This window comes from Planomonospora antibiotica, assembly GCF_014647955.1.
GTDB classification, from domain to species: domain Bacteria; phylum Actinomycetota; class Actinomycetes; order Streptosporangiales; family Streptosporangiaceae; genus Planomonospora; species Planomonospora parontospora.
The window spans coordinates 1-57,671 of sequence record NZ_BMQE01000035.1; the positions used below are offsets into that span (position 1 = coordinate 1).

The 57,671-nt window shown below is 73.4% G+C and carries 38 protein-coding genes and 1 riboswitch (1 of these 39 running past the window's edge); of the genes, 22 read left to right on the plus strand and 16 right to left on the minus strand.

The genetic code is table 11. The features are described 5' to 3' along the window. The coding region (locus tag IEZ06_RS25890) for a biotin/lipoyl-containing protein (protein ID WP_308427688.1) at window positions 1–398 on the plus strand (398 nt) is incomplete at its 5' end. Between the two features lie 40 nt (window positions 399–438). Here the strand turns inward: IEZ06_RS25890 and IEZ06_RS25895 are convergent. From IEZ06_RS25895 to IEZ06_RS25920, 6 genes are all read right to left on the minus strand, one after another. Next, a complete protein-coding gene (locus tag IEZ06_RS25895) occupies window positions 439–1,209 on the minus strand; it encodes an ABC transporter ATP-binding protein (RefSeq protein ID WP_189239289.1) in 771 nt (256 codons plus the stop codon). Further along, entirely contained in the window at window positions 1,206–2,021 is an 816-nt protein-coding gene (locus IEZ06_RS25900; RefSeq protein ID WP_189239290.1) for an ATP-binding cassette domain-containing protein, read from the minus strand. Before IEZ06_RS25900 ends, IEZ06_RS25895 begins: the two co-directional genes overlap by 4 nt. Continuing rightward, entirely contained in the window at window positions 2,018–2,824 is an 807-nt protein-coding gene (locus tag IEZ06_RS25905; RefSeq protein WP_229798692.1) for an ABC transporter permease, read from the minus strand. Before IEZ06_RS25905 ends, IEZ06_RS25900 begins: the two co-directional genes overlap by 4 nt. Before the next feature lie 38 nt (window positions 2,825–2,862). Further along, the gene (locus IEZ06_RS25910; protein WP_189239292.1) at window positions 2,863–3,828 is read right to left on the minus strand and encodes an ABC transporter permease; all 966 of its coding nucleotides are present in this window, start codon (window positions 3,826–3,828) and stop codon (window positions 2,863–2,865) included. Window positions 3,829–3,837: 9 nt separating this feature from the next. Next, complete coding sequence (locus IEZ06_RS25915; RefSeq protein WP_203872303.1) at window positions 3,838–5,337, minus strand: ABC transporter substrate-binding protein; 1,500 nt, start codon at window positions 5,335–5,337, stop codon at window positions 3,838–3,840. A 90-nt stretch (window positions 5,338–5,427) separates the two neighbouring features. Next, window positions 5,428–6,102 (minus strand): 4'-phosphopantetheinyl transferase family protein, encoded by a 675-nt coding sequence (locus tag IEZ06_RS25920; protein ID WP_189239294.1) that lies wholly within the window; start codon window positions 6,100–6,102, stop codon window positions 5,428–5,430. A gap of 431 nt (window positions 6,103–6,533) precedes the next feature. Here IEZ06_RS25920 and leuA point away from each other — a divergent pair, with 431 nt between their 5' ends. Next, window positions 6,534–8,264 carry a 2-isopropylmalate synthase gene (gene leuA, locus IEZ06_RS25925; RefSeq protein ID WP_229798694.1) on the plus strand — a complete coding sequence of 577 codons (1,731 nt, stop codon included), beginning with the start codon at window positions 6,534–6,536 and terminating at the stop codon, window positions 8,262–8,264. Window positions 8,265–8,584: 320 nt separating this feature from the next. After that, window positions 8,585–11,380: an ATP-binding protein gene (locus tag IEZ06_RS25930; protein ID WP_189239296.1), complete on the plus strand. Its 2,796-nt coding sequence runs from the start codon at window positions 8,585–8,587 to the stop codon at window positions 11,378–11,380. 18 nt (window positions 11,381–11,398) lie between these two features. On the opposite strand, the gene IEZ06_RS25935 is transcribed toward IEZ06_RS25930, so the two are convergent. Then, window positions 11,399–12,844, minus strand: coding sequence for an endonuclease Q family protein (locus IEZ06_RS25935; RefSeq protein ID WP_229798696.1), 1,446 nt, complete (start codon window positions 12,842–12,844; stop codon window positions 11,399–11,401). 99 nt (window positions 12,845–12,943) lie between these two features. Further along, window positions 12,944–14,323, minus strand: coding sequence for a PucR family transcriptional regulator (locus IEZ06_RS25940; protein WP_189239297.1), 1,380 nt, complete (start codon window positions 14,321–14,323; stop codon window positions 12,944–12,946). Between the two features lie 191 nt (window positions 14,324–14,514). On the opposite strand from IEZ06_RS25940, the gene IEZ06_RS25945 reads away from it, so the two are divergent. From IEZ06_RS25945 to IEZ06_RS25965, 5 genes are read left to right on the plus strand one after another with little or no spacing between them, the layout of a single operon-like run. Next, window positions 14,515–15,273 (plus strand): ABC transporter ATP-binding protein, encoded by a 759-nt coding sequence (locus IEZ06_RS25945; RefSeq protein ID WP_189239298.1) that lies wholly within the window; start codon window positions 14,515–14,517, stop codon window positions 15,271–15,273. Further along, window positions 15,270–16,049 carry an ABC transporter ATP-binding protein gene (locus tag IEZ06_RS25950; RefSeq protein WP_189239299.1) on the plus strand — a complete coding sequence of 260 codons (780 nt, stop codon included), beginning with the start codon at window positions 15,270–15,272 and terminating at the stop codon, window positions 16,047–16,049. The genes IEZ06_RS25945 and IEZ06_RS25950 overlap by 4 nt, the downstream gene beginning before the upstream one ends. 2 nt (window positions 16,050–16,051) lie before the next feature. Next, window positions 16,052–16,933: a branched-chain amino acid ABC transporter permease gene (locus IEZ06_RS25955; RefSeq protein WP_189239300.1), complete on the plus strand. Its 882-nt coding sequence runs from the start codon at window positions 16,052–16,054 to the stop codon at window positions 16,931–16,933. Further along, window positions 16,930–18,030: a branched-chain amino acid ABC transporter permease gene (locus IEZ06_RS25960; protein WP_229798698.1), complete on the plus strand. Its 1,101-nt coding sequence runs from the start codon at window positions 16,930–16,932 to the stop codon at window positions 18,028–18,030. The genes IEZ06_RS25955 and IEZ06_RS25960 overlap by 4 nt, the downstream gene beginning before the upstream one ends. Window positions 18,031–18,033: 3 nt before the next feature. Further along, complete coding sequence (locus tag IEZ06_RS25965) at window positions 18,034–19,317, plus strand: ABC transporter substrate-binding protein (RefSeq protein ID WP_189239301.1); 1,284 nt, start codon at window positions 18,034–18,036, stop codon at window positions 19,315–19,317. 92 nt (window positions 19,318–19,409) lie between these two features. Here IEZ06_RS25965 and IEZ06_RS25970 read toward each other — a convergent pair whose 3' ends face one another. Further along, complete coding sequence (locus tag IEZ06_RS25970; protein WP_189239302.1) at window positions 19,410–20,420, minus strand: YhjD/YihY/BrkB family envelope integrity protein; 1,011 nt, start codon at window positions 20,418–20,420, stop codon at window positions 19,410–19,412. 210 nt (window positions 20,421–20,630) lie between these two features. On the opposite strand from IEZ06_RS25970, the gene IEZ06_RS25975 reads away from it, so the two are divergent. Continuing rightward, on the plus strand, window positions 20,631–21,446 hold the full coding sequence (locus IEZ06_RS25975) for a siderophore-interacting protein (RefSeq protein WP_189239303.1): 816 nt from the start codon (window positions 20,631–20,633) through the stop codon (window positions 21,444–21,446). Between the two features lie 99 nt (window positions 21,447–21,545). Here the strand turns inward: IEZ06_RS25975 and IEZ06_RS25980 are convergent, their stop codons facing one another. The 4 genes from IEZ06_RS25980 to IEZ06_RS25995 form a co-directional block, all read right to left on the minus strand. Continuing rightward, on the minus strand, window positions 21,546–21,743 hold the full coding sequence (locus IEZ06_RS25980) for a hypothetical protein (RefSeq protein ID WP_189239304.1): 198 nt from the start codon (window positions 21,741–21,743) through the stop codon (window positions 21,546–21,548). 93 nt (window positions 21,744–21,836) lie between these two features. Further along, complete coding sequence (locus IEZ06_RS25985) at window positions 21,837–22,934, minus strand: LacI family DNA-binding transcriptional regulator (protein ID WP_189239305.1); 1,098 nt, start codon at window positions 22,932–22,934, stop codon at window positions 21,837–21,839. Window positions 22,935–22,950: 16 nt separating this feature from the next. Then, window positions 22,951–23,850: a PfkB family carbohydrate kinase gene (locus IEZ06_RS25990; protein WP_189239306.1), complete on the minus strand. Its 900-nt coding sequence runs from the start codon at window positions 23,848–23,850 to the stop codon at window positions 22,951–22,953. Between the two features lie 61 nt (window positions 23,851–23,911). Further along, a complete protein-coding gene (locus IEZ06_RS25995; RefSeq protein ID WP_189239307.1) occupies window positions 23,912–24,913 on the minus strand; it encodes an SIS domain-containing protein in 1,002 nt (333 codons plus the stop codon). 323 nt (window positions 24,914–25,236) lie between these two features. Here IEZ06_RS25995 and IEZ06_RS26000 point away from each other — a divergent pair, with 323 nt between their 5' ends. From IEZ06_RS26000 to IEZ06_RS26010, 3 genes are read left to right on the plus strand one after another with little or no spacing between them, the layout of a single operon-like run. Beyond that, the gene (locus IEZ06_RS26000) at window positions 25,237–26,559 is read left to right on the plus strand and encodes an ABC transporter substrate-binding protein (RefSeq protein WP_189239308.1); all 1,323 of its coding nucleotides are present in this window, start codon (window positions 25,237–25,239) and stop codon (window positions 26,557–26,559) included. A gap of 27 nt (window positions 26,560–26,586) precedes the next feature. Next, the gene (locus IEZ06_RS26005; protein WP_189239309.1) at window positions 26,587–27,474 is read left to right on the plus strand and encodes a carbohydrate ABC transporter permease; all 888 of its coding nucleotides are present in this window, start codon (window positions 26,587–26,589) and stop codon (window positions 27,472–27,474) included. After that, window positions 27,468–28,304, plus strand: coding sequence for a carbohydrate ABC transporter permease (locus IEZ06_RS26010; protein WP_189239310.1), 837 nt, complete (start codon window positions 27,468–27,470; stop codon window positions 28,302–28,304). The genes IEZ06_RS26005 and IEZ06_RS26010 overlap by 7 nt, the downstream gene beginning before the upstream one ends. Window positions 28,305–28,916: 612 nt before the next feature. Here IEZ06_RS26010 and IEZ06_RS26015 read toward each other — a convergent pair. After that, complete coding sequence (locus IEZ06_RS26015) at window positions 28,917–29,648, minus strand: DUF7873 family protein (protein WP_189239311.1); 732 nt, start codon at window positions 29,646–29,648, stop codon at window positions 28,917–28,919. Between the two features lie 227 nt (window positions 29,649–29,875). Between IEZ06_RS26015 and IEZ06_RS26020 the strand changes: the two genes are divergently transcribed. After that, on the plus strand, window positions 29,876–30,559 hold the full coding sequence (locus IEZ06_RS26020) for an ArsR/SmtB family transcription factor (RefSeq protein ID WP_189239312.1): 684 nt from the start codon (window positions 29,876–29,878) through the stop codon (window positions 30,557–30,559). Between the two features lie 163 nt (window positions 30,560–30,722). On the opposite strand, the gene IEZ06_RS26025 is transcribed toward IEZ06_RS26020, so the two are convergent. Together IEZ06_RS26025 and IEZ06_RS26030 are read right to left on the minus strand one after the other, a co-directional pair. Next, window positions 30,723–31,601, minus strand: coding sequence for an MBL fold metallo-hydrolase (locus IEZ06_RS26025; protein ID WP_189239313.1), 879 nt, complete (start codon window positions 31,599–31,601; stop codon window positions 30,723–30,725). Between the two features lie 13 nt (window positions 31,602–31,614). Next, window positions 31,615–31,682, minus strand: a riboswitch (guanidine-III (ykkC-III) riboswitch). Window positions 31,683–31,704: 22 nt separating this feature from the next. Next, window positions 31,705–33,621, minus strand: a complete 1,917-nt coding sequence (locus IEZ06_RS26030; protein WP_189239314.1) for an AfsR/SARP family transcriptional regulator — start codon at window positions 33,619–33,621, stop codon at window positions 31,705–31,707. Between the two features lie 290 nt (window positions 33,622–33,911). Between IEZ06_RS26030 and IEZ06_RS26035 the strand changes: the two genes are divergently transcribed. The 9 genes in view from IEZ06_RS26035 to IEZ06_RS26080 are tightly spaced (at most 5 nt apart) and all read left to right on the plus strand, a layout consistent with a single transcriptional unit that may run on beyond the window. Next, window positions 33,912–37,490 (plus strand): amino acid adenylation domain-containing protein, encoded by a 3,579-nt coding sequence (locus IEZ06_RS26035; protein WP_229798700.1) that lies wholly within the window; start codon window positions 33,912–33,914, stop codon window positions 37,488–37,490. Beyond that, window positions 37,487–38,251 carry a thioesterase II family protein gene (locus IEZ06_RS26040; protein ID WP_189239316.1) on the plus strand — a complete coding sequence of 255 codons (765 nt, stop codon included), beginning with the start codon at window positions 37,487–37,489 and terminating at the stop codon, window positions 38,249–38,251. The genes IEZ06_RS26035 and IEZ06_RS26040 overlap by 4 nt, the downstream gene beginning before the upstream one ends. Beyond that, window positions 38,248–40,677: a lantibiotic dehydratase gene (locus IEZ06_RS26050; RefSeq protein ID WP_229798702.1), complete on the plus strand. Its 2,430-nt coding sequence runs from the start codon at window positions 38,248–38,250 to the stop codon at window positions 40,675–40,677. Before IEZ06_RS26040 ends, IEZ06_RS26050 begins: the two co-directional genes overlap by 4 nt. Next, complete coding sequence (locus IEZ06_RS26055; protein ID WP_189239317.1) at window positions 40,674–43,097, plus strand: lantibiotic dehydratase; 2,424 nt, start codon at window positions 40,674–40,676, stop codon at window positions 43,095–43,097. Before IEZ06_RS26050 ends, IEZ06_RS26055 begins: the two co-directional genes overlap by 4 nt. After that, on the plus strand, window positions 43,094–46,603 hold the full coding sequence (locus IEZ06_RS26060; RefSeq protein WP_189239318.1) for a non-ribosomal peptide synthetase: 3,510 nt from the start codon (window positions 43,094–43,096) through the stop codon (window positions 46,601–46,603). The genes IEZ06_RS26055 and IEZ06_RS26060 overlap by 4 nt, the downstream gene beginning before the upstream one ends. Continuing rightward, window positions 46,593–52,025: a type I polyketide synthase gene (locus IEZ06_RS26065; RefSeq protein WP_189239319.1), complete on the plus strand. Its 5,433-nt coding sequence runs from the start codon at window positions 46,593–46,595 to the stop codon at window positions 52,023–52,025. Before IEZ06_RS26060 ends, IEZ06_RS26065 begins: the two co-directional genes overlap by 11 nt. Continuing rightward, window positions 52,022–52,225 carry an MbtH family protein gene (locus IEZ06_RS26070; protein ID WP_229798704.1) on the plus strand — a complete coding sequence of 68 codons (204 nt, stop codon included), beginning with the start codon at window positions 52,022–52,024 and terminating at the stop codon, window positions 52,223–52,225. Before IEZ06_RS26065 ends, IEZ06_RS26070 begins: the two co-directional genes overlap by 4 nt. Window positions 52,226–52,230: 5 nt before the next feature. Beyond that, on the plus strand, window positions 52,231–55,389 hold the full coding sequence (locus IEZ06_RS26075) for a non-ribosomal peptide synthetase (protein WP_189239320.1): 3,159 nt from the start codon (window positions 52,231–52,233) through the stop codon (window positions 55,387–55,389). After that, on the plus strand, window positions 55,386–57,671 hold the 5' end (the start) of the coding sequence (locus IEZ06_RS26080) for a non-ribosomal peptide synthetase/MFS transporter (RefSeq protein ID WP_189239321.1). Its footprint extends 3,216 nt past the window's final position; 2,286 of the gene's 5,502 nt are visible here — the first part of the coding sequence; its start codon is at window positions 55,386–55,388; its stop codon lies beyond the right edge, outside the window. The genes IEZ06_RS26075 and IEZ06_RS26080 overlap by 4 nt, the downstream gene beginning before the upstream one ends.

The following is a 57,671-nucleotide window of genomic DNA, read 5'->3' on the forward strand; positions in this document are numbered from 1 at the left end:
CGGAGGAGTCGGCCGAGCGGGAGCGGATCACGGTCGAGGTGGGCGGCAAGCGGCTGGAGGTCGTGCTTCCGGCCGGGCTGGGCCTGCCCGCTGCGGGTGCGGGCCGTGCCCCTGGAGCCTCCGGGGCGACCGCGCCGCGGCGGCGCGGGGGCGGCGGTGCGGTGAAGAAGGCCGCGGGCGGGGACGCGCTCATCAGCCCGATGCAGGGCACGATCGTGAAGGTGGTGGCGGCCGACGGTGACGTGGTCGCGGCGGGGGACACGATCGTGGTGCTGGAGGCGATGAAGATGGAGCAGCCGCTGACCGCGCACAAGGCGGGCACGGTGACCGGGCTGGGCGCGCAGGTGGGGCAGACGGTGACCTCCGGGGCGGTGCTCTGCGACATCAAGGACGCCTGACCCGGACCATCGCGCGAGCGGGCGCACGGAGGCGACCCGGTCAGGCGCGGGGAGGCAGCCTCGGCACGCCGGCGACGAGCCGCCGCGTGTAGGGATGGCGGGGGGAGCCGAGCACGGCGGCGGTGTCCCCCTGCTCCACGATCCGTCCGCGCTCCAGCACCGCGACGCGCCGGCACAGGGCCGCCACCACGGCCAGGTCGTGCGAGACGACCAGCATCCCCAGGCCGTGCTCCTCCCGCAGCCGGGCCAGCAGGTCGATGAGGCGGACCCGGGTGGAGACGTCCAGCGCGCTGACCGGTTCGTCCGCCAGCAGGATCCGGGGACGGCAGACGATCGCCCGCGCGATGGCGATGCGCTGCCGCTGCCCGCCGGAGAACTCGTGCGGGTAGCGGCGCGCGGCCTCCTCGGGCAGTCCGACCGCGTGCAGCGCCTCCGCGACCCGGCGTCCCCGCTCGGCGCGTCGTGCCCTCCCCGGGAGCAGACCGAGCGAGCGGAGCGGCTCGGAGACGATCCTGTCCACCCGCTGCCGGGGGTCGAGGGAGGAGTAGGGATCCTGGAACACGGGCTGGACCGCGCGCCGGAACCGCCGGTCCCGCAGGGAGACCGAGGCTCCCTCGAAGAGGATCCGGCCGCTGCCGGGCCTGCCCAGGCCGAGCAGCAGCCGCACCAGGGTGCTCTTCCCCGCGCCGGACTCGCCGACCAGCGCCACGCTCTCCCCGGCGTCGACGGAGACGGACACGTCGGTGAGCACGGGCGGCCCGCCGCGGTGGGCGAAGCCCACGCCGCGGGCCTCCAGGAGGGGAGGGGTCATCGCAGGATCCCGCCCAGCGCGTCGTCGAGCCGGCGGGCACCGGCCACCAGCTCGCGGGTGTAGGGGTGGGACGGCTCGCACGTGACGGCCCGCGCGGTTCCCGACTCGACGGCCGCGCCGTCCTTCATCACCAGGAGCCGGTCCGCGACGCCGGCGACGACCCCGAGGTCGTGGCCGATGAACAGCAGGGCCGTGCCCCGCGCGCGGACCAGGTCGTCGAGCAGCGCCAGTATTTCGGCCTGCACCGTCACGTCGAGGGACGAGGTGGGCTCGTCGGCGATCAGCAGCGCCGGTTCGCAGGCGAGGGCCATCGCGATCGCGGCCCGCTGCCGCTGCCCGCCGGAGATCTCGTGCGGGTAGGCGCCGGCGATCCGCTCCGGGTCGGCCAGCCGTACCTCGGCCAGCGCCCGGACGACCGCGCGGCGCAGGGCGGCGCCGCGCAGCCCCGACCTGCGCCGGAGCGGTCCGGCGACCTGGCGGCCGACCGGCATCAGCGGGTCCAGCGCGGCCAGGGGTTCCTGGAAGACGACGGTCACGCCGCGCCCGCGCAGCCGGTTCAGGCGCCGCTCCGCCGCCCCGACGACCTCGGTCCCGGGCAGGCCGGGGACGTCCAGCACGACGCTGCCGGACGCCGTCATCCCGGGGGGCAGCAGGCCGGCGATCGCCAGCGCGGTCAGCGTCTTGCCGGAGCCCGACTCGCCGACGAGGCCGAGCCGGTCGCCGGCGCGCATCGAGAAGGACAGGCCGGAGACGAGCGCGCGGCCGGTCGCCGAGCGCACGCCCAGCCCGTCGACCGCCAGCAGCTCCGTCATGACCTCCTCCTGGCCGGGTCCGCGACGTCCCGGACCCCGTCGGCCACCAGGTTCGCGCCGATGACGAGTACGGCCAGCAGCACGCCGGGCGCGACGACGCCGACCGGGGCGGTGAACGCCGTCGTCTGGGCCTCCCGCAGCATGCGGCCCCAGGAGGCGTTCGGCGGAGCCGCGCCCAGTCCCAGGTAGGACAGGCTCGCCTCGGCGAGCACGGCCACGCCCAGGTGCAGCGCCAGGCTCACCAGGAGCGTGGGCCAGATGTTGGGCAGCACGTGCTCGACCACGATCCGGGGCCAGGACGTGCCCGAGGTGCGCGCCGCCGTGATGAAGTCCCGGGCCAGCACCCGTTTGACCAGTATCCGGGTCAGCCGCGCGACGGTGACGGACATCGCCAGGCCGATCGCCAGGATCGCGGGGCCGAGGGAGGCCTGCCGGGCGGCGACCATGAGCATGGCCAGGAGCAGGACGGGAAAGGCGATCAGGATGTCGGACAGGACCGCGAAGGCGTCGTCCAGCCAGCGGGTGGCGAACCCGCCGGCCAGCCCGGCGGCGACGCCGAGCACGCCGCCGACCGCGGTCGCCCCCAGCCCGGCCGCCAGGGCGATCCGGGCCCCGATCATCACCTGGGTCAGCAGGTCCCGGCCGAGCCTGTCGGTGCCGAGCGGGTGGGCCGCTCCGGGAGGGGCGAGCCGTCCTCCCGAGGTGTCGGCCGGGTCGTAGGGGAGCCAGACCAGCGAGACGAGCGCCGTCAGGGCGACCGCGCCGACCAGGACGCAGCCGGCGGCGAGGGTGCGGGAGCGCACCCGGCGGTCCGTGCCGGGACCCCGTTCGCGCCGGGCGCTCACCATCGGCCGCCCCCCGCGGTGTCGCGCAACCGCGGATCGATGATCCGCTGGACCGTGTCGGCGAGGAGGCCGGCCAGCAGGACGGCGAGGGTGCTGACGACCAGGACGCCCTGGACCACCGGGTAGTCGTGCTGTGCGAACGCCCTGACCAGCATGCTGCCGAGGCCGGGCAGGGCGAACACGCTCTCGACGACGACGGCACCGAGGAAGGTGGTGGCGAGTTCGAGGCCGAGGACCGACACGACGGGCACCGCGGCGTTGCGCAGGCCGTGCCGCCACATCGCCCCGGGCAGCGAGCAGCCCAGTGCCCTGGCCGTCCTCAGGTAGTCGCTGTCCAGGACGTCCAGGGCGGCGGAGCGCACGTAGCGGATCAGGGAGGCGGACATGACCAGCGCGACCGTGGCGACGGGGAGCGCCAGCGAGGCGAGGGCCCCGGCCGGGTCGGCCCAGTCGTCCTGCGGGAACCCCCCGGCCGGCAGCCACCGCAGGTGCAGGGAGAAGGCGGTGGCGAGCAGCATCCCGATCCAGAAGACCGGCACCGCGACCCCGAGCTGGGACACGCCGTTGAGCAGCAGGCCGTACCAGGTCCTGGGGCGGTGGGCCGCGACGAAGCCGACCGGCACCGCGACCAGGAGGGAGAGGGTGAAGGCCAGCAGGGTCAGCGGCACGGTGACGACCAGGCGCGCGGAGATCTCCGGCCCCACCGGGAGGTCGCTGACGAACGACGTGCCGAGGTCGAGGACCGCCATCCGGCCGAGCCAGGAGAGGAACTGCTCCGTCAGCGGGCGGTCGGAGCCGATCTCGCGCCGGACGGCGGCGATCTGCTCCGGGGTGGCCCCGACCGAGAGCAGGGCGTTGGCGGGATCGCCCGGCAGCAGCCGGAGCAGCACGAACAGCACCGCGCTCGCGAGGAGCAGCGAGGCGGCCAGGAGCAGCGTCCGCCGCAGCAGGTAGGGGAGCATCGTGCGGGATCAGCGCTTCACGATGTCGTAGACGTAGAACTGCGCGTTGAGGCCGTTGACCGGGTAACCGGACACGCCGGAGGACCCGATCACGATCTGCGGATAGAGGAACAGCCAGTTGCTGGCCGCGTCCGCGGCGATCCGCCGGCCGACCTTCCTCAGCAGCGCGGTCTGCTCCTCTACCGTGCCGGCCCGCTCGGCCCGCTTCACCTCCCGGGCGACCTGGGGGTTGTCGTAGCCCCAGTAGAAGCCGGGGTCGCCGTACCACCGGACGTCCCGGTCGTTGACGTGCTCCTGCAGCGTCGCGGTGAAGTCGTGGTTCCGGTACACCTTGGTGTACCACTCGTCGGCGGTGATCATGTTGATCTCCACCGTGATGCCGACCTTGGCCAGCTCCGACTTCACGAAGGTCGCGACCGTGGGGTGCGGGTCGTAGGTGGGCGTGTCGAGCGTGAAGGTGAAGCCCCGGGGGTAGCCGGCCTCGGCGAGCTGCCTCCTGGCCAGCTCCACGTCGTACGGGTTCACGTGGGTGAGGTCCTCGTACCACGGGTCGCTCGGCGGGACCATCGACCCGATCGCACTGCCGTAGCCGTTCCAGATGGAGTCGAGCAGCTTCCGCTCGTCGATCGCGGAGCTGACGGCCTTGCGGACGAGCATCCTGTCGAACGGCGCCCGGCGGTTGTTGAAGGCCAGCAGGAGCTTGGTCGTCGACTTGCCGTTGCTGATCCGGTAGCCGGGGTCGCCGTCGAACAGCGCGAGGGCGTCCGGGCTCTGCATGCCGGTGACGACGTCGACGGCGCCCGTCAGCAGCGCGTTGTTGAGCGCGCTCGCGTCGGTGAAGTAGCGGAACACCACCCGGGCGTTGGCGGCCTTCCGGCCCCAGTAGCCGTCGAACCGGTCGAGGCTCAGGGAGGACCCCCGCTTCCAGGTGCCGAGCCGGTAGGGGCCGGTGCCGTCCTCGGAGGCGGAGAGGTCCTCGTGCGCGTCGTTGACGATCCACACCTGGCTCAGGTTGTAGACGAAGGAGATGGACCTGCTCGACAGCTTGACGACGACCGTGTCCCGGCCGGAGCCCCGGATGCTCTCGATCATGTCCAGCGTGCCCCTGCGCGAGGACGTGGAGCCGGCGGCGGTGACCCGGCGGATGCTGTGCGCCACGTCGTCGGGGGTGAGGGGGGCGCCCGAGTGGAACGTCACGCCGTCCCTGATCCGGAAGGTGTAGGTGAGCCCGTCGGGGCTGACCGTGTGGCTCTCGGCGAGCAGGTTCTCGACCCCGCCCCCGTCGGTGAGCCGGAACAGGCCCTCGTAGACGTTGCCGGTCAGCGCCTCGGTCGCGCCCTGCCCGCCGCCGCCGGCGTTGTCGAGGTTCTGCGGTTCGTACATCGACCCGACGCCGATCGTCGCCTCTCCCGGAGGGGCGCCCGCCGAGGCCCGTTCGAGGCCGCAGGAGGCGAGGGTGAACACCAGTCCTACGACAAGACCAATGAGGCACTTTTTCGGTGTCTTCACGGTTTCTCCTGGTCTGTAGGAACATGGCCAGTAGCGATCATTATGACGTTTTCCCTCGGCGTGAGCCATGGCCTCCGGCGGAGCGCCGCGTCACGCGGGCGTGGCGCCGGGCGCGGGCACGACGATGGCGGTGAGCAGGAGTCCCTGGTCGGCGAGCCAGCGTCCGGAGAAGCCCTTGAGCGGCTCGCCGTACACGTTCGCGCCGCCGACGAGGAGGCGGGCCGAGAAGGAGCCGTCGCGGGGGTTCACGGTGACGGAGGCGTTCTCGAAGCTGAGCCACCGGTTGGTCAGCGGGAACCACGCCTTGTACACCGCCTCCTTGGCGCTGAAGAGCAACCGGTCCCAGTGCACCTCGGGATGGGCCAGGGCCAGCCGGGCCACCTCCTCCCTCTCCACCGGCAGGGCTATCGCGTCCAGCACGCCGTTGGGCAGCGGCTCGTTCGGCTCCGCGTCGATCCCGATCGACGCCACCTGGGCCGACTCCCCGAGCACCGCTCCGCGGTATCCCGCGCAGTGCGTGATGCTCCCGGTGACGCCGGTCGGCCACCGGGGCTCCCCGCGCACGCCGGGGAGGATCGCCACCGGCGGCTTGCCGAGCATGCGCAGCGCCTTCCGGGCGCATGTGCGCGCCGTCGTGAACTCCCTGCGGCGTTTCTCGACCGCCTGGCCGACGACGGCCTCCTCGCCGGGGAAGAGCTTCCCGTCGGGGAAGTCCTCGAAGGTGTCGACGGACACCACGTTGGAGGGGAGGATTCTTTTGATCATGATGACTTCCGGGGTGGGGGCACGGGCGGCGCCTGCGGGCCCGTCCGGGTCCGCCGGCGCCGCCCGCCCCGGTGGTCCTCCGCGCGGGACGCGTGCAGGGCGCCGCTCGCGGGCGGGCGGCCACGGGGCATCTCACTGGCGGTCACATATGGGACCGTACGGACGCTCCGCTCATAACAGAACGATCCGGAAGGATGTCACGGGGTGGTCCGGCCGGGCTAAGGGCACCCCTACCCCGCCCCTTCGCCCGGCCGGGCGTCTGAGCTGCGCTGATGCCCGGCCGGAAGCGATCGGATAACGAGGGGATGGCGGCCCTCCCTACGTTTGCGGCGACAGCAGCCCTGCGGCCGGCCTCCTCCGGCCGCCAGAGCCGACAGTACGAGGTCGAAACAGCTGAGACGGACGCAGGCCGGCAGAGAGGGACCCCGGAAGTGAAGACCATCAGACCTTCGGCGAGCCGCTATCGGGCGTTCCCGCCGGTGAACCTCCCTGACCGCACGTGGCCGGGCAAGACCATCACCTCGGCGCCGCGCTGGCTCTCCACCGACCTGCGCGACGGCAACCAGTCACTGGTCGCCCCGATGTCACCGGCCCGCAAGCTCGCCATGTTCGAGCTCCTGGTGAGGATGGGCTACAAGGAGATCGAGGTGGGGTTCCCGGTCGCCAGCCAGGACGACCACGACTTCCTCCGGGTGCTGATCGAGCAGGACAGGATCCCCGACGACGTGCGGATCTCCGTCCTCGTGCAGGCCCGCGACGAGTTGATCCGGCGCACGGTGGAGAGCCTGGAAGGCGCGCCGCGCGCCACGATCCACCTGTACAACGCGACGTCGCCGCTGTTCCGGCGGGTCGTGTTCGGCATGGACCGGGACGAGTGCAAGGACCTCGCGGTCCAGGGGACCCGGCTGATGATGAAGTACGCCGACCGGACGCTGGCGGACTGCGACCTGGGCTTCCAGTACTCACCCGAGCTGTTCAACGACACCGAGCCCGACTTCGCGCTGGAGGTCTGCGAGGCGGTCATGGACGTGTGGCAGCCGGAGCCGGGCCGGGGGATCATCCTCAACTTCCCGACGACCGTCGAACGCTCGCTGCCGAACGTGTTCGCCGACCAGATCGAGTGGCTGGACCGCAACCTCTCCCGGCGGGAGCACGTCTGCCTGTCGATCCACCCGCACAACGACCGGGGCACGGGCGTCGCCTCCACCGAACTCGCCCTCCTGGCGGGAGCCGAGCGCGTCGAGGGCTGCCTGTTCGGCAACGGCGAACGGGCCGGCAACGTCTGCCTGGTCACGCTGGGACTCAACATGTTCACCCAGGGCGTCGACCCCGGCATCGACTTCTCCGACATCAACGGCATCCGCCGGGTCGTGGAGGACTGCAACGGCATCCCCGTCCACCCGCGCCACCCCTACGGCGGGGACCTGGTCTACACCTCCTTCTCCGGCTCCCACCAGGACGCCATCAAGAAGGGCTTCGCCGTGCAGGAGCGCGCCGCGGCGGAGGGGACGGAACCGCCGTGGGAGATGCCCTACCTGCCGATCGCCCCCGAGGACGTGGGCCGCACCTACGAGGCCGTCGTACGGATCAACAGCCAGTCGGGCAAGGGGGGTGTGGCCTACGTCATGAGCGCCTGGCACGGCCTCGACCTCCCCCGCGACCTGCAGATAGAGTTCGCCGGCGTGGTCCAGGCGCACGCCGACGCGGCGGGCGGGGAGATCACCCCGGACCGGGTCATGGAGCTCTTCGAGCGGGAGTACCTCGCGGCCGCCGGCCTGCCGGTCCCGCTCGCCTTCGGCGGCGACCCGGTGACCACCTCCCTGCACCTCGACGGCGCGGGGTTCGACGTGGGCGCCGCGCGGGCCGACTCCGTCCAGTCGGTCCGTACGGCGCTGGCCCGCTGGGGCTTCGACGTGCGCGCCGTGCACCGTACCGGGCACGGCGCGGACGCGGGGCGGGCCCCCGGCGCGGAGGTGACCGTCTACGCCGAGTGCAGGCTGGACGGCCGGACCTCCTGGGGGGCGGGCACCGGCGGGGAGATCGAGGCGGCCTCGCTGGCGGCGGTGCGCTCCGCGGTCGCCAGATCGCGTCAGCGGCGCGCGCCCGCGGCGGGGAGCGCGGGAGCCGCCACGGCTCCGGCGCGGCTGATGGCGGCGCGCTGACGGGCCTCGGGCACGGCCGACGGCGGTGCGACGGCGGTGCGACGGCGGGCCTCGGGTGCTGCTGACGGCGGCGCGGCGGCGGGCATCCGGCACCGCTGATAGCGGTGCGATAACGAACCGAAGCCGCGCCCGCCTAGCGTTCTCCGTGTCGCCTCGCTCCGGGGCGGCCATGATGGAAAGAAGTGATCCCATGCGGCGCATCCGGCGCAGGAAGCCGAGAGGGAGGGTGTGCGCGGAGCTGGACCTGCGGACCCCGTCCGGCCGTCAACTGCGGTTCTGATCCGCGTCAACCGTTTCTCCGCACGAGGGGGAGGCCGACTGTGGCCCTGATCGAACGAGACGAGGCGCTGGCCTCCCTGGAAGAGCTGCTCGCCGGTGCCGCGACGGGCAGAGGCCGGGTCGCACTGGTGAGCGGCACCGTGGCGACCGGCAAGAGCGAGCTGCTGCACCGCTTCGCCGAACAGGCCATCGAGCTGGGCGTCCTCGCCATCACGGCGACGGGTTCCCGCCTGGAGCGCGACCTGCCGCTGGGCGTGCTGGGGCAGCTGATCCAGGACGCGCCGCTGACCGCGCAGGAGCGGGAGCGGGCCACGGCCCTGCTGGCCGAGGGCGCGGACGGGATGAACGGCGTGCCGTCCGGCGATCCGCAGGCGGAGACCCTCGGGCAGGCCGACGCCCAGATCATCCACGCACTCTGCATGGTGCTGCTCGAGCTGTCCGAGCGCTGCCCGCTGCTGATCGTCGTCGACGACGTGCACCACGCCGACCGCGCGTCCCTGCTCTGCCTGGCCTACCTGTCACGCCGGGTCAGGTTCGCGCGGATCGTCGTCGTCTTCAGCCACTCCGACCACGGCCGCTCCGCGGAGACGTTCTTCCAGACCGAGCTGCTCCGCCAGCCCCACTGCCGCCGTGTCGCGCTCACCCTCCTGTCCCGGGAGGGCGTGACGGCGTTCGTCACCCGCGAGCTGGGGCAGGAGCCGGCCGAGCGGTTCTCCGAGGACTGGTACGCGTTCAGCGGCGGGAACCCGCTGCTGATCACGGCGCTGGTGGAGGACCACCGGGACGCCGTGCGCTCCTCCGGCGGTGCGCCGGACGGGCCCGCCGTCGGTGACCGGTACGGCAAGGCCGTGCTGTCCTGCCTGCACCGCGGCGGGCCCCGGATGGTCCGGGTGGCCCGCGGCCTGGCGGTCCTCGGCGAGCTCGACGTGCTGGACCGGCTGCTCGGGGGCGGCCGGGGGGACGTGGCCCAGGGGCTGCGCTCCCTCACCACCGCGGGCCTGATCAGCCTGGGCCGGTTCAGGCACGAGGCGGCGCGCGCGGCCGTGCTGGCCGAGGTGGACACCAGGGAGAGGATGGACCTGCACCGCAGGGCCGCCGAGCTCGCCTACGAGGGCGGGGCGCCGGCCTCGGCCGTCGCCGAGCACCTCCTGCAGGCGGACCGGGTGGACCGGCCCTGGGTCGTGCCCGTCCTGGAGGACGCGGCCAGGAGCGCGCTGCGGGAGGGCCGCGTCGAGTCCGCGGTGGCGTACCTGCGGCTGGCCTCGCACGAGTGCACGGACGAGCAGGACCGGGTGCGGATCACCACGATGCTCGTGCGGGCCGAGTGGCGGATCAACCCGGGGGCTCCCGCGGCGCATCTCGCCGAGCTGACCGACGCGATGCAGCGGGGCAGCCTGCGGGGAGGCGACGCGGTGGTGCTCGCCCGCGCGCTGCTGTGGCACGGCAGGTTCGACGACGCGAGGGACGTGTTCGAGCACCTGAACGAGTCCGGGGCCGCCGCGGACCCCGAGACGGTGACGGAGCTGCTCATCGCCCGCCCGTGGCTGCGCTCGACCCATCCCGTCTTCCTATCCCACATGCGGCCGGTGACCGCGGAGCAGGGCCACGCGGCCATCGTGTCGGTGGCGGCGATCCGCCGGCTGGACACGGCGCTCGCGCTCTCCGAGGTCCTCGCCAAGGGCCCGCAGGACAAGGCGGTGGACACGGTCGAGCGGATCCTGCGCGGCTGCCGCCTGGACGAGATGTCGATGGACACCGTGGAGAGCGCCCTGCTCGCCCTGACGTACGGCGAGCGTCCCGACAAGGCGGCGCCCTGGTGCGACCTGTTCAGCGTGGAGGCGTCCTCACGGCACGCCCCCAGCCGGCAGGCCAGGCTGGCGGCCATCCGCGCCGAGATGGCGATCCGCCAGGGGGACATGCCGAGCGCCGAACAGCACGCGCGGACGGCGCTGGAGATCATCCCGCCGAGCAGCTGGGGCGTGGCCGCGGGCGGACCGCTGGGCAGTCTCGTCGTCGCCGCCGCGGCGATGGGCAGATACGAGGTCGCGCACGCGCAGCTGGACCGTCCCGTGCTCGACGCCATGTTCCAGACGCGCTACGGCCTGACCTACCTGCACGCCCGCGGCCGGTACAGCCTGGCCACCGACCACCCCGCGCTGGCTCTGCGGGATTTCCGGCTCTGCGGCGAGCTGATGGAGGAGTGGGGCATCGATGTGCCGGGGCTCATCCCGTGGCGGGTCGAGGCGGCCGAGGCCTGCCTGCGCATGGGACGGGAGGAGGAGGCCCGCCGGTTGGTCGAGGAGCAGCTCAGGCGCTGCGGCCCCGCCACGCCGCGTGCCCAGGGCATGGCCATGCGGCTGCTGGCGGCCACCGGTGAGCTGCGGCACCGCCCGATGCTGCTGCACCAGGCGGGAGACCTGCTGCAGTCGGCCGGGGACCGCTACGAGCTGTCGCGGGTGCTCGTGGACCTCGCCGAGGCCTACCACGCCCTGGGGGAGTTCCGGCGCGCCGAGATGATCGTCAGCAGGGCCCGGACCGTGGCTCAGGAGTGCCGGGCGGAGCCTCTGGTCAGGGGGCTCTCCCGGTCGGACGGCGGAGGCGGGGGCGAGGACTCGCCGGTCCTGGAGCAGGGGGAGCCCGCCGTGGTCCTGAGCGACGCCGAGCGCAGGGTCGCGGTTCTGGCGGCCTCCGGCTACACGAACCGCGAGATAGCCGGGAAGCTCTACCTCACGGTCAGCACGGTGGAGCAGCACCTGACCCGGACCTACCGCAAGCTGAACATCACCAGACGGGCGGACCTGCCCTCCAGCTTCGAGCTGGGCGGTTCCCGGGTCTGATCCCTCTCCTCCGCCGCCTCAGTCGGCGGAGGAGAGGGCCTCGCCGACCTCGAAGAGCGCGGGAGCGGACTCCCCGCCGGTCCCGCCTGCCCTGCTCGTCCCGCCGGTCCCGCCTGCCCTGCTCGTCCCGCCGGTCCCGCCTGCCCTGCTCGTCCCGCCGGTCCCGCCTGCCCTGCTCGTCCCGCCGGTCCTGCCGGTCCTGCCGGTCCTGCCGGGCCGCCCGCCGGGGCCGAGGAGCCGGATCGTGCCGTACTCGCCGTCGTAGCCCGCGTCCCGGAAGACCTCGCCGCGGCGCAACCGGTCGACGGCCTCCGCGAGCGGCGGGGAGTGCGCCGCGATGTCACCGACCGGCACGTCCTCCAGGATCGCCAGCTCGGGTCCGAGCGCGGCGGTGAGCCCGTCCATCTCCCGCAGGACCTTCTTGCTCTGCGGGCCGACGCCCAGGACCTCGCCCACGACCTCCGGCAGCGGCACGAGACTGCGGAAACCGGAGGCGTCCTGCGGCAGGGCGCCCTGCGGGCGGTCGGCCAGCTCCTCGATCCGGCTCAGCACGCCGATCGTGAGCCGCTTCCCGCACACCGGGCAGACCCCGCCGTGCTCGCGCGTCTCCCGCGGCTCCATCCGGACCCCGCACTTGCGGTGCCCGTCGAGGTGGTACCGGCCCTCCTCCGGGAAGAACTCGACCGTCCCGGCGTATCCGTCGCCCGTCCGCAGCGCCCGCAGCACCGCGAAGTAGTCCAGGTCGGTCTCGAACACCGTGGTCTCGCGCCCGATCCGGGGCGGGGAGTGCGCGTCGGAGTGGCTGACCAGCCGGTGGCGGTCGAGGCCGGAGACCCGCCGGGTCATGGCCGGGTCGCTGGACAGGCCGGTCTCCAGCGCGAAGACGTGGCCGGAGAGGTCGCCGTAGCACTCCTCGACCGTGTCGAACCCCGACTTGGAGCCGAACACGCCGAACCACGGCGTCCAGACGTGGGCGGGCACCAGGTAGGCGCCGTCGCCGCAGGCCAGGGTCGCCTCCAGCAGGTCCCGGGAGTCCATCCCGAGCACGGGCCGTCCGTCCGAGCCGAGATCCCCGGCCCGCCCGGCCGCGCGGTTGAACGCCGCCGCCGCGTCGAAGTCCGGTACGTGCACCAGGTGGTGGATCTTCCGGGTGCGCCCGCCCCGGCGGTAGACCGTGGCGACCTCGACGGACAGGGTGAACCGGAGCGGGCCGGCGGCCAGGGCGGGGGGCAGGGTGCGGGCGGTCTCCCGTTCCAGGTCCTCGCGGAGCCGGAACAGCCCCGGCTCCGCCGGGACGAGACTCTCCCGGAGGTGTTCGAACCAGGCCGGGTGCGTGAAGTCGCCGGTGCCCAGGAGGGTGACGCCCTTGCGCCGGGCCCACCACGCGAGGCGCCCCAGATCGCTGTCCCGGCTGCAGGCCCGGGAGTACTTCGAGTGGATGTGCAGGTCGGCGTGGAAGCGCATCCGCCTCCCCTGCCCGGAGCGGGGCGGGGTAGTCCGGTCGGCTTCGCGAATCCACCCACCAGCAGGGCGAACGTGACCGAAATATTTCGGGGCATTGAGTCACCCCCGCCCCGGGCGCTCCCTCGCGGGGGCGCCCGGCGGCAGCGAGTCGTGCAGCCCGATGGCGACGAGCAGGTCGACGAGGTCGTCGATGCGGCGCAGGTTCCGGCCGGTGCGCTCGCGGATCCGCCGCAGGCGGTACTGCGCGGTGTTGGGGTGGATCCGGAGCCGCGCCGCGGCGGCGCGCAGGTTCAGGTCGGCGGCGGCGAAGGCCCGGATCGTGGCGGTGAGCACCCCGTCGCGGGCCCGGTCCTCGGCCAGGAGCGCGGAGACCCGCGGGTCCACCAGGTGCCGGGCGGTGTCGTCGGCCCGCAGCGCCAGATACTGGAAGGGCGTGATCCTGGGCAGCGCCGCCACCCCTCCCTCCTCGGGCAGGAGCTCCAGCGCGGTGCGGGCCTCCCGGTAGGCCCGCGGGATCCGGGCGGTCCCGGCGACCACGGTGCTGACGCCCATGGCCAGGGCGATCTCCTCGCAGAGCAGGCTCTCCCGTACGGCCTGCAGCCGGTCGCACAGCTCCGCGGGACCGGTCCCCGGACCGAGCACGGGGACGGCCACGATCTCCGAGTGCCGCACGACCGAGAGCGTCCTGACGCCGTTCCCCCAGGCGCGGGCGATCGCCGCGCACGCCGCGTGCCGCGCGTCGGCGCCGCGGTCCGGGCCGGCCGGCACGGCGTCCTGCCCGCCGGCCCCGCAGGGCCGGGGGAGCAGGACCGCGACCACCACGAGCAGCGGCGCACAGGCGTCGGGCCCCAGGCCGTGGGCCCGGGCCGCGGAGAGCCGGCGGCCGCGGGCGGGCGGGTCCCCGGCCAGGAGCGTCTCCAGCAGGTCCCTGCTCTCGCGCACCGCCTCGGCGGCGGCGTACTGCTGGAACTCCATGTACGCGTTGGCCGCGTGCGTGCTGGCGAAGTCGCAGTAACGCATCAGCGGGGCGGCCAGCGAGAGCGCCGCGTCGTGACCGGCCGGGGAGGCGCCGGCGCGCTCGATCACCGACTCCCAGAAGACCTGCTGGCCCACGCGGAAGGCGTTGATGTAGTCGGCCAGGGCGACCCCGGCCCGTGCCCGCCGCATGGCCGCCCGGCGGGTGAAGGCGACGTCCTCGGGCGTCACCGTGCGGTCGGCGAGCAGGACGGCCAGCTTGCTGCGGTAGTGCCGGGCCACCTGCTCCCGCACGTCGGCGCAGAACGCCCCGTCCCGGGCCTCGTAGGCGGGGATCTCGGCGCGCATCACCTCGACCGCGGCGCCGGCCAGCCGGTCCAGGTCACCGAGGAGTTCGGCGAGGATGCGTGCGCGTTCGACGCGGACCGCCTCGGCGGTGGCCGCGGTGGCGGGCGCGGCGGTGGCCGCGGTGGTGAGCGCTTCCGTGCCGGAACCACGGTGCATGTCGGGATGATCCCTTTTCGTAGCCGGGCGGTCAACGATTCGTCACCGGTCCGAAGGGCGGGCTGTGCGCGGCGGACAACACTTCCGGCGCATCTTGGGCGTCCGCGCCCAATGCGGTCCCCGGAACCGGAACCTACGCTGACCCCAACTTCAGAACATTGTTCTTCCGCTCGCCGCGCTCAGGAGGCCGGATGCTGGAGGTGCGCGATCTCACCGTCCGCTTCGGGGGCATCACCGCGCTGGACGGCGTGGGGTTCTCCGTACGGCGCGGCGAGATGGTGGGCCTCATCGGACCCAACGGCGCGGGCAAGACCACGCTGTTCAACTGCCTGACCCGGCGCTGCGACGCCGGCTCCGGGACCGTCCGGTACGAGGGAGGGGACCTGCTGGCCGTACCGCCGCACGCGATCGCGGCGGCGGGCATCGCGCGGACCTTCCAGAACCTCGGGTTGTTCCCCCGCATGTCGGTGCGGGACAACGTGCTGGTCGGCGCGCACCACCGCGGCGGGGCGGGATTCCTCGCCGCGTCGCTCCGGCTGCCGCGGGTGCGCCGCGAGGAGGCCCGGCTCCGCGCCGAGGCGGACGGGCTGCTGGACCGGCTGGCGCTGGCCGCCGTCGCGGACCACCCGGCGGCGGGGCTGCCGTTCGGCACGCTCAAACGGGTGGAGCTGGCCCGGGCGCTGGCCAGCCGCCCCCGACTGCTGCTGCTCGACGAACCCGTCAACGGGCTCAACTCCGCGGAGGTCGGGGAGTTCGCCGGCACGCTGCGCGCCGTCCGCGAGGAGTTCGACGTGACGGTGGTCGTGGTCGAGCACCACATGGGCTTCGTCATGGGGACCTGCGACCGGGTCGTCTGCCTGAACTTCGGCCGGAGGATCGCCGAGGGGCCGCCCGAGGAGGTCCGGCGCGACCCCGGGGTCATGGAGGCCTACCTGGGGGCGGCCGTATGAGCGGGCGGTCCGGCCCGCCCGCGGACGCCGGCGCCGCCCCGCCGGGCGGCGGGCGCGGCGCCGGCTTCCTGGAGGTCGCGGACCTGCACGCCGGGTACGGGGACGCGCGGGTGCTGCACGGGGTGGACCTGGCGGTGGGCCGGGGGGAGGTCTGCGCCATCCTCGGGCCCAACGGCGCGGGCAAGACGACGCTGCTGCGGGCGCTGTCGGGCATGGTCCGGGTGCGCGGCGGCGTCCGGCTCGACGGGACCGACCTGGCCGGGCGCCCGCCGGACGCGCTCGCCCGGCTGGGCGTCGCGCACGTGCCCGAGGGCCGCGGCACGTTCACTCCGCTGACCGTCGAGGAGAACCTGCGCCTGGGGGCCTTCACCCGCCGGGACCGCGACGGGATCGAGGCCGACCTGGAGCGCGTGTGCACCTACTTCCCGGTGCTGCGGGCGCGGCTGCGGCAGGTGGCCGGGAGCCTCAGCGGAGGCGAGCAGCAGATGCTGGCGATCGGCCGGGCGCTCATGCTCCGGCCGCGCCTGCTCCTGCTGGACGAGCCGTCCCTGGGGCTGGCCCCGCTGGTCACCGCGGAGCTGTTCCGCATCGTGCGGACGGTCAACGAGCAGGAGCGCACCACCGTGGTCGTCGTCGAGCAGAACGCCCATCTCGCCCTCGACGTCGCCCACCAGGCGCACGTCCTGGAGAGCGGCCGGATCGTCCTGTCGGGGTCGGCGGCACGGCTCCGGGCGGACGAGCAGGTCGCCCGGTCCTACCTCGGATACGGGGTGTAGCCGTGGCCGGATTCCTGCAGCAGGTCATCGAGGGGCTGGGCGCCGGCGCGATCTACGCCAGCCTGGCGCTGGCCCTCGTGCTGATCCACCGCTTCACCGGGATCGTCAACTTCGCCCAGGGCGAGCTGGCGATGTTCTCCACCTACGTCGCCTGGCAGTTCACCGCCGCGGGCCTGCCGTTCTGGGCGGCCCTGCCGCTCACGCTGGCGGTGTCCTTCGCCGGCGGCATGCTGATCGAGCGGGTCGTCATCCGCCCGGTGGAGGGCGCCCCCGAGCTGACCGTGGTGATCGTCACCGTGGGGCTGTTCATCTTCGTCAACGCCGCCGCCGGATGGATCTGGTCGTTCCTCATCAAGGACTTCCCGAACCCGTTCCCCGGCGGCGCGGTCGAGGCCGGCGGGCTCAGCGTGAGCCACTCGACGCTGGGTGTGCTGGCCGTGGTCGGTGCGGTCATGGGCCTGCTGTACCTGCTGTTCCGGCACACCAAGATGGGCCTGGGGATGCGCGCCGTGGCGGCCGATCCCGTCTCGGCCCGGCTGGTCGGCGTCCGGGTGGGCCGGACGCTCGCGCTCGGCTGGGGGCTGGCCGCCACCGTCGGCGCGGTCTCGGGCGTGCTGGTGGCCCCGCTGCTCTTCCTGGAGCCCAACATGATGGGCGGCGTCCTCATCTACGCCTTCGCCGCGGCGACCCTCGGCGGGTTCGACAGCCCCGGCGGCGCGGTGCTGGGCGGCCTGGTCGTCGGCGTCGCCGAGACGCTGGCCGGGGCGTACGTCGGCTTCGTCGGATCCGACCTCAAGGTGGGCGTGCCGCTGGCCGTGATCCTCTGCGTGCTGCTGCTGCGGCCGCAGGGCCTGTTCGGGCGGGCGGCGGTGGAGCGGGCATGAGCGGACCGGCGGAGACGGCGGGGGAACCGATGACGGCGGAGAAGCCGGAGACGGCGGAGACGGCGGGGACGGCGGGGACGGCGGGGAAGCCGGTGCAGACGGGCCCGGCCACCGGGCGGCGCGGCGCCCTGGTCCGCGCCGCCACCGCGCACCGGGGGTGGCTCGCGGCGGCGGCGCTGCTCGCGGTGGCCTGCCACCTGCCGTTCCGGCTCGCGCCCTTCCACGTCTTCCAGCTCACCATGGTGCTGGTCTACGCGGTGGCGCTGCTCGGCCTGAACCTCCTCGTCGGCCACGCCGGCCAGATCTCCCTCGGCCACGGCGCCTTCTTCGCGGTGGGCGCCTACGGGACCGCGATCATGATCGACCGGTGGGACGCGCCCCACCTGGCCACCCTGCCGGTCGCCGCCGCGGCGGCGTTCGCGCTCGGCCTGGCGTTCGGGCTGCCCGCCGTACGGCTGCACGGCCTCTACCTGGCCCTGGTGACGCTGGCGATCGCGGTCTTCCTGGTGCCGCTGCTCAAGCGGTTCGAGCCGGTGACCGGTGGTTCCATGGGGCTGACGCTCGGCAAGCCGGTGCCGCCGGCGTGGACGGGACTGGCCGAGGACCAGTGGCTGTACTTCCTGGCGCTGGCCGTGGCCGCCGCCGCCTTCCTGCTGGCCCGCGGCCTGCTGCGCTCGCGGGTCGGCCGCGCCCTGCACGCCGTCCGGGACGACGAGGCGGCGGCCGAGGTCATGGGGGTGCGGCTGTCGTTCCACAAGACGCTCGCCTTCGCCTGGAGCGCGATGTTCGCCGGAGCGGCCGGCTCCGTCTACACCTGGGTCATCGGGTTCGTCTCCCCGGACTCCTTCTCGGTCACGCTCTCGATCACCCTGCTGGCGGGCATCGTCGTCGGCGGCCTCGGCTCCCTGGCGGGCCCGCTGCTCGGCGGGCTGTTCGTGATGTTCGTGCCGAGCGTCTCCCAGGACGTCAACGAGGCCGCGCCCGGCGTCGTCTTCGGGCTGCTGATCATCGCGGTGATGTACGTCGCCCCGGCCGGTCTCGCCGGACTGGCGGCACGCCTGGCGCGCTCGACCATGAGGATCCTCCGGAAGGGGTAGGACATGCGGTTGTCTGCCATCGGCCGTACGGCGGTGACGGCGGGCCTGCTGCTCGCGGCGGCGGCCTGCGGAGGACGGGAGGACACGGGAGCGGGGGCGGGCGCGACGGCCGCGGGCGCGTGCCAGGGCCAGCAGACCACCGGCATCACGGACACGGGCATCAAGCTCGGCGGCATCTACCCGCTGTCGGGACCGGCCTCCGCGTACGGCGCCATCCCCAAGGGCATCAAGGCGTACTTCGACTACGTCAACGCGGAGAAGAACGGGATCGGCGGGCGCAGGGTCGAGTTCGTGGTGCGCGACGACGGCTACCAGCCGCCCAAGGCCGTCGAGGAGGCCCGCAGGCTGGTCGAGCAGGAGCAGGTGTTCGCGCTCTTCCAGACGCTGGGCACCCCCTCGACGACGGCGACCTGGGACTACGCCGGCCAGCGGAAGGTGCCGCAGGTATTCGTCGCGACCGGCGCGTCGAAGTGGGGCACCGACACGCGGCACCCGTGGACCATCGGCTGGCAGCCCAACTACGTCTCCGAGGCCCGCGTCTACGCGCAGTACCTGAAGCAGGAGCGGCCGGACGCCAAGGTCGCGGTGCTCTACCAGAACGACGACTTCGGCAAGGACCTGCTCGGCGGGTTCGAAAAGGCCATCGAGGGCAGCGGGGTCACCGTGGTCGCGGAGCAGAGCTACGAGGTCTCCGACCCGAGCGTCGACCCCCAGATGCGCAACCTCGCCCAGTCCGGGGCCGACGTGCTGCTCAACGTGACGACGCCCAGGTTCGGCTCCCAGGCGCTGGCCGCCGACGCCAGGAACACGAGGTGGAACCCGCTGCACATCGTCAACAACGTCGCCGCCTCGATCACCGTGCTCCGGCCGGTGGGTTTCGAGAACGTGCAGGGCGTCGTCTCCGCCACCTACTACAAGGACCCCGTCGACCCGCAGTGGAAGAACGACCCGGAGATGACGCTCTACCACGCGAAACTGAAGCAGTACGCGCCCGACGCCGATCCGAGCGTCCCCTACCACGCCTTCGGCTGGGCGGTGGCCAGCAGCTTCCACAAGACGATGGAGGCGGCGAAGTGCCCGACGCGCGAAGGGCTGCGCGACGCCATGCGCAACCTCTCCGGAGTCGAGGTCGGCATGCTGCTGCCGGGGGTGACGATGAGCACCGGCCCCGGCGACGGCTTCCCCATCGAGTCCATGCGGCTCATGCGGTTCGAGGGCGAGCGGTGGGAGCTCTTCGGCGAGGTGATCGACACCCGCAAGGAGTTCGGCCCGCTGACGGCCGACTGACCGCCGCCGACCGACCACCCGCCGACCGACCACCCGCCGGGCGGAGACCGCCGGTTCAGCGCACTGCCGGGACCTGACGTCGTACCGGCGTTTCAGCGGACCCGCCGGGACCTGAGGTCGTACCGGCGGGGTGCGGTCCGCCTCGGCCGCGCCTTGACCTCGGGGATCGCCGGCGCGTCGACGACCTCCGTGCGCGGTTCGCCGACGCGCCGCCGGGTGGTCAGGTCGACGGCCGTGCCGTGGCGACCGGTCGCGGCGTGGGCGGCGGCGAAGAGGATGAGCATGTTGAGCAGCTTCAGGAACAGCAGCATGCCCACCGCGCCCGCGACGACCTGGTACGCCGGGTTCGCCGAGCTGATGTTGAGGTAGACCTGCCCGACCGTCTTCAGCAGCTCCAGCCCGACCGTGATGACCAGGGCCGGCACGACGACGCGGCGGGGCGACAGGTGCAGCCGGGGCGTCAGCGTCAGCAGCGCCGTCGACAGCAGCAGGTTCACGCAGATGCCGAGGACGAAGGCGGCCGCCGACAGCGTCCAGCGCGCCGGCACCGCCTCGGTCCCGACCGTCGCCTCGATCAGCCAGGCCAGTGCGGTCTGGGCGCCGAACGACAGGGCCAGCGAGATCGACAGCAGCAGACCGAGGGCGACCAGCACGCCCAGGTCGATGAGCCAGCGCAGGAAGAAGTTGCCGGGATACTGCTCCAGGCCCCAGACCGCGCGGATGGAGGAGCGCATGGAGTCGATCCAGAACAGGCCGGTCAGGGGGAGGCCGAACGAGGCGATCAACCCGGCCGTGTCGCGTGCGTCGCGCAGCGCCTGCACGTCCAGACGCGGGAACGTGTCGCTCAGGTAGCGCTCCACCTCGCTGATCGCGGCGGGCGTGTCCAGCACGTGGCCCATGATCACGAAACCGAGCAGGGCCAGGGCGAAGGTGGCGTAGAACGCGTAGTAGGTCATCCCCGCCGAGAGGCGGCCCGCGTCGGTCCGGTCGTAGTGGACGCCGGCCCGGACGAGGTGGTCGAGCCAGCCGTACCGGCGCCGCGCCCCGGTCCATCCTCTGGTGAGCCCGCCGGTCCACCGGCTCGTCCTCGCGGTGGCCGTCATGAACGCGCACTCTACCCACAGAAACGGGTTTCAGCGCTCCGCGGCGGGCACCCCTCGATCACCTCCTGGAGAGCGATAAGGATAGGCTCGCCTTAATTCATTGATCCTCCGCGTTGCAGATCGTGATCGGCTGCCCCGTCGGCGGGGTGGCGAGGGGACCGCCGCAGCGCCCGGCGGGCGAGTCGGTCTCCCGAAGGGACTGCGAGAACCGTGACCGTGCCGCGCCCCGCCATCGTCCGCCACCCCCTCGCCTACCGGCTGCTCGAGGTCAGGCGCGTCGTCCGGATCACCCCCGGAACCGTGCGCGTCACCCTGACGGGCCCCGAACTCGCGGGCTTCCGCGAGCAGGCGCCGACCGACCACGTGAAGCTCTGCTTCGCCGAGCCCGGCGCCGAGCTGCCGACGCCGCCCGTCATCGAGGACGACATGTGGGTGGACGCCCCGGTCAGGCCGATCACCCGCGACTACACCGTCCGCCACCACCGGCCCGAGGTCCTGGAGCTGGACGTGGACATGGTCGTGCACGGCGAGGGGGTGGGCTCCGCCTGGGCGGACCGCGCCGAGCCCGGCATGCGGATCGGGGTCCTCGGCCCGCGCGGTTCGGAGGTCGTGCCGCTGGTGCACGACTGGTACCTGCTGGCCGCGGACGAGACGGCGCTGCCCGCGCTGGGCCGCTGGCTGGAGGCGCTGCCCGCCGGGGTGAAGGCCGTCGCGTTCGCCGAGGTCTCCGGCCCGCAGGAGGAGCAGCGGTTCGCCACCCGTGCCGATCTGGCCCTGACCTGGCTGCACCGCGGCGACGCCGCCCCCGGCACGACCGACCTGCTGGAGCGGGCCGTCCGGGCGGCCGTCCTCCCGCCGGGCACGGGCTACGCCTGGGTCGCGGGCGAGGCGAACACGCTCAAGCCGATCCGCCGCCACCTGCGCCGGGAGCGCGGGCTGGCCAAGGAGCAGGTCGACGTCGACGGCTACTGGAAGCGCGGGGAGACCGACCACGACCACCACGCCCGGGACGACGACACGGCGTGACCCCGCGGCGGCGTGCGAACCGATCGCGCGCAGCGTCGCGCCCCCGCTCACCGCGTGGAGGAGAGGGCCGGAATCCCCCTCCTCAGGAGGGGGAGGACGTCAGAGGTGGAACCAGTGGATGCGGCGGCACGTCGTGCACACGAAACACGTCGCGTCGCGGTTGGCCCAGTCGAGGTTCATGAACGACATCCCCGTGGTCTGGAGCTTCCACCGGTGGTGCTCGAACAGCTCGTTCTGGCACGTGTCGCAGCTCAGTCTGCCGCCGTGGGGAAGCGTGACGGTCTGGGGCTCGCTCATACAGGTGATGCTGACCACGCTTTCCACGTCTTCCCAGACCTGCTCGTGCACCCTTCTGGCGGGCGGTTCGGCGGGCCTTTCCGGCGCGGGCGGTCAGGGGCGGGGCGGCGGAGCGACCGAGGAGCGCACGACGAGGCGTGAACGGAGCGTGTGCATCTTCCGGCCGGGCTCGGCGCCGCCGATCGTGTCGAGGAGCACCTCGGCGGCTTTCGCGCCGAGCTGGTGCACGGGTTGCTCGATCATGGTCAGCGGCGGATCCATGACCGCCGCCCACGCGCTGTCGTCGAAGCCGATCAGCGCGACGTCGCGCGGGTAGGTGAGCCCCGCCGCCCGCAGGGCCCGCAGGGCTCCCGTCACCGCCTCGGTCTCGGTGCAGAACAGCGCGGTCATCCGGTCGGGGAGAGCGAGCATGCGGGCGACCTCCCGGGTCACCCGCTCCTCGGTCTTCCGGCCGACCATCACCAGTTCGGGGTCGAAGGGGATGCGCGCGTCGTCGAGCGCGTCGAGATAGCCGCGCAACCGCTCGCCGTCGGTCCACAGGTTGCGGGACGCCTCCGCCAGCAGTTCCCGCCGCGTCGCGGGAACCTGTGCCGCGGGCGGTCCCCACACGAACCCGATGCGGCGGTGTCCGGCCTCGATGAACGTCTCGACCGCCTCCCGCGCCGCGTCGCGGTTGTCGATGACGACCGCGTCGAGATCGAGTGAGGCGACCGCCCGGTCGACGAGGACGACGGGGACGCCGCGGTCCACGGCCGCCCGGATGTGCGCGACCTCCCCCCGGCCGACCGCCGTCGACGCGACGATGACGCCGTCGACGCGCTTGTCGATGAGCACGTTCACCGCCGCGACCTCCTCCTCGAGGTCCTCGTAGGTGCTCAGCACGATCGTGTCGAACCCCCGGGCCCGGGAGGTGTCGGAGATGCCGCGCATCACCCCGGCGAAGAAGGGGTTGCCGATGTCGGCGACGATCACCCCGAGGGTGTGGCTGACACCGGTCGACACGCTGCGGGCGAGGGCGTTCGCGCGGTAGCCGAGCCGGTCGGCCGCCGCCAGCACCCGTTCCCGCATCTCCGCGCTGACGTACCCGTACCCGCCGAGCGTGCGGGCCGCGGTCGCGCGGCCGACACCGGCCGCGGCGGCCACCTCGGAGATCGTCGGTTGCGCCGGTGTCTCGTCCCGGTCAGACGGCATGGGTCGCGCCCCTCCCTCATTCCTCGTGTCCGGAGGCTCGCCACATGCTAGCCACGGCGGGGCGGCCGCGGCCGAACGCGCCTTCGACGAAGCACTGCTCGTAGGCCGTGCGCGCCCCCGCATGCAGCGCGCCCTCGATCGCGCGCCGCCGCGGCGGGGCGTCCGGGGCCCAGCCGTCACGCAGCAGCGAGACCACGAAGCCGGCGAGGAAGGCGTCACCGCAGCCCATCGTGTCGACGATCCTCCGCGGGCCCGCCACCCGGAGCGCCGGGGCGGTGAGGGTGACACGGCCGTCGAAGGCGATCGCCCCGTCCACGCCGCGGGTGGCGAGCGCGATCCCCGCGCCCCGCCGTACGGCCTCGGCCAGCAGGCCGCGCGTGCCGGCCTCGTCGAGGTGCGAGCACGACAGGAGCACCAGGTCGGCGTACGGGCAGACCCGGTCGAGATAGGCGGGGGTGCGGAACTCCTCCTCGCTGGAGAGGTCGAAGCTCACCAGCGGGCCGAGCCCGGCCAGCTTCGGCAGTTCGCTCTCACTGCGGGAGTACACGCTCGAATGCACCAGGCCGAAGGAGGAGACGTAGGCGAGCAGTCCGCCGTCGAGCGCGAGCGGCTCCCGCACCGTGACCCCGCCGCCGTTCCAGCCGAGGAAGACGCGGTCGCCGTCCTCGACGCGCAGCAGCGAGAGCCCGGTCTCACCGGCCCGCACGACGCAGTGGTCGACGGCCACCCCCTCCGCGGTGATCGCCTCGCCGAGGAAGCGGCCGAGGCCGTCGTCGCCGAAGACGCCCAGGTAGGCGGCTTCGAGGCCGAGGCGGCGGGCGTAGACGGCGACGTTCACGCTGTTGCCGCCCGGATAGTCGGTGCCGCGGTCGACGAACCGGTCGACGATGTTGTCGCCGAAACCGAGGACTCTCATGGATTCTCCTGTGCGCGGGCTCCGCGCGTGCCGCGGAGGCCGGGGGCGTGCGGGACGGTGCTCAGTAGTCCATGACGCGGTAGTAGCGGCGCAGGTCGAGCGAGTGGTCGCGGACCCGCTCCAGGTGCTTGCTGACCCGGCCGAGGACGGTGTCGAGCACCAGCGGGGCGATCAGGCCGCGGAACTCGGGGCTGATCCCCTCCAGCGGGTAGTCGCGGGTGTCGAAGACGGTGACGTCCTTGGAGACGCGCCTGGCGAAGGACTCCACGCGGTCGGTGAGCGCACGCGTCTCGTCCTCGCCCTGGAAGACGACGACGCTCGTGTCCTCCTCGATCAGCTCCAGGGAGCCGTGGAAGAACTCGGCGCTGTGCACCCGGGTGGTGCGCAGCCACTGCATCTCCTCGAGGATGCACATGGAGTACAGGTAGGTGAACCCCCACAGGTTCCCGCCGCCGACCAGGAAATGGTAGTCGGTGTCCTTGTGGGCCTCGGCGAAGGCGGCGGCCACCGGATCGGCCTGCCTGGCCACCTCGACGAGGATCCGCGGCAGGTCGGCGAGCTCGTCGGCGAGCCTGCCGTAGCCGTCGAACTCGCCGCGGCGCTCCAGCAGCCGGCCCATGAACAGCAGCATCTGCGCGTCGAACGGCCAGGCCTTCGGCTCGGAGACGAGCGCGACGTCGACGCCGCGGGCGACGGGGGAGTCGGGGTAACCGGTGAGGCCGACGGTGCGGGCGCCCCGGGCGCGGCAGTACCCGATCGCGCGGACGACGTCGTCGGTCGTGCCCGAGACCGAGGGGAAGACCGCCACGGAGCGCCCGCCGAGGGACGCGTCACCGGAGGCGATCAACTCCGCGGCGATCACGGCGCGGACCGGAAGGGTGGAGGAGCGCCGGGCCAGGTGCTCGTACGGCCACATCTGGGCGTAGGTGCCGCCCGCGCCGACGAGGAGGAGGTTGTCGAATCCCTCGTCCACGAGCCGGTCGACGAGTTCCTCGATCTGCGGGCGCAGCGCCACGGTGCTGGTCATCTGCCGGAGGAATTCCGGCTCGTCGAATCGGAGCATCTTGCGTCCTTTCGGGGGTGTCCGCGGCCGGTGCCGCTCTGCATGCTGATACCGGTATCACGCGGAGGTCACGCTGACACAGGCTGGGGCGCGCCGTCAACACGCACTTCCCTTCGATGGTGATCCATTGCTGGCCTGGTTTTATCCGGCAAGGACGGAGCCGCGCCGAGTTTCCAGTAAAAGATCTTGAGCTTGGGCCTGGTACCGGTATCAGAAGGTCTGTACAGTCGGCCCACACCAAGCGCTTCGTGTCGCGGACCCCACGGCGGATCTGAGGTGCCTCGCACCGGCGGTCCCCTCTCCCCGAGAGAAAGGAAGAGCCCATGCGCTCTCGCGCGCTGACGACGTTCGCGGTGCTCGTCGGGACCTCGGTGCTCACCCTCGCCGGCTGCGCCGGTGAGCCTGCGGCGAAGGCCCCCGCGGTCGACGCCGCCGCCGCCCCGGAGTTCTCCGGGACGCTGAGCATCCTGACCAAGTTCGCCGGCGACTCCCTGAGTCCCTACTTCGAGGGCGTCATCGCCGACTACCGGAAGATGCACCCCGAGGTGGAGGTCGAGCTCATCCAGGAGACCGACCAGAGCATCAAGGACAAGACCAAGACCCTGACCGCGTCGAACGCCCTGCCCGACATCTACTTCAGCTGGACCGGCAACTGGGCGGAGAACTTCGTCCGCGGCGGCCTGGCGGCCGACCTGACCGCGGTGATCGGTCCCGGCACCCCGTGGGGCGGGACCTTCAGCCCGGCGGCGCTGTCGGCGTTCGCCTACGACGGCAGGTACTACGGGATCCCGCTCTACAACAACGGCAAGTTCATGGGCTACAACAAGGCCGCCTTCGACAAGGCCGGAGTGAAGGTGCCCACCTCCTTCGAGGAGCTCCTGGCGAGCTGCGCCCCGCTGCGCGAGGCCGGGTACGAGCCCGTCACCTTCGGCAACAAGGACGGCTGGCCCGCCCTGCACTACCTGCAGCAGCTGTTCGCCTACCACGTGCCCGGCGACGTCCTGAACGCCGACTTCGACCCCGGGACGGCCAAGCTCGACCACCCCGGCTACGTCACCGCGCTCAAGCAGTTCAAGACCCTCGTCGACGACTGCACCGACACCCGCGACGGCACCAACGGCGTGCTCTACAGCACCGCACAGGAGAAGTTCCTCAACGGCAAGGCCGCGATGTACTACCAGGAGATCCTGGAGTTCGCGAACGTCACCGACGAACGGGAGCTCAAGCCGGAGGACTTCGGCATCTTCCCGCTGCCGATCCCGCAGGGCGCCGGCGGCGACCCCGAGGCGATCGAGGGCGCGCCCGAGGGCTACCTGATCAACGCCAGGTCGCCGCGCGTGGCGCTCGCCGTCGACTTCATGAAGTTCGTCACCAGCCGGGAGAACGCCGAGAAGCTCTCCGCGGCGCCGTACGCCCAGCCCAGCACCGTCGTCGGGGCCGTCACCGCCGAGACCTCCGGCAAGGCCGTCTTCGAGGGCATCGAGATGGTCAACAAGGCCTCGCAGCTGGCCGTCTGGCTGGACATGGTGACCGTCCCGGAGGTGGCCGACGCGTGGCTGGCCGGCGGTGAGGCCCTCATCACCGGCAGCTCGGCCCCGGAGAAGGTGCTCGAAAGCGTGCGCCGGGCCTCGGCGGCGGCCAAGTAGCCGAGCGGCCGGAAGGAGGGCAAGCCGGTGCGCGCCATCGTGCGGAGGACAATCGGGCTCGCGTGGGCCGTCCCGGCCCTCGTGCTGGTGGGGGTGTTCGTCTACCTGCCGCTCGTGCAGAACCTGCAGTTCAGCACCCTCGAATGGGACATCTACAGCGGGAGCCGGGAGTACATCGGGCTCGACAACTACAGCAGGCTCCTGCAGGACCCGGTCTTCTGGTCCGCGTTCGGCAACAACCTGCTGTACGCGGCGGTCTCCATCGCCGTCCAGGTGTTCGGCGCGCTCGTGCTCGCGGCGCTGATCGAGAGCATCCGGAGCGAGCGGTGGCGGCGCGGCCTGCGGGCGGTCTACTTCGTCCCCTCGGCGATCTCACTGACCGTCGCGGGCCTGCTCTTCTACTTCGTCTACGAGCCGAGCCTGGGCCCGCTCAACCACCTGCTCCGCTCGGCGGGGCTGGGGGAGCTCGCCCAGGCCTGGCTGGGCCAGGAGAGCACCGCGATGAGCGCGATCATCGCGATGAGCCAGTGGCAGGGCTTCGGCTACTCGACCCTGCTGTTCGCCGTCGCGATCCAGCGCATCCCCGCCGACATCCACGGCGCGGCGGCCATCGACGGCGTCGGGCCGATCCGCCGCTTCTTCCACGTGACGCTCCCGCTGGTGCGGGAGATGACCGGCCTGATGGCGATCGTGACCGTCTCCGGATCGTTCCAGGTGTTCAACGAGGTCATGGTGATGACCGGCGGCGGGCCCAACAACTCGACCCAGGTGCTGGGGACCTGGCTGTACCGCAGCGGATTCGTCCGCAACGACTTCGGCTACGCCGCCGCCATCGCGACGGTGCTCTTCGTGATCACGCTGGGCATCGCCCTGCTGCAGCTGTGGTTCACCCGCAGCAGAAGGGTGGAATGGTGAGTCGCCTGAGCTTTCTCGGGGTGATCGTCCGCGTGTTCATGTGGGCCTTCCTGCTCGGCCTCGCGGTGGTCGTGCTCTACCCGCTGCTGTGGATGCTGCTCAACGGGTTCAAGACCAACGCCGAGCTCTTCGGGAACCCCTTCGCCCTGCCCGTCGACTGGAGTTTCGACAACTACCGCAAGGCGTGGAACCGGGGGGTGAGCGACTACCTGACCACCAGCGTGCTCGTCACCGTGACGTCCACGATCGCCACCGTGTTCGTCAGCGCCTGGGCGGCCTACGGGCTGACCCGGGTGCGGATCCCGATGAACCGGACGATCACCGCGCTGATCCTCGGCGGGCTCATGCTCGCCCCCACCGTGGCGCTCGTCCCGCTGGTGAAGATGTTCCAGGCGATGGGCCTGTACAACAGCTTCTGGGCGCTGCTCATCCTGTACACGGCCTTCCGCATCCCCTTCACCACCTTCCTCATCCGCGCCTACATGATCGACCTGCCGCGCGAGGTCGACGAGGCCGCCGAGATGGACGGCGCCGGCCGGTGGACCGCCTTCTGGCGGATCACCCTGCCCATGTGCAGGCCGATCATCACCTCGACGGTCCTGCTGCACATCCTGTTCACCTGGAACGAGTACCTCTTCGCGATGGTCTTCACCAGCGGCAGCGGCGTGCAGACCCTGCCGGTGGGCCTGACGAGCCTGATGAGCAAGCACGGCACCGAGTTCCCCGTGGTCTTCGCGGGCATGGTGATCGCGGCCGTGCCGGTGGTGCTGCTGTTCTTCCTCGGGCAGCGTTACATCGTCAGAGGACTCGCCGACGGAATCGGGAAGTGACCACGTCACAGGTGCGCGCGGGACGGACGGGCAGGCGAACGGGTGTCCGCTCCCGCGGTGACACGCCGGAGAAGGAGCGACCCCCGGGTACCTGTCCATGTCCCCGGGGGTCTGTCGAAGCCGCCACATCACGGCGCCAGCGGCGTTTAAGAGCGTGGATCAGTCGTAACGACGTTGCGCTCTGCCATTGAGCCACCGGTGCACGGTAGAGCACCGAGCCGGATTCGAACCGGCATCTCAACGATCACAGTCCACCTCGGTCGATCTGGCGCTCGACGGCGATGCTGATTCTGGAGCGAGAGTCTGAGTTTGATCGGCTGCCTCTACCGGTTGGGCTACCCGGGCCCGTTCGTGCCCGGGGGAGGGGTCGAACCTCCGCTGTCACCGTCGTTCAGTCTGACGTTCATCTTCAGCTTGCACTCCTCGCGCACCCGTCCGCTCAGGGACGGGGGTTCGTGACTCCTCCGCTCCCTGAAGAGAGCGGCTTCTCGCTTTCCTCTGCCGAGGTAGGCGACGGACAAGCCCTGCCCGTTTCAAGCAAAAAAACTGTAACAGGGAAGCGATTCCCCTGCCGGGTGAACCCGGCAGTCCCCTCGCTAGATCTGATGGGGGCTACCCGAGCAGATAGCCGAACACGGTCGCACCGATCCGCCGGTCGGTGATCTCGATGCCGTTGGCCTCCTCGCGGGCGTACTTCACCGCGTCCTGGAGCTTCTGGACCCTGCCCAGAAGCTCGTTGACACGGCGCTGCGGCAGCGCACCGGAGAACGACACCTTCGTCCAGTAGCCGACGACGACGTCCTCGTTGTAGACCTGCACCTGCGCCGGGTGCTTGTCGGTCGCCTCGGACAGGACATGGTTGCGGGGGACCTTCTTGGTGCGGGTGGTCTTGACCGGCTCGGTCCGCCAAGTGTCGGTGTTCTCGTCCAGCGTCCAGGTCTCGGACGGGTCGAGCGTCGGCAGCTTGGCGATGAGCGTGTGCAGGTCGGTCAGCTGCTTCTCCAGGAACAGCAGATACGTCACCGGCACGTCGGCCAGCAGAACGGTTCCGTCGATCCTGACGTCCGCCCTGGCCTCGCAGTTCGCCCAGTCCTTCGTCGCGGTGACGTCGAACAGCCGGGTCAGAGCCGCTCCGACGTCCTTGAGAACGCCCTCGGCCTGGACCTGGACCTTGGCGGACTCGGGCGGAAGCTGCTCACCCTCGTCGTCGATCGGCTGGTAGGACCGGGAGATGCCCGACAGCAGCGGCGTCTTCTGGATCGTGTGATACGCGTCGGTCACCTTGCGCTGGACGTCGGACTTGACGCCCTTCTCGACGGCGAGGATCTGGTTGAGCTTGGTCACGGCAAGAGGCTAGTCCCATTTCGTGCGGTACCACACCTGAATATTCGGTCCTTTCGGAAAGTCGGCTTCATGTGCCACTGTCCGAGGGCGGAGATCGAAAACCGGGCTCCGCCCGCACGGCGCCGTCGTGCGGAGCCGAAGCCTGCGGCCTGCCGAGATCCGGGCTCCGAGCGGACCCTGACGCCCATGGCGGTTCCGGTCGGGCGCCGGCCCCGGCCGGGCTCGACATGGCCAGGCAGTCCGTCAGCAAGCACCTCGCGGTGCTGGAGGAGGCCGGGCTCGTCGCCACCGTGCGGCGGGGGCGGGAGAAGCTGCACTACCTCAACGCCGCGCCCGTGCACGAGATCGCCCACCGGTGGATCAGCCGCTACGACCGGGCCAGGGTCCAAGCCCTGGCGGACCTGAAACTCGCCCTGGAGGAACCCCCGATGGACGCGCCGACCTTCGTCTACACCACCTACATCCGCACCACCCCGCAGAAGCTCTGGCAGGCGCTGACCGAGCCCGCCTTCACCCGCCGCTACTGGGCCACGGAGTTCACCACGGACTGGTTCGCCGGCTCACCGATGACCTGGGACAACCACGGCGTGCTGATCAGCGACCCGGAGCAGGTCGTGCTGGAGGCCGAGCCCTACAGCCGGCTCTCCTACACCTGGCACGCCATCACCCCGGAGCTCGCCGAGCGCTTCGGCTGGGACGGGGAACTGCTCGTCCGGCTGTCCGGCGAGGCCCGCTCGAAGGTCACCTTCACGATCGAGGAGGCCGCGCAGGTCGTGAAGCTCACCGTCGTGCACGACGGCTTCGAGCCCGGATCGGGCCTGGCCGAGATGGTCGGCCACGGCTGGCCGAACGTGGTGGCGAGCCTGAAGACGCTGCTGGAGACCGGCGAACCGCTGCCGGCCGATGCGTGACCTCCCCTGCCGGGGCCCGGCGGCGTGACGAGGTGCCGCCGGACGGGCCCGCGGGCGTCGCGGCCGGGGACGACGGCGCACCGGGCAGGAGGTCCGACGCGCCCGTGCCGCTCACGGGTTCGGCCAGAGGATGCCGCTCACGGGTTGGGCCAGGGGATGCCGCTCACGGGTTGGGCCAGAGGACGAAGAGGGGGCAGGCGCGCCGGCCGGGCCGGTCGCCGATCTCCTCGATCGCCGCACGGATCTCGCGCAGGTGCCCGGTGGTCATCTGCAGCGGGGGCTCGTCGGGCTGGTAGGTGGTGCGGATCGGGTAGTCCACGCCCGGCTGCCCGGTCATCTCGATGTGGCAGCCGAGCACGTGGGTGACCGGCCGGCGGTCGGAGAAGTCGATCAGGCGGTCGATGGTCCCGGCGAAGGCCGGCCAGTCCTGGATGTAGAGACGGCCCGGGTAGACCGTGTCGCCGGTGAGCAGGAACCCGGTCCACCGGTCGTAGAACGTGACCGCCGCTTCGTGGTGGCCCGGGGTGGCCAGGCACTCCAGCACGCGGCCGCCCAGATCGACCCGGGCCACGGCGTCGGGATCCTCGCCGAACCCGAAGTACTCCCAGGCGGTGACCAGGTCCGCGCCGACCACCGTGGTGTCGGGGCGGTCGGCGAACTGGGCGTCGCCGGCGACGTGGTCGCCGTGCGGGTGGGTGTGCAGCACCAGCAGGTGGTACTCCTCCCGGGGGTGGCGGGCGAGCCAGCCGGTGACGAGTTCGTCGACCACCCGGCGCAGGGGGAAGAACTCGGCGGAGGCCGTGGCGCCGGTGTCGATCAGCACCGCCCGTGCGTTCCCGAACAGCAGGAACAGGAACGGCGCCTCGTAGTCGATCGCCATGTTCTGCCGCAGGATGAACGTGTGCTCGTCGTACGCGTGGACCTGGATGTCCGGATCGGTGTTGTGCTTGGCCGACGGCGAGCCGTGGATCCACCGGACGTCCAGCGTACGGGGCCGCGGAGTCACCGCGGTGAAATCGATCAGGGGTGTGCCTGCGTCCATGACGCCTCCTTCGAGTGCGTCGTCCTGCCAGGCCGGGTACGGTGCGCGTCTCGTCCGGGGCAAGCGCTTACGGGCTTCGACGGCGACGGTACCACGGCGACGATCAGGGCCGGCGACCGGAATCCGACGGCCCGGTGCGGCGGGTGCCGAAGCGGTACAGGCGAGCCGGTCTGTCGTTCCCGGGGTGGGAGAGCCGTACCGGGTCCAGGCCGAGGGCGAACGACCGGGCCAGATCGTCGAGACGGTAGTGGACCTGACCGGTCCGGCCGGAGCCGACCACCGAGGCGAACCCGGCCTCGATGAGGATGTCGAGGTGGTCGCCGGCGACGGTGTGGTCGAGACCGCAGACAGCGGCGACGGTACCCACCGAGAACTCGACCGGCCCCAGCTTGGCCAGCGCGGACAGCGCCCGCCGGGCCTCCTCCCCGAGCCGGCCGTGGCTCTGCTCCAGGCCGTTCCGCACGGCCAGGTCCCCGATGCTCAACTCGCTCAGCCGGCGGCGCTCGTCACGCAGCAGGACGACCAGCTTGGCAAGCGGCCAGTGGGGGCGGGCGGCCAGCCGGGCACCGCAGATGCGTACCGCCAGGGGCAGTCCGCCGCACAGGTGGACCAGCTCGACCGCGGCATCGGGCTCGGCGGCCACCCGCTCGTGACCGGCGATGCTCGCCAGCAGCTGGACGGCGTGGTCCTCGCGGAGCCGGTCGAGGTCCACGGTCTTCGCGCCGCCGACGGCCCCCAGCCGGTGCCGGCTGGTGATGAGCACCGAGCACGGGGAGGAGCCCGGCAGCAGTGGTCTCACCTGGGTCTCCCGGGCGGCGTCGTCCAGGACCACCAGGAGGCGGCGGCCGCTGACCAGGCTGCGGTAGAGGGCCGTGCGTTCGGCCAGGTCGTCCGGGACGTCGTGCTTGCCGACCCCGAGTGCCCGCAGGAACCGTCCGAGCACGCGGGCGGGGGATTCGGGGACGGCGGTGGTGCCTCGCAGATCGGCGTAGAGCTGGCCGTCGGAGTAGGCCGGCATCAGCCGGTGGGCGACGTGCACGGCCAGGGTGGTCTTGCCGACTCCGGCGGGGCCGGTGATGCTCGCGACCAGCGTGGCCGGTCGCTCCGGGGCGTTCAGCAGGCCGCCGAGATGGTCCAGGAGCGTGGCGGTCGCCTTCTCCCGCCCCGCGAAGTCGGCGATGTCGGCCGGGATCTGGTGGGGGACGAGCCGGTGCCTCCACCCCTTGCCGGAGGCCGGATCGGCCGAGGGGGGCTGCGGGGGGTCCTGGGCCAGCACGGTGAAGTAGGCGCGCTGCGCTTCCGCGCTGGGGGCGACGCCCAGTTCGTCGGCCAGCCGCGACCTCAGCCGCTCGTACTCCATGAGCGCCTCGGCGGGCCGGCCGCAGGCGGCGTAGAGCTCGATCAGGCGCGCGTGCAGCGGCTCGTCGAACGGCCGGGACCAGGCCAGGGCGCGGGTCCTGGACAGCAGCAGGTCGGGGGTCTGCAGGGAGATGGCGAGCGCGGCCAGCCTCTGGAGGCACCTGGCGTGGTCGTCGTCCAGCGTCTGTACCGCCGGATCCTCCCGTATCTCCTCGGGGGCGCCGTCCAGGACGGGTCCGCGCCACTCTTCGAGCGCGTTCATCAGGACGGCCATGCGCTGGTGGGGGTCGAGCCCGGCGGCATCGGAATCGGCGGCCAGGGCGGCGCGGAACCGGGCGGCGTCGACGTAGTGGTCCGGCAGACGCAGCCGGTAGCCGCCGTCGGCGTGGTCGATGGACGCCACCCCGCGGGCTTCGTCGTGCAGCCAGGAACGCAACCGGGATACGGCGGTGCGCAGGGCGATCGTGCTGCTGGCGCCGGGGCCCCACACCTGCCCCAGCAGCCGTCCTTCGGCGACGGCCTCGCCGTTGTGCAGGAGGAGGACGGCCAGGAGCATACGGGGGTGACGGGCGGGCAGTGCCACCGTCACCCCGTCGAGGGTGAAGCGGAGCGGTCCGAGGACCTGGAAGTTGTAAACGGGAACAGTTTCGTCAGGGGTCATGGCTGTTCCTCCGCCTTGGACCCTCCGTGAGATCGTCACGAAAAGGTCACTCTTAGCGATATGTGGCCGCGATTGCGGGCGTCGCAATCTTACGGCTAATGATCCGAAATGCCCGGCCTTTAGCGTTCCCTGTGTCAGTGGGCCGCGAGACGTGCCTCGGGGGTCAGGCGAGGTGGCACGGGTTAACGGCGGATCCAGATCGTTAGCAAAATGCAGGAATTGCGGTAATGCAACACATTGTAACCAGCCGATTCCTCGACGTTGTAAGCGGAAGTCCCGACCGTATTGCGGTGCATTCAGGTGACTCTCCGTTAACCTACGCGGAGCTGGCTCTGGCGGCCGGGGGGATCCAGCGGCTCGTCGCTGCGGCGGGGGGACACCCGGGCGCACGCGTCGGCCTGCTGCTCGGCCATGACGCGAGCACCATCGCCGCGATCATGGGCACCCTGCTCTCCGGCTGCGCCTACGTCCCGCTGGACCCCTCGTATCCGGCGCCGCGTCTGGCGTACATGGTCGGCGACGCCGATGTGGCCGTGCTGGTCACGACTCGTGAACGCGAGACGCTCGCCCGCACCCTCCTCGCCGGCCGGCACTGCCCGGTGGTCTTCGTCGAGGACGCGACGCCGGCGACGCCGACGGCCGCGTCGATCGACCCGGACGGTCTCGCCTACCTGCGGTACACCTCCGGATCCACCGGGACGCCCAAAGGGGTGGCGCAGAGCCACCGCAACCTGGTGCACTGCGTCGGCAACCAGGTCGAAAGCCTGTCGATCACCTCCGGCGACCGGCTCAGCCTGCTCGCCTCGATCAGCTTCGACGCTTCCATACCGGACATCTACCCCGCGCTGCTGACCGGCGCGACCCTGGTGCCGATCGACGTCCGCGCCCTCGGACCAGGAGAGCTGGTACGCCGCCTGGCCGACCGGGAGGTGACCGTCTACCACTCCACCCCGACGCTCTACCGGTACGTGCTCGACGCCCTCGGACCGGCCGGGCGGCTGCCCTCCGTACGCGCCGTACTGCTCGGCGGAGAGCGCGTGACCAGGTCCGACGTGACCGCGGGGCGGGGGCGTTTCGCCGACGCCTGCCTGTTCGTGAACGGCTACGGCGCGACCGAGGCCACCTTCGTCACGCACTACCGGACCACTTTCGACTCGCCCGAGTTCGCCGCGGACGCCGAGCCGGGCGCCGGGCCGGACGCGGAACCGGCATCCGGCTCCGGGGCGCCGGCCGATCCGGCGGCCGGTCCCCTCGTGCCGATCGGCCGTCCGCTGCCGGGCTACGAGACGGTGCTGCTGAACCCCGACGGGGACGAGGGCGAGATCGCCATCCGCAGCCCCCACCTGGCACTGGGGTACTGGCGGGACCCGGAACGCACCGCCGAACGGTTCGCCGCCGACGACGGCGGCAGGCGGATCTACCGCACCGGGGACCTCGGCCGGAGGCTGCCCGACGGCACCCTGGTCTGCCTGGGCAGGTTGGACCGGCAGCTCAAAGTGCGCGGGTTCCGCGTCGAACCGGCCGAGGTGGAAGCGCACCTGACGGGACGGCCCGGGGTGGCCAGAGCCGTTGTCACGCTCCACGGAGACCGGCTCGTGGCCCACGTCCAGCCCGCCGGAGGGGCGACCCTGGACCCGGCCGCCCTGAGGCGGACCGCGGCCGAGACCCTTCCGGACCATCTGGTGCCCGCGGTGATCACCGTGCTCGACACGATGCCGCTCACCCCGACCGGCAAAGTGGACGTCCGGGCACTGCCCGCACCCGAGGCCGCCCGCACCGGCGAACGCCCGGCCACACCCGCCGAAGCCTCGGTACACGACGCCTGGTGCGACGTGCTCGGGGTGACCCGGGTCGGGGTGACCGAGCCGTTCTTCGACGCCGGCGGACACTCCCTGCTGCTCGGGCGGCTCCAGCAGCGGCTGACCGCCGTGTTCGGGACGCCGGTGCCGATGATGGCGCTGTTCGAGCACACCACGGTGCGGGCGCAGGCCCGTTTCCTGGCCGCACCACCGGCCGCGGACTCCACCACCGGTCCTCTCACCTCCGGCAGGAACGGTCCTCTCACCTCCGGTCCCCTGATCACCGGTACGAGCGGCGGTCCGGGCGGCCTGGAAGGCCCCGGTGACCTTGAAGGCCCCGGCGGACCTGACGAGCCCGGCGAGCCCGACGATCCCGGTGAGTTCGACGATCCCGGTGAGTTCGACGGTCACATCGCGGTGGTCGGTCTGGGCTGCCGGTTTCCCGGCGCGCCCGACCCGGCGGCGTTCTGGTCCGTGTTGTCCGACGGAGTGGACGCCGTCCACGACTACTCGGAGGCGGAACTGCGGGAGCTGGGCATCGGGACGGCGCTGCTCGCCGACCCCGCGCACGTGAGAGCCGGGGGCAGGCTGGACGGAGTGGAGGACTTCGACGCGGAGTTCTTCGGATTCACCCCCGACGAGGCGGCCCGCACCGACCCGCAGCACCGGCTGTTCCTGGAGACGGCGTGGGAGGCCCTGGAGGACGCCGGATGCGATCCGGACCGGTTCGACGGCCAGATCGGCGTGTTCACCTCCACCTCCGTCAACCGGTACTTCCTGTTCCACCTGTTCGGCAACCCCGCCGCGGGCGCCCCCCACGACCCCGACGACTGGGAGGGGCGGATCCTGCCCCACCAGGGCTCCGATCACCTGCCGGGGCAGGTCGCCTACCGGTTCGGCCTGACCGGCCCGGCGGTCGCCGTGCAGACCGCCTGCTCCAGCTCCCTGGTCGCGGTGTGCATGGCCGCCCAGAGCCTCGCCGACCACCGCTGCGATCTGGCCCTCGCCGGGGGCGCCACCGTCACCTGGCCCCGGCACCGGCACACCCCCGGCGGGATGGTCTCTCCCGACGGCCGGTGCCGGGCGTTCGACGCCGCGGCCGACGGTTCCGGATTCTCCAGCGGCAGCGGCGTGGTGGCGCTGAAACGGCTCGCCGACGCCGTCGCCGACGGCGACCACGTGTACGCCGTCATCCCCGGATGGGCGGTCGGCAACGACGGCGCCGCCCGGGCCGGCTTCGCCGTACCGGGGCTGACCGGGCAGGCGGCCACGGTGGCCGAGGCCCTCGGTGACGCGGGGATCCCCCCCGACGAGATCGGCATGGTGGAGGCGCACGGCAGCGGCACGCCGCTGGGGGACGCCATCGAGGTCGAAGCGCTGACCCGGGCGTTCCGCGCGGCCGGTGCGCGGGGCACCGGTTACTGCGCGCTGGGCTCGGTCAAGACCAACATCGGCCACACCGACGCCGCCTCCGGAATCGCGGGGTTCATCAAGGCGGTCCTGTCGGTACGGCACGGGAAGATCCCCGGCAACCTGCACGTCGACTCGCCCCACCCGCAACTCGACCTGGACCGCGGACCGTTCCACCTGCCCACCAAGACGACGGACTGGCCGGACGGCCGCAGGCGGGTGGCCGGGGTCAGCGCGATCGGCATCGGGGGGACCGGCGCGCACGTCCTGGTGGCCGAAGCGCCGCCGCGGCCGCCGGCCCCGGCACCCGCTCCCGGCGCCCGGTACCTGCTCCCGGTCTCCGCCCGCTCACCCCGGGCGCTCCGCGCCGCGATCGCACGGCTCCGCGACCACCTGGCCGCCGATCCGGGGCTGCGGATCGCCGACGTGGCGCACACCCTGACGGCGGGACGCCGTTCCTTCGCCCATCGGGTCGTCGTGGAATGCCGCGACCTCGCCGAGGCGATCACGGCACTGGACCCCGACCGGCTGCCCTCCTCGGCCGGTGCGCCGGAGACGCCGCCGTCCGGCTCCGCCGCCCCGGGGCGGCGGATACCGCTGCCCACCTACCCCTTCCAACGGCAGCGCCACTGGATCGACCCGCCGGGAGGCATCCGATGAACACCTTGACGGCCCGCTGGTTCCGGTGCCCGCGGCCACTGCCCCGGGCGGGGATCCGGCTGCTCTGCCTGCCGTACGCCGGTGCGGGCGCGGGTGTGTTCCATCCGTGGCCCGACTCCTTCGCCCCCGACGTGGAGGTCCTGGCCGTCCAGCCGCCGGGAAGGGAGAACAGGATCGCCGAACCGGCCGGGATCGACCTGGACGAGCTGACCGCCGCGGTCGCCGGCGCCGTGGCCGCCGACGGGCGTCCCTACGCGGTGTACGGGCACTCGCTGGGCGCGCGGCTCGCGTTCGAGGTGGTACGGCGGCTGCGCCGGGCCGGTGCGCCGCTGCCGGTGCGGTTGTACGCGGGGGCCGCACGCGCGCCGCACCTGCACGGATCCGGTGCGTTCGACGGGCTCTCCCGCGTCTCCGACGACGAACTGGTGGCCCGTGTCGTGGCCGGGGGCGGCGTACCCGAGGCGGTCGCCGGCGAGCCCGAACTGCTGGAGCTGGTGCTGCCCGCGCTGCGGGCGGACTTCGCCTGGCTGGACGGCTACGAGTACCGTCCCGAACCGCCGCTGCCGGTGCCGATCGCGGCCTTCGCCGGCGCGCTCGACCACGCGGTCCAGGTGGAGCAGGCGGCCGGCTGGGAGCGGCACACCACTGCCGGGTTCGTCCTGCACCGCATCGACGGCGGCCACTTCTTCCTCCATGACCGCCTGGTGGAACTGGCCGCCCTCCTGAGAGCGGACCTCATGACCGCGGGAGGTGTGCGGTGACGAAGGTGGAGCTGGGTGGGACGGGCTGGTCGGTGTGGTCGGATGCGTTGCTGCGCACGACGGGTTTCCCGGCGGGTGGTCTGGGGGTGTTCGCGGCGCCGGAGGCGGCGGGTGCGGCCGATGATCTGCTGGCGGGCCGGGGTTCGGCGGAGGTGTTCGACAAGGCGCTGGCCGAGGCGGTGGCGGCGGGGGCCGAGAGGATCTGGGAGATCGCGGCTGATCCGCTGTTCCGGGAGGCGGTGACCTGGCAGAACCCCGGGGTGCTCGTCGCTCTGGATGGGATCGTCGCGGGTGGTCCGCGGGCGGTGCGCAACGTGCGGCGGCGGGACCGGGAGCGGGCGGTGGTGCGGTACTGGCAGCGGTACTGCGCCAAGAACGAGACGATCGGTTTCTTCGGGCCGGTCTGCTGGGTCAGGGTCGGTGCCGGTGCCGGTGCCGGTGCCGGTGCCGGTGCTGGTGCCGGTGCTGGTGTCGACCTCGATCCGGGTGCGGGTGCGGGTGCGGGTGTCGATGCTGGTGTCGACCTTGATCCGGGTGCCGGTGCCGAGGTCGGTCCGGGTGTCGGTCCGGGTTCCGGGCGGGCGGTGCAGGTGCGGGTCGGCTCGGGTCTGCTGCGGGAGCGGCGGGTGTTCCTGGAGGGCTGGGCGGTGGCCGCGTATGCGGATCGTCTGGCGGCCGATGCGCGGGTGCGGTGCTGGTGGCCGCCGATGCTGTTGCCGCATCTGACGGTGCGGGGGCGGTCGCTGCTGCGGCCGTTGCAGCCGCCGTTGCCGTTGTCGGCGGTGGAGGCGCAGGTGCTGGCCCGTTGTGACGGGCGTACTCCGGCCGCCCAGGTCGTGGCGGGGCTGGACCGGCCGCAGGACGGTTACCTGCTGCTGGAGCGGCTGGTGGAGCGTGAGCTCATCACCTGGGACGCGGCTTTGCCGGTGGGTCGTGGCGCGGAGGAGGTGCTGCGGGAGCGGATCGCGGCGATCGGTGATCCCGGTCTCCGGCGGGAGGCCACGGCGGGATTGGAGCGGTTGTGCGCGGCGCGGGAGGCGGTCGCGGCGGCAGCGGGTGACGCCGAGGCGTTGAAGGGTGCGCTGGCCGGGCTGGATGCGGAGTTCACGGCGTTGACCGGGGCGGTGCCGCGGCGTCGGGACGGGCAGATGTACGCCGGTCGTACGTTGTGTTACGAGGACACCGCCCGCGATCTCGACGTGACCATCGGTGCGACCCTCCTGGACACCGTCGCGGCGCCGCTGGACATCATCCTCACCACCGCCCGCTGGCTGACCGCCGAACTCGCCGGCGCGGGCGAGACGGTCCTGCGCGAGCTCCATGACGAGCTGCGGGAGGACGGCGACGGCCCGGTCCGCCTGGCCGACCTGTGGTATCTCGCCCAGGGACTGCTGTTCGCCCCGGGCGCGGGCCCGTTCCACGCGGTGTCGGAGGACTTCACCCGGCGCTGGGCCGAACTGATCGGCGTACGGCCCGCGGCCGAGGGCGGTTCCCGCGTTCGGCTGTCCGCGGCCGACCTGGCCGAGGCGGTGGCGCGGCTGTTCCCCGCGAGGCGGCCCGGCTGGTCCACCGCCCGGCTGCACAGCCCCGACCTGCAGATCTGCGCCACCGACGTCGAGGCGATCAACCGCGGCGACCACCTGGTGGTCCTCGGTGAACTGCACCCGGCGTGGACGCCGTTCGACAGCGCGCTGTTCAGCCCGTTCCACCCCGACCCCGATCGGCTGCGCGCCCACTACGACCTCGACCTGGGCCCGGACCGGATCCGGATCCTGTATCCGGAGGACTACCCCCGCAACACCGGCCGCGCCGCTCATGGCCTGAACGGCCCCGGCGATCGGCAGCTGGGCGTCGACAGGGCCCGGGGCGCCGACCCGGACCGGTTGCTGCCCGCGACCGCGGTCACCGTCTCGGACGAAGGCGGCGAGCTGGTCGCCACGGCGCCCGACGGGCACCGGTGGCCGCTGATCGAGATGTTCGCCGGGATGCTCAGCACGCAGCTGATGGACGCGTTCAAACTCGCTCTGCCCGTCCCGCACGCTCCGCGGATCACCATCGACCGGCTGGTGATCGCCCGGGAGACCTGGCGGACCACCGTCGCCGAGACGGGCCTGGCCGCCGTCACCGGCGAACGCGAACGCTATCTGGCCACCCGCGCCTGGCGCGGACGCCTCGGCCTGCCCGACCAGGTCTTCATCAAGATCGGTACCGAGGTGAAGCCCTGCTACTCCGATCTGACCAGCCCCCACTACATCGGCGTCCTGTGCACCATGCTGCGCACCGCCGGAGACGGCGCGTCCGTGACGATCACCGAGGCCCTGCCCGCCCCCGACCAGGCCTGGGTCCCCGACCACGCGGGCAACCGCTACTTCAGCGAGCTCCGTCTGCAGATCACCGACGCCGACACCGCGGGAGGTGTGCGGTGACGAAGGTGGAGCTGGGTGGGACGGGCTGGTCGGTGTGGTCGGATGCGTTGCTGCGCACGACGGGTTTCCCGGCGGCTGGTCTGGGGGTGTTCGCGGCGCCGGAGGCGGCGGGTGCGGCCGATGATCTGCTGGCGGGCCGGGGTTCGGCGGAGGTGTTCGACAAGGCGCTGGCCGAGGCGGTGTCGGCGGGGGCGGAGAGGATCTGGGAGATCGCGGCTGATCCGCTGTTCCGGGAGGCGGTGACCTGGCAGAACCCCGGGGTGCTCGTCGCTCTGGATGGGATCGTCGCGGGTGGTCCGCGGGCTCGGCGTAACGTGCGCCGCCGGGATCGTGAGCGGGCGGTGGTGCGGTACTGGCAGCGGTACTGCGCCAAGAACGAGACGATCGGTTTCTTCGGGCCGGTCTGCTGGGTCAGGGTCGGTGCCGGTGCCGGTGCCGGTGCCGGTGCCGGTGCCGGTGCCGGTGTCGATGCTGGTGTCGACCTCGATCCGGGTGCCGGTGTCGATGCTGGTGTCGACCTCGATCCGGGTGCCGGTGCCGGTGCCGAGGTCGGCCCGGGTGTCGGTCCGGGTTCCGGGCGGGCGGTGCAGGTGCGGGTCGGCTCGGGTCTGCTGCGGGAGCGCCGGGTGTTCCTGGAGGGCTGGGCGGTGGCCGCGTATGCGGATCGTCTGGCGGCCGATGCGCGGGTGCGGTGCTGGTGGCCGCCGATGCTGTTGCCGCATCTGACGCTGCGGGGGCGGTCGCTGCTGCGGCCGTTGCAGCCGCCGTTGCCGTTGTCGGCGGTGGAGGCGCAGGTGCTGGCCCGTTGCGACGGGCGCACCCCGGCCGCCCAGGTCGTGGCGGGGCTGGACCGGCCGCAGGACGGTTATCTGCTGCTGGAGCGGCTGGTGGAGCGTGAGCTGATCACCTGGGACGCGGCTTTGCCGGTGGGTCGTGGCGCGGAGGAGGTGCTGCGGGAGCAGATCGCGGCGATCGGTGATCCCGGTGTCCGGCGGGAGGCCGCGGCGGGGTTGGAGCGGTTGTGCGCGGCGCGGGAGGCGGTCGCGGCGGCGGCGGGGGATGCCGAGGCGTTGAAGGGTGCGCTGGCGGGGCTGGATGCGGAGTTCACGGCGTTGACGGGGGGTGTGCCGCGGCGTCGGGACGGGCAGATGTACGCGGGCCGTACGTTGTGTTACGAGGACACCGCCCGCGATCTCGACGTGACCGTCGGTGCGGCTCTGCTGGACACCGTCGCGGCGCCGCTGGCGATCACGTTGACCGCGGCCCGCTGGCTGACCGCCGAACTCGCCGGCGCCTACGCCACGGCGTTGCGCGAACTCCACGACGACCTGCGGGAGGACACCGGCGACGGCCCGGTGAGCCTGGCCGACCTGATGTCGCTGGCCCAGGGGCTGTTCTGGGGCGAGGGGCGACGTCCCGCGGACGACGTCGCCGAGGCGTTCGCCCGGCGCTGGGAGAGCCTGTTCGGCCTGGAGGAGGACGGCGCCCGCGTCCAGCTGTCCGCCGCGGACCTGGCCGAGGCGGTGGCGCGGCTGTTCCCCGCGAGGCGGCCCGGCTGGTCCACCGCCCGGCTGCACAGCCCCGACCTGCAGATCTGCGCCACCGATGTCGAGGCGATCAACCGCGGCGACCACCTGGTGGTCCTCGGTGAACTGCACGCGGCGTGGCCGACGTTCGACTGCGACCTCTTCACCGCCTGGCACCCCGAGGTCGACCGGCTGCGGGACGAGCTGTCCGCCGACGTCGGCGAGCACCGGGTCCGGCTGCTGTACCCCGCCACCTGGCCCCGGCAGACGGGACGGGTCGCGGCGTCGCTGACCGGCGTCACCGACCGGCTGCTGGGGTTCGCCGCGGCACCGGGCGCCGACCCGGACCGGTTGCTGCCCGCGACCGCGGTCACCGTCTCGGACGAAGGCGGCGAGCTGGTCGCCACGGCGCCCGACGGGCATCGGTGGCCGCTGATCGAGATGTTCGCCGGGATGCTCAACGGGCTCGCCGTCGACGCGTTCAAGCTCACCACGCCCGCGCCCCACGCTCCGCGGATCACCATCGACCGGCTGGTGATCGCCCGGGAGACCTGGCGGACCACCGTCGCCGAGACGGGACTGGCCGCCGTCACCGGCGAACGCGAGCGCTACCTCGCCGCCCGCGCCTGGCGCGGCCGCCTCGGCCTGCCCGACCAGGTCTTCATCAAGATCGGCACCGAGGTGAAGCCCTGCTACTCCGACCTGACCAGTCCCCACTACATCGGCGTCCTGTGCACCATGCTGCGCACCGCCGGAGACGGCGCGTCCGTGACGATCACCGAGGCCCTGCCCGCCCCCGACCAGGCCTGGGTCCCCGACCACGCGGGCAACCGCTACTTCAGCGAGCTCCGTCTGCAGATCACCGACCCCGAAACCCCAGGCGGTGCGCGATGAACGACCACCTTTCCCCTCCCGGGACGACCGTCGCCGACCTCGTCACGGCGCGGGCCCGCGCCGTGCCGGACGCGGTCGCGGTCGCCCAGTGGGACGAGAAGATCACATACCGCGAGCTGGTCGGCCGCGCCGCGGCGCTCGCCGCCCGGCTCGGCGCGCTCGGCGTCGGGCCGGAGAGCCGGGTCGGGCTCTGCGTGGAGCGGCGGCCCGCCGCGGCGGTCGCGATCCTCGGCGTGCTGCTGTCCGGCGGCTGCTACGTGCCGCTGGATCCGGCCGGTCCGCGGCTGCGGCTGCGGGACACGGCCGCCGACGCCGGTCTGGAGATCGTGGTGGCGGACCGGGCGGGAGCGGAGGCGGCCGGCGAGGCGGGCCTGCGGTGCGTCGCCGTACCGGGCCCGGCCGAAGCCGCCGACCTGCCCGCCGTGCCCGCCTGCCCGGCCGCACCGGACAACCTCGCCTACGTGCTGTACACCTCCGGCTCCACCGGCCGGCCCAAGGGCGTGCTCGTCACCCACCGCAACCTGGCCGACTTCGTCGTCTCGTGCGCCGCGAGCACCGGAGCCGACCGGACCACCCGCGCGCTGGGGATCGCGTCCTTCGGGTTCGACGCCTCCGTCATCGACCTGCTCGTGCCGCTGACCGTGGGAGGGGCGGTGCAGCTGGTCGGCGACGCCGACCGCGCCGACCCGGCCAGGCTGCGGCGTTTCATCGCCGAGCACCGGGTCACCTGGGGATTCGTCACCCCGGCCGTGCTGTCCCTGCTCGACCCCGCCGCACTGCCCGACTGGCGCCTGGTGATGTGCGGCGGCGACGCGGTGCCACCCGCGCTGGTCGACCGGTGGGCGACGCCGGGCCGCCGGTTCATCGACTCCTACGGACCCACCGAGACCACGGTGCTGGCCGTCACCGGCGACCTGACCGCGCCGCAGGCCGCGCCGGTGCCGATCGGCCACCCGACGCCCGGCCACCGCTGCCACGTCGTCGACGACCGGCTCCGCCCGGTCGGGCCCGGCGCCGAGGGCGAGCTGCTGATCGGCGGTCCCGGCGTGGCCCGCGGCTACCTGGGCAGGCCCGCGCTGACCGCCGAGGCGTTCGTGCCCGACCCGTTCTCCGGCGAGGCGGGCGCGCGGCTCTACCGGACCGGCGACATCGTGCGGTACGCCGACGACGGGCGGCTCGTCTACCTGGGCCGCCGCGACGGACAGGTCAAGATCCGCGGCCAGCGGATCGAGCTCGGCGAGGTCGAGTCCGTCCTGGAGGAGCATCCCGACGTGGCGCGGGCGGTCGTGGAGGCGGTCCCGCGGCCCGGCGGCGGCCTGGAGCTGGTCGCGTTCCTCACGCCGGAAACCGCCCCCGCCGATCCGGGGTACGCGGCCTCGCGGCTCACCGCGGCGATGCTGCCGGGACGCGTGCTGCGCCTGCCCGAGCTGCCGCTCAACCCCTCCGGCAAGGTGGACAGGGCCAGGCTGCGGGAGCTGGCCGCGGAAGGACGCCCGGCCGGCGGCGCACCGGAGGGGGAGACGCCCACCGAACGGGCGCTCGCGGCGGTGTGGCGGCGCCTCGGCGTCGGCGCCGACTTCTTCGCGAGCGGAGGCGACTCGATCACCGCGATGCGGCTGGTCGCCGCCGCCCGCGACGAACTGGGCCTGGACGCGTCGGTGGAGGACGTGTTCGCGGGCCGTACCCTGCGGGAGATCGCCGCGCGGTTCGACAAGGCCGCCCGGCGGCCGGGGCCGGAGCTCACCTTCGGCAACCCGCCGACCCTGGCCCCGCCGCAGCGCCGCCTGTGGTTCCTGGACCAGCTGGCGCCCGAGGCCGCGCCGTACAACATCGCTCTGGCCGAGCGGCTGCGCGGCCCCCTGGAGGTGCCGGCGCTGCGGGCGGCGCTGCGGGCCGTCGCCGAGCGCCACGAGGTCCTGCGCTGGCGGATCCGGCAGGAGTCCGGCGTGCCGTACGCCGTCTGCGAGCCGCCGTCCGACGTGGACCTGACCGTGGTGGACCTGACCGGGTACGGCCCGGCGCAGCGGGACGCGCAGCTGCGCGCCCGGCTGGCGGCCGGTGCGGCCGAGCCGTTCGACCTGGCGGACGGCCCGCCCTGGAGGGCGCGGCTGTACGCGCTGGGTCCCGGCGAGCACGTGCTGGCGCTGACCCTGCACCACGCGGTGTTCGACGGCTGGTCCCGGGACACGCTCTACACCGATCTGTCCGCCGCCTACGCGGGCGCCGTCACCGGCCGGCCGGTGGACCTCGCGCCGCTGCGGGCGTCGTACGCCGACTACGCGGTCTGGCGGGCCGAACGGGACCGCCGCGACGGCGACGCGGACCTGGCCTGGTGGGCCGGGCACCTGAGCGGGGCGCCCACCGTGCTGGACCTGCCCCGCGACCGGCCCCGCCCGGCCGTGCAGACCTACCGCGGCGCCGAGGCCCGCGTGCTCCTGCCGCCGGCCGCCGACGCCGCGGTCCGCGCGCTCGCCGCCGACCTCGGGGCGACCCCGGCGGGGGTGCTGCTGGCCGGCCTCGGCCGGCTGCTCCACCGGCTCACCGGCACGGCCGACCACATGATCGGCGCGGTCGTCGCCGACCGGCGGGTGGCCGCCTTCGACGACCTGGTCGGGTTCTTCGTCGACATGGTCCCGCTCCGGCTCCGGACGGACCACCGCGACGACTTCGCCACCCAGGTACGGCGGTGCGCCCGCGAACTGCTGGACGCCGCCGCGCACCCGGCCGCACCGCTGGAGCGCGTGGTCGAGGAGCTCGGCATCCCCAGGGACCCCTCCCGCGCCCCGCTGGTGCAGGTCGTGTTCAACGTGCTGAACCTCGCCGAGCCCCGGCTGGACCTGCCCGGGGTGAGCAGTCAGGCGATCGGGGTGGACAAGCCGGGGTCGCCGTTCGACCTGACCGTGTACGTGGCGGAGCGGGACGGCGGGTTCTCCGTCGAGGTCGTCTACAACCCCGACCTGTTCGACGCCGCCAGGGTCGACGCGATGCTCGCCGACTACGTGAACACGGTCGGCGCGCTGGCCGCCGACCCTTTCGTCCCGATGAGCGCGGTCGACCTGCCCGAACGGGTCTCACCGGACGGCGCGCCCGGCGCCATGCGGGTCGCCGACCCGGTGGCGCCGCCCGGGAGCCGGGGCACCGGGTCGGCCGCCACCGAGGAGCTGATCACCGCGATCTGGTGCGAGGTACTGGAACGGGACGGCGTCGGCCCCGACGACAACTTCTTCGACATCGGCGGCCACTCGCTGGCCCTCGCCGCCGTGCACGCCCGCCTGCGCGCCCGGCTCGGCGGCGAGCTGCGGATGGTGGACCTGTTCCGCTATCCGAACGTCCGCTCCCTCGCCGCCCACCTCGACGCCCGGGCGGGCGGCTCCGCGGACGACCCCCCGGACGGCGACTCCGAACTCGCCCGCGCGATCTCGCGAGCCGAGGCGCGGCGCAACCGCACCCGACGCGCACGACGCGTCCACAGCACCACCGGACAGGAGAACGACCATGATCAGTGACGTCAACGACGAAGGCGTCGAACCCATCGCGATCGTGGGGATGGCCGCCCGGGTGCCGGGCGCGGCCGACATCGGCGAGTTCTGGCGCAACCTGGTCGACGGCGTCGAGTCGATCACCGCCTTCACCCGCGAGGAGCAGATCGCCAGGGGCGTCTCCGAGGAGGACGTGGACGACCCGAGCTGGGTGTCGAAGGCGCCCTACGTGGAGGGGTACGACCAGTTCGACGCCGGGCTGTTCGGCCTGACCGCGCGGGAGGCGGAGATCCTCAACCCGCAGCACCGGCTGTTCCTGGAGTCGTGCTACGCCGCGCTGAACGACTCCGGGACCGACCCGGCGCGCTACGACGGCGCCATCGGCGTCTACGCGGGCACCGGAGGCAACCAGTACCTCTGGGAGAACCTCGCCCGCAACCGGCGGGTGTGGGATACCCGCCACGGCATCGGACTCGCCACCGCCAACTCGCCGAACTACGTGGCCACCACCGTGTCGTACCGGCTGAACCTGCGCGGGCCCAGCCTGACCCTGCACACCGCCTGCTCCACCTCGCTGGTCGCGCTCCACCTCGCCTGCGAGGCGCTGCGCAACGGCGAGTGCGACATGGCCCTGGCGGGCGGGGTGAACGTGGAGCACCCGCCGGCCACCGGCTACATCGGCGTGGAGGGGTTCACCTCCCCCGACGGCCACTGCCGGCCGTTCGACGCCGACGCGAACGGCACCGTCTGGGGCAGCGGCGTCGGCGTCGCCGTCCTCAAGCGGCTCGAGGACGCCCTCGCCGACGGCGACCACATCCGCGCGGTGGTGCGGGGCAACGCGATCAACAACGACGGCGCCGGCAAGGTCGGCTTCTCCGCCCCCAGCGTCGACGGGCAGGCCGCCGCGGTCGCACAGGCGCTCGGAGTCGCCGCGATCGACCCGCGCACGATCGGCTACGTCGAGGCGCACGGCACCGGCACCGCGATGGGCGACCCGATCGAGGTCACCGCGCTGTCCACGGTCTACACGCGGCACACGCGGGACCGCGGCTGGTGCGGCATCGGCTCGGTGAAGTCCAACATCGGCCACCTCAGCCAGGCCGCGGGCATCATCAGCCTGATCAAGGCGGTGCTGGCCCTGGAGAACGGGCTGATCCCGCCGACGATCAACTACGAGCGCCCCAACCCGGCGATCGACTTCGGCGACACCCCGTTCTACGTGGCGTCCACGCTCAGCAAGTGGGAGACGGACGGCGGCCCGCGCCGCGCCGCGGTCAGCTCCTTCGGCATCGGCGGGACCAACGCGCACGTGGTCCTGGAGGAGGCGCCCCGCACCGAGGCCGGCGCCCGCCCCCCGCGGCCCGCGCACCTGCTGCAGGTGTCCGCCAGGACCGCGACCGCGCTGGACGCGGCGGTGGAGCGGCTCGCCGGGCACCTGGCGGCCGACGAGGACCTCGACCTCGCCGACGTGGCCCACACGCTGCGGACGGGCCGGACGGAGTACCCGCACCGGGCCGCGGTGGCGGCCACCGACCGGGCCGACGCGGTCGCCGCGCTGCGGGACCGCAGGCGCCGCCGCAGCGGAGAGGCCGGCGCCGCCCCCCCGGCGGTCGCCTTCCTGTTCTCCGGGCAGGGCGCGCAGTACGCCGGCATGGGCGCGGAGCTGTACCGGACGGAGCCGGTGTTCGCCGCCGCCGTCGACGAGTGCGCGGACCTGCTCGCCGGGCATCTCGGCCTCGACCTGCGTGAGCTGATGTCCGGCGCCGCGCCCGACGCCGAGGAGACGCTCCGGCGGACGCGCTACACCCAGCCGGCGCTGTTCACCGTGGAGTACGCGCTGGCCCGGCTGTGGCAGAGCTGGGGGGTACGGCCGGCCGAGATGATCGGCCACTCCATCGGCGAGTACGTCGCCGCGACCGTCGCCGGGGTCTTCAGCCTGGCCGACGCGGTGCGGCTGGTCGCCGCCCGCGGCGCGCTGATGCAGTCCATGCCGCCGGGCGCGATGCTCGCCGTCCAGCGGGACGAGTCGGAGCTGGCCGGCCGGCTGCCGGACGGGGTGTCGGTGGCGACGGTCAACGGTCCCGGCACCTGCGTGGTGGCCGGCCCTGTCGAGGCGATCGAGGCGTTCGCCGAGGCGCTGAAGGCCGAGAAGGTGGGCTGCAAGGCCCTGCGCACGTCGCACGCGTTCCACTCGCCGATGATGGAGCCGATCCTCGCGGAGTTCACCGCGCTGGTCGCCTCGGTGCCGCGGCACGCCCCGCGCCTGCCGTTCTGGTCCAACGTCACCGGCCGGCCCATCACCGCCGAGCAGGCGACGGACCCGGCGTACTGGGCCGACCACCTGCGGCAGCCGGTCAGGTTCGGGGACTGCGTCGCCGGGCTGTTCGCCGCGTACGGCGACACGCCGCCGCTGCTGGTGGAGTGCGGGCCCGGCCGGCAGCTGGCCGGCCTGGCCAGGATGCAGCTGCCCAAGGGGGCGCCCGCGCCGCTGCCCAGCCTGCCCGGGCCCGGCGAGCGGACCGGGGATGCCGTCACCGTCCACGACGCGGCGGGCACGCTGTGGGCCGCCGGAGTGCCGCTGGCCCCGGGCTTCGGCGCGGCGGGCCGCCGGGTGCCGCTGCCGGCCTACCCGTTCGAGCGCCGGAGCTACTGGATCGACCCCGACCCGGCCGACCAGGCCGCCGCCGCCCCGGTGCGGCGCGGCGGCCCGCTGCCGCTGGCCGACTGGTTCGCGGTGCCCACCTGGCGCCAGGCCGCCCCGGATCCCCGGCGGACCGGCCTCGGCGACTGCCTGGTGCTGGCCGACGGGCCCCGCGGGGACGAGCTCGTCGCGGAGCTGCGCGCCCGGGGCGCCACCGTGCGGACGGCCGGAACCGGCGACCACGAGTCGCTGCTCGCCGACGGCGTCCCGGCCAGGATCGTGCACGCCCTGGCGCTGGACGGCCCGCCCGCGGACGGCGGGATCGCCGCCACCTGGGAGGCGCAGGAGCGGGGCTTCTTCAGCCTGCTGAGCCTGGTCCAGGCCCTGGCCGGCGCCGGGGCGGCCGACGGCGTCCACCTCGACGTGGTGTCGTCGGGCACCTCGGACGCCCAGGGCGACCTGGTCCGTCCCGAACACGCCACCCTCGCCGGCATCGTCAGGGTGGTCCCGCTGGAACTGCCCGGCCTGACCGTCCGCCACATCGACGCCGACCCGGAGGCGGGCGCCGCGCAGACGGCCGACCTCGTCGCCGAGCTGCTGCGGCCCGCCGACGAGCCGGAGGTGACGCTGCGCGCCGGACGCCGCTGGGTCACCGACCACACGCAGGTGTCCCTGACGGAGGAGGCCGCGGACCGCACGGTGGTCCGCGAGGAGGGCCGGTACCTGATCACCGGCGGAACCGGCGGCATCGGCATCACCCTCGCCGAGGACTTCGCGCACCGCGCCCGCGCCCGGCTGGCGCTGCTCAGCCGCGGCGGCCTGCCGCCGCGTGAGGAGTGGGACGCCCACCTGGCGGTGCACGGCGGCACCGACAGGGCGGGCCGGGCCATCCTCGCGATCCGGCGGATGGAGCAGGCCGGGGCCCGGGTGCTCGTGCTGGCCGCGGACGTCACCGACCCGGCCGAGCTGGCCGCGGTGCGCGAGCGGATCGACGCCGAGTTCGGCGGGCTGGACGGCATCGTGCACGCCGCCGGCCTGCCCGGCGGCGGCATGGCCGAGGTGAAGGACCGCGCGGCGGCCACCGCCGTGCTGGCACCCAAGATCGCGGGAACCCTCGCCCTGGCGCAGGCCTTCGGCGACCTCCCGCTCGACTGGGTGGCGCTCTGCTCCTCGGTGACCTCGGTGGTCGGCGGCTTCGGGCAGGTCGACTACTGCGCGGCCAACAGCTTCCTCGACGCCTACGCCCGCGGCGCCCACGGCTGGCGCGCCCCGGTCGTCTCGCAGAACTGGGGCGGCTGGACCGAGGTCGGCATGGCCGTCGAGGTGTCCGCGCCCGACGGGTTCCGCGCCGCCCGCGGCGGGATCGCCGAGGCGGTGGACCACCCGGTCCTGTCCACCCGGGTGACCGGCCCGGACGGGAAGGCCGAGTGCCACGGGCCGGTGTCCGCCGCCACGCACTGGCTGCTCGACGAGCACCGCATCGGCGAGGTCCCGGTGGTGCCCGGCACCGGCCACCTGGAGTCGGTCCGGGCCGCCGTGGCCGCGTGCCTGCCCGCCCCGGACGCCGACCACGTCGTGGAGCTGCGGGACGTGGCGTTCCTGGAGCCGTTCTCCGTCCCGGACGGGAGCACCGCGCAGTACCGGGTGGAGCTGACCGCCTCGCCGGACGGCGCCGACTTCCGGGTGGTGAGCCGTACGGCGGGCCGCTCCGCCGCGCACGTGCGCGGCTCGGCCGCGTGGGTCCGCCCCGAGCCGGCCGCGGAGGCGGACGCCCGGCCGATCGCGGCCCGCTGCCGGCCGGTCTCCGCGCGCGGGGGCGGGCCCGGGACCGGACGCACCAGCATGCTCGCCTTCGGCCCCCGCTGGGACGCGCTGGGCGAGCACCACGTGGGCCCGGACGAGGAACTCGCCAGGATCGTCGCGCCCGAGGCCGCCGCGGCCGACCTGGACCGCTGGGTGCTGCACCCGGCGCTGCTCGACGTGGCGACCGCGTTCGGCGAGGGGCGCGGCGAGGGCAGCTACCTGCCGCTCTCCTACGGCAGGGTGCTGGTCCGCGGGGCGCTGCCCGCGCGGTTCTGGAGCCACCTGCGTTACGCCGACGGCGGTGACGACGTGGTCTCGGCGGACCTGACGCTGTTCGACGAGGACGGCCGGGTGCTGGTGGAGATCGGCGACTTCACGCTGCGCCGGGTGGACCGCGACGCGGTCACCGGCGGCCTCGCCGCCGCCCCCGTTGCCGCGACCGGCGCCGCGACCGGGGAGACCGCCGCGGCGGCGTCCCCGGCGTCCCCGGCGGCCCCGGCCTCCCCGGCCGAGGGCGGGATCGCCCCCGTGGACGGCGCCGAGGCGTTCCGCCGGGTGCTGGCCGCGCGCCTCGGCCCCCAGGTCGTGATCAACCCGCTGCCGGTGGCCGAACTCGCCGAACGGGTCAGGGCCAGGACCGCCGACGCCATCGCGGGCGACGCCGGGGCGGAGGAGCGCCCCGGGGCCGAGGCGGCCGGGGACGACCACGCCGCGCCCCGCAACGAGCTGGAGGCGACCATCGCGCGGGTGTGGAGCGACGGCCTCGGCGTGCCGAGAGTCGGCGTCGACGACGACTTCTTCGAGCTCGGCGGCAACTCGCTGATCGCGGTGCAGCTCGTCTCCGCGCTGCGCAAGGCCGTCGGCGTGAAGCTGCCGATGCGCAGCCTGTTCGAGGCTCCGACCGTGGCCGAGCTCGCGGTCGTCGTCGAACGGCTGCGGGCCGCCGACGGCGACGCCGGGCAGTCCCGCCCGGCCACCACCATTCCCAAGCTGGACCGCAGATGAACGAGGCAGGAACCATGACCGACCCCCTCTACCTGGTCGTGCGCAACGACGAGGAGCAGTACTCGATCTGGGCCGAGGGGCGCACCCTCCCCGCCGGCTGGTACGACGCCGGCTTCAGCGGGACCCGGCAGGAGTGCCTGGACCACATCGAGACGGTGTGGACCGACATGCGCCCGCTCAGCCTGCGCCAGGGCGGGTGACGGGGGTGACCGCCAAGGAATGGGAGGCCCCCGCCTCGTTCGGCCAGGAACGGATCTGGCTGGCCGACCAGATGGAACCCGGCTCGCCGGTGTTCAACCTGCAGTGCCCGGTCGAGGTTCTGCACGCGCTCGAGGCCGATGAGGTCGTCGCGGCGCTGCAGGCCGTCACGGAACGGCACGAGGCGCTCCGCACGTCCCTCAGGATCGTCGACGGCGCCCTCCGCCAGGTGGTGCACGCCGAGGTCGAACCCGACGTCCGGGTACACGACCTGCGGGCGCTCCCGGAGGACGAGCGCAGGACCCGGTCGTACGGCCACGCCCTGGCCGCCACCGAGGCCGCGTTCCGCACCGACCGCGCCCCGCTGTGGCGGGCCGCGCTGATCAGGACCGGTGACGCGCGCTGGGTGGTGTACCTCGTGGTCCACCACGCCGTCTTCGACGCCGCCTCGTCCGTCATCCTCTCGGAGGAGATCACCGAGCTGTGCGCGGCCGCGGCGGCCGGACGCCCGGCCGAGCTGCCCGAGCTGCCCGTCCAGTACGCCGACTACGCCGCCTGGCAGCGCGACCGGCTCACCGGGCCGGCGCTGGCCGAGCAGACGGACCACTGGCGGGCGCGGCTGGCGGGGCTGCCCGCCGTGCACGCGCTCCCCACCGACCGGCCGCGGCCCGCCCGGCTCGGCTACGCCGGCGACGAGGTCCGCTTCACGGTGCCGGAGGGGCTGCAGGAGCAGGTCGCCGCGGCGGGCCGCCGCGCGGCCGCGACGCCCTTCATGGTGTACCTGACCGCGTACGCCGTGCTGCTGTCCCGGCTGTCCCGCGACGACGACATCGTGGTCGGGGTGACCATGAGCGGCCGGGACCTGCCGGAGGTCGCCGGGCTGGTCGGCATGTTCGTCAACCAGATGGCGGTGCGCACGGACACCTCGGGCGAGCCGACCTTCGCCGGGCTGCTCGGCCGGGTCCGCACGACCCTGCTCGACGCCATGGAGCACGGCCAGGTCCCGTTCCAGGCGGTCGTGGAGGCGGTCACGCCGCAGCGGGACCCGGGGGTGCAGCCGCTCTACCAGATCGGCTTCAACTACATCCCCGACTCCGGCATCGAGCCGATCCCCTACGTCACCTCCAAGGACGACCTGGCGTTCGACCTGACCACCGGGGTCAGCCGGCTGCTGTACCGGACCGACCTGTTCGACCGGGGGACCGCGGAGACGTTCGTCGAACGCTACCTGCGCCTCCTGGCCGCCGGCGTCGCCGATCCGGAGACCCGGATCGGCGACCTGCCGCTGATGGACGAGGCCGAGCGCGCGTCCCTGCTGGAGGCGGGGACGCAGGAGCCGCCGCGCGAGCACGCCACGGCGCTGCGGATGGTGGAGGCGCAGGCCGCGCGCACTCCGGAGGCGACCGCCGTGATCGCCGGCGACCGGCGGCTGACCTACGCGGAGCTGGACGAGGCCGCCGGCCGGGTGGCGGACCGGCTGCGCCGGTCGGGCGTCGGCCCCGAGTCGCTGGTCGCGGTGTACGCCGAGCCGTGCCTGGAGCTGCTCCCCGCCCTGCTGGGGGTGTGGAAGGCCGGAGCGGGCTACGTGCCGGTGGACCCGGCCTACCCGGCCGGCCGGGTGGCGTACATGCTCGCGGACTCCGCCGCCGCGGTGGTGCTCACCCAGCGGCACCTGGCGGGCGCCCTGCCCGCCGGCGGCGCGACCGTGCTCACCGTCGACGACGCCGCTGCCGCCGACACTGCCGACGCCGGTGAGCGGGCCGGGCGGCCGGACGCCGGCCCCCCGCAGGCGGCCGGACCGGGGAACGTCGCGTACGTCATCTACACCTCGGGTTCGACCGGCACCCCCAAGGGGGTCGTGGTCGAGCAGGGTTCGGTGGCCGCCTACCTGGCGTGGGCCGGCACCGCCTACCCCGGCCTGGCCGGGCAGGCGCTGCTGCACTCCCCGATCTCGTTCGACCTGACCGTGACCGGCCTGTTCGGGCCGCTGACCGTCGGGGGAGCGGTACGGCTCGCCGCCCTCGACGAGGGCGCCGCGGCCGGCGACCGGCCGACGTTCCTCAAGGCCACCCCCAGCCACCTGACGCTGCTGGCGGCGCTGCCCGACCGGGTGGCCCCCGGCGTCGACCTGGTGCTGGGCGGTGAGGCGCTGCCCGCCGACGCGCTCACCGCCTGGCGGGAACGGCACCCGGACGTCACCGTCGTCAACGAGTACGGTCCCACCGAGGCCACCGTCGGCTGCGTCGCGGCCGGCGTGGCCCCGGGCGAGGAGCTCCCGGTCGACCGGGCGGGATCGGTCGCGATCGGCCGTCCGGCTCCCGGCACCGCCGCCTACGTGCTGGACGGCGGGCTGCGGCCGGTGCCCGCCGGCGTCGTCGGCGAGCTCTACGTCGCCGGCCCCCAGGTGACCCGCGGCTACCTGAACCGGCCGGGCGCCACCGCCGCCGCCTACATCCCGTGCCCCTACGGGCCTCCCGGCGGCCGGATGTACCGCACCGGCGACCTGGCGCGCCGGCGTGCCGACGGGAGCCTGGAGTTCGCCGGCCGCGCGGACGACCAGATCAAGCTCCACGGCCACCGCATCGAACCCGGCGAGATCGAGACGGCTCTGCGCGCGCTGCCCGGTGTCCGCGACGCCGCCGTCGGCGTCCGCGAGGACGCCTCCGAGGGCAGGCGGCTCGTCGCCTACCTGGTCGGCGAGACGGACGTCACGGCGGTGGGCGACGCGCTCGCCGCCACCCTGCCGGCGCACATGCTCCCGTCCGGCTACGTCGTCCTGGACGCCCTGCCCCTGACCGCCAACGGCAAGCTCGACCACGCCGCCCTCCCCGCCCCGGCGACGGCCCCGGAGCGCAGGTACATCGCGCCCCGCACCGCCGCGGAGGAGCTGGTGGCGGAGGTGTTCGCCGAGCTGCTGAAGGTGGAGAAGGTCGGCGCCGAGGACGACTTCTTCGAGCTCGGCGGCAACTCCCTGCTGGCGATCCGGGCCATCGCCAGGATCCGCGGCCAGATCGAGGTCGACATCCCGGTCCGCGGGCTGTTCTCCCACACCACGGTCGCCGACCTCGCGGCCGAGATCGAGCGGCGGCTCACCGAAGACCTCGACGGACTCAGCGACGAGGCCGTCGAGCGGCTACTCGCAGCGGAAGGTGACGGCCGGACATGACGACCACCCCGGAGACCCCCCCGAGACCCTCCCCGGCCGAGGCCCGCCGGGCGCTGCTGGAGCGGCGGCTGCGCAGGCGCGCCGCCACCACCGTGACGCCCCGCCCCGAGGGAACCGCCCCGCCCCTGTCCTACCAGCAGGAACGGGTGTGGTTCATGGAGCAGTTCGCGCCGGGCACGAGCCAGTACAACATCCCGGTCCCGATGCGCCTCACCGGCGAACTCGACATCGAGCTGCTGGACCGGGCCCTGCAGACGCTCCCGGCCCGGCACGAGGCGCTGCGGATGCGGTTCCCCGCCGACGCGGAGGGCCGGCCCGTCGTCCGCGTCGAGCCCTCCGCCGCGGTGCCGCTGCGCGTCGCGGCGGCCGGCGACGAGGCCGCGGCGCAGGCGCTGATCGACGAGGCGGCCGCCGAGCCCTTCGACCTGGCGGAAGGGCCGCTGCTGCGCGCCCTGCTGGTCAGGCTGGCCGACGACGATCACCGCCTGCTGGTCACGACCCACCACATCGTCGGCGACGGCTGGTCGGTGGACCTGCTGCTGCGCGACCTCGCCGCCGCCTACCACGCGCGGCGCACCGGCACGCAGTCCGGGCTCCCCGGCCTGCCGGTCTCCTACGGCGACTTCGCGCACTGGCAGCGGCAGACCCAGACCGGCCCGGAACTGGACCGCCAGCTGGCGTTCTGGAGCGATCGGCTCGCCGGAGTGCCGGCCCTGGAACTGCCCGCCGACCGGCCGCGGCCCGCCACCCAGGTCTTCGACGGCGACCGGCACGTCGTCGAGGTCGACGCCGAGCTCACCGGCGCGGTCAACCGGTTCTCCAGGGAACGCGGGGCGACCCTGTTCATGACACTGCTCGCCGCCTACCAGGTGCTGCTGGCGCGGCACTCCGGTCAGGACGACTTCGCGGTCGGGTCCTCCTCGGCCGGCCGGTCGCTGGCGGAACTGGAGAACGTGGTCGGCATGTTCGTCAACATGCTCCCGATGCGCGCCCGGCTCGGTGACGACCCCACCTTCGACGAGCTGCTCGAACGCACCCGGGTCGGCGTGCTCGACGCCTTCGACCACGCGGAGGTGCCGTTCGAGCAACTGGTCAACGCGCTCGGCGTGCCCCGCGACGTCAGCCGCTCACCGGTGTTCCAGGCGATGTTCGCGCTGCAGAACTACCAGATGGGCCGGATCGCCGAGGCGGGCGGCTCCGACCTGCGCATCGCGTGGCTGCCGATGGACCTGCCGGCCACCCGCTTCGACATCGAGCTGCACGTCATCGAGGTCGCGGACGGGCTGATCGTCAAGTTCGTCTACAACACCGCGCTGTTCGACGAACCGACCGTGGCGAGGATGGCGGCCCGGTTCGTCACCCTCCTGCGGTCGATCGTCGCCGCCCCCGCCACCCGGGTGTCGGAACTGCCGATCCTGCCCGCCGACGAGCGGACGCTGCTGGTGGACGTGTGGAACGACACCGGCGCCGAACTCGACGAGCAGGCGACGCTGCACGGCCTGGTCGAGGACCAGGCCGCCCGGACGCCCGGCGCGGTCGCGGTGACCTTCGAGGGCCGCCACCTCACCTACTCCGAGCTGGACGAGCGGGCGGACCGGGTGGCGCACCGGTTGCGCCGGCTGGGGGTGGGACCCGAGACCCTGGTCGGCGTCTACGCCGAGCGGTCGGCCGAGCTGGTGGTGGCGCTGCTGGGCGTGCTCAAGGCGGGGGCGGCGTACCTGCCGCTCGACCCGGAGTACCCGGCCGACCGGCTGGCGTTCATGATCGACGACGCCGGCGCCCCGGTCGTGCTGACCCAGGGACGGCTCCGGGAGACGGTCCCGGCCACCGGGGCGACCGTCCTGGACCTCGACGACCCCGGCGAGTGGGCGGACCGGCCCGCCGGCGCCCCCCGGTCGCCGGCCACCTCCGCGAACGCCGCCTACGTCATCTACACCTCCGGGTCCACCGGCCGGCCCAAGGGCGTGCCCAACACCCACCGCGGCATCGTGAACCGGCTGCAGTGGATGCAGCGGACCTACCGGCTGGGCGGCGACGACGTCGTGCTGCAGAAGACCCCCGCCGGGTTCGACGTGTCGGTGTGGGAGTTCTTCTGGCCGCTGCTCGCCGGAGCGCGGCTGGTGCTCGCCAGGCCGGGCGGCCACAAGGACGCGGCGTACCTGCGCGAGCTGCTGATCAGCGAGAACGTGACCACCGCGCACTTCGTCCCCTCGATGCTGGCGGTGTTCCTCGCCGACGACGAGAAGGCCGCGGGGGACTGCACGGCCCTGCGCCGGGTGATC

Excerpts from the sequence above, each read along its gene's own strand:
- IEZ06_RS25990 (WP_189239306.1), bottom strand. The coding sequence starts at position 23,850 with ATGAGAGTCCTCGGTTTCGGCGACAACATCGTCGACCGGTTCGTCGAC.
- IEZ06_RS25965 (WP_189239301.1), top strand. The coding sequence starts at position 18,034 with ATGCGGTTGTCTGCCATCGGCCGTACGGCGGTGACGGCGGGCCTGCTG.
- IEZ06_RS25995 (WP_189239307.1), bottom strand. The coding sequence starts at position 24,913 with ATGCTCCGATTCGACGAGCCGGAATTCCTCCGGCAGATGACCAGCACC.
- IEZ06_RS26030 (WP_189239314.1), bottom strand. The coding sequence starts at position 33,621 with ATGACCCCTGACGAAACTGTTCCCGTTTACAACTTCCAGGTCCTCGGA.
- IEZ06_RS26070 (WP_229798704.1), top strand. The coding sequence starts at position 52,022 with ATGAACGAGGCAGGAACCATGACCGACCCCCTCTACCTGGTCGTGCGC.
- IEZ06_RS25985 (WP_189239305.1), bottom strand. The coding sequence starts at position 22,934 with ATGCCGTCTGACCGGGACGAGACACCGGCGCAACCGACGATCTCCGAG.
- IEZ06_RS25945 (WP_189239298.1), top strand. The coding sequence starts at position 14,515 with ATGCTGGAGGTGCGCGATCTCACCGTCCGCTTCGGGGGCATCACCGCG.
- IEZ06_RS26040 (WP_189239316.1), top strand. The coding sequence starts at position 37,487 with ATGAACACCTTGACGGCCCGCTGGTTCCGGTGCCCGCGGCCACTGCCC.
- IEZ06_RS25960 (WP_229798698.1), top strand. The coding sequence starts at position 16,930 with ATGAGCGGACCGGCGGAGACGGCGGGGGAACCGATGACGGCGGAGAAG.
- IEZ06_RS25895 (WP_189239289.1), bottom strand. The coding sequence starts at position 1,209 with ATGACCCCTCCCCTCCTGGAGGCCCGCGGCGTGGGCTTCGCCCACCGC.
- IEZ06_RS25970 (WP_189239302.1), bottom strand. The coding sequence starts at position 20,420 with ATGACGGCCACCGCGAGGACGAGCCGGTGGACCGGCGGGCTCACCAGA.
- IEZ06_RS26020 (WP_189239312.1), top strand. The coding sequence starts at position 29,876 with ATGGCCAGGCAGTCCGTCAGCAAGCACCTCGCGGTGCTGGAGGAGGCC.
- IEZ06_RS26000 (WP_189239308.1), top strand. The coding sequence starts at position 25,237 with ATGCGCTCTCGCGCGCTGACGACGTTCGCGGTGCTCGTCGGGACCTCG.
- IEZ06_RS25950 (WP_189239299.1), top strand. The coding sequence starts at position 15,270 with ATGAGCGGGCGGTCCGGCCCGCCCGCGGACGCCGGCGCCGCCCCGCCG.
- IEZ06_RS25980 (WP_189239304.1), bottom strand. The coding sequence starts at position 21,743 with ATGAGCGAGCCCCAGACCGTCACGCTTCCCCACGGCGGCAGACTGAGC.
- IEZ06_RS25940 (WP_189239297.1), bottom strand. The coding sequence starts at position 14,323 with ATGCACCGTGGTTCCGGCACGGAAGCGCTCACCACCGCGGCCACCGCC.
- IEZ06_RS26010 (WP_189239310.1), top strand. The coding sequence starts at position 27,468 with ATGGTGAGTCGCCTGAGCTTTCTCGGGGTGATCGTCCGCGTGTTCATG.
- IEZ06_RS26065 (WP_189239319.1), top strand. The coding sequence starts at position 46,593 with ATGATCAGTGACGTCAACGACGAAGGCGTCGAACCCATCGCGATCGTG.
- IEZ06_RS25920 (WP_189239294.1), bottom strand. The coding sequence starts at position 6,102 with ATGATCAAAAGAATCCTCCCCTCCAACGTGGTGTCCGTCGACACCTTC.
- IEZ06_RS25910 (WP_189239292.1), bottom strand. The coding sequence starts at position 3,828 with ATGCTCCCCTACCTGCTGCGGCGGACGCTGCTCCTGGCCGCCTCGCTG.
- IEZ06_RS25935 (WP_229798696.1), bottom strand. The coding sequence starts at position 12,844 with ATGCGCTTCCACGCCGACCTGCACATCCACTCGAAGTACTCCCGGGCC.
- IEZ06_RS25900 (WP_189239290.1), bottom strand. The coding sequence starts at position 2,021 with ATGACGGAGCTGCTGGCGGTCGACGGGCTGGGCGTGCGCTCGGCGACC.
- IEZ06_RS26060 (WP_189239318.1), top strand. The coding sequence starts at position 43,094 with ATGAACGACCACCTTTCCCCTCCCGGGACGACCGTCGCCGACCTCGTC.
- IEZ06_RS26025 (WP_189239313.1), bottom strand. The coding sequence starts at position 31,601 with ATGGACGCAGGCACACCCCTGATCGATTTCACCGCGGTGACTCCGCGG.